This is a genomic window from Nostoc sp. FACHB-110 (assembly GCF_014697425.1).
GTDB lineage: Bacteria > Cyanobacteriota > Cyanobacteriia > Cyanobacteriales > Nostocaceae > Nostoc_B.
The window spans coordinates 1-57671 of sequence record NZ_JACJRU010000016.1; the positions used below are offsets into that span (position 1 = coordinate 1).

Here is a 57671-nt window from a genome sequence, read left to right on the forward strand (position 1 = left end):
ATCCAAGAAATCTTTGACCAACTCACATTTGAGCAGGTAATTTCTGTGTCTTCTTATAACTTTATCCTGGAAGCTCTATTCTATGCAGCTTCATATTAAATTGGTATGACTCTAATAATTTTCAGTCTTGCCCTTCTTTATTTCCACAATATTAGACCTGAATCCTTCCGAATTATTAACTGATAAACAAACCAAAACTTTGTGTATCCTAAAAGTTTAAAATATCTATTGATTCTACTATTTGTAAATCTAAAATTCTTTGTCTGGTATCTTTCAGTGGTGCTAATTTGCCTTCTTTAAGATAAATATTAGCAGCCTTTTGAAAATCATCAATTGCGCCTTGCATATCTCCAGTTTCAGCTAGAATATTAGCACGATTGTAATAAGCATCAGCATAGTTAGGATTAATTTCTAAAGCTTGGGTGTAATCGGCAAATGCTGGCTCTAATTTCCCCAAATCATAAAAAGCATTGCCCCGGTTATAATACGCATCGACATAATGAGGATTAATTTCGATCGCTTGGTTGTAATCTTCGATAGCACCTTCATGATCGCCAACATCAGCGCGTGCATTCCCACGATTTTTGTAAGCCACAGCATCACGAGGATTTATTTTAATAGCTTGAGTAAATCCTGATTGATATCCTAAAAGATAACGTGCCATCCCTCGGTTTTTAGCTGTGGTAGCATAATGCGGATTAATTTTAATTGCTTGAGTGTAATCTTCAATTGCACCTTGATTATCACCTAGATGAGAACGAGCATCAGCACGATTTTTGTAAGCCACAGCAAAGTTAGAGTTTAATCTAATCGCCTGAGTGTAATCTTCAATCGCTAGTTCATAATTTGCTAATTGATAACGTGCTATGCCCCGATGGAGATATAATTTGGCATCATGAATATTAATTTGAATTGCTTGCGAATAATCGGCGATCGCCTGTTCAAAATCTCCTATTTGATAATAACTTAAACCTCGTTTATAATAAATACATGCATCATTTGACTGCAATTTCAAAACTTGATTATAACTAGCAATTGCGGCTTGATAATCTCCTTTTTGCCAATATTCATGACCTTGATTAGCATAATTTATATCTGACTGATACTTAGACACATTATTATTGACTTCTCCAGGTGTTTTGATAACCTGCACATGATTTACTAATATCGGCTGAGATTTTTCCTGTTGCTCAACACTATAATTTATCGCAGATTGATACTGTTCTAAATAACCACGCAAACCCCCACCATACAAAAGCTGATCTATCCCAAATGCAATTCTGCCAGTTTTGAGTTTAATCATCTGTGTAGGCAGAAACCCTGCTAAATATAGATGGTATTCAGATTGCGCTTCATGCACTTCTTCTTGAATAAAAATGCAAACTATGACTGCATTTTTTTCAACTTCTTCAGAACTGACAGACCATCTGACTCGATCAATACTGCCGTGACGCGATTTTACCTCAATGCCAATTGTCGGGTCAGCAGTTAAAGTAAAATCAATTTTCCCATCACCACCAAAGCGTTTTTCATAATCAACTTCCGTAATACAATCAGCCAGGCGTTCTTTTACCACTTCTTCGCCTAATTTGCCTTTGAGATAGCTGATAAACACATCTCGTACTGGCGAAACACGCTTGTATTTTTCTGCCATTTGCCAGCAGAAGTCACGGAGAATTTTTAACCTCTCACCAGAAATGATTGTTAATTCACTATGTTGACCTTCTGTTTCGCAGTGCAGCAAACAACCAGATGCCAATCTTTTAATAAAATCAGACTGTAGCGATCGCAGCAGCGTAATCCAGTCCATTTCTATCTCTGCGAACCTTTTGGATGAGATTATTTTATTAAAATAACCCAACCGCGTAAACATTGAAATTTATTAGGTTGATCATCAGCAAATGCTTATATAAGAATTGGGTTTAATTTGTGAATAGATTCCTCACAGATATTGATACTTAGTAGATTTGACCAGTTGTGCAAACCAAAATCGCTGGATATTATGGTTGAGCAACTCCCAAAATTGACCTGGAACATAAAGCAAAAATATAGTTAACAGAAAAAGTAGATATTTATACTAATACCTCAAGAATATCCGGTAAAAGTATAGTGTTATTGTATACAGAAATTACTTATCAATCAACTTACATAAAATTCTATGGCAGGATTGCACCCTTCTCCTCTAGCTGGTAAGAAAAATACGCGTACAGTTGGGCGAAATTTCCAGCCTGTATTTTTAATCATGTTTACCCTCTTAATGCTGGGTGGCATCGCTGCGCGTTTAGCATATTTACAAATTGTTGAGGGATCAAGTCATCGCCAACGAGCCGAATCAAACCGAATTCGAGTTATTGCTAAACAACCAGAACGAGGAAATATTTTTGACCGCAACGGTAAACTTTTAGCTAGTACACGTTATCCTCGCTCTGTTTATCTTTGGCCAATGGCACACACCAAACCTTCTTGGCCCATAATAGGGCCACGTCTAGCAGCAATTTTAGATGTTCCCCAAGCAGAAATCGAAAAAAAACTAGACGAAGCTGGTGTCAATTCCTCTTCTCTGATTAGAATTGCCCGTGATTTAAACGAAGCCCAAATTACAGCCATTAAAGAATACGCCAACGAACTCCCCGAAGTCGAAATTCATACAGAAGCGGTGCGTTATTATCCTCATGGGCGAGAACTCGCTCATGTACTAGGATATACACGCGAATTAACCGCCGAACAGTTAAAAGAAAAAAAATCAGCAGGCTATCGTTTAGGTGATGTCATCGGCCAAATGGGCGTTGAAAAAGCCTACGAGAAAGTATTGCGGGGTGAATGGGGAGGTCAGCAAGTAGAAGTAGATGGTGCGGGAAGACCTCTGCGAGTTTTAGGCGAAAAACAAGCCAAAGCAGGCAATGACTTGCATCTCACCTTAGATTTAAATATGCAAAAGGCGGCGGAAAAAGCTTTAAATGGTAAAAATGGGGCTATTGTTGCCCTCAACCCCAAAAACGGTGCTGTTTTAGCTTTAGTATCCCATCCCACCTTTGACCCAAATATCTTTTCTAAACAAAAACTGTCTCAAAAAGATTGGGAATCTGTACAAGGTGCAGATCATCCCCTAGTTAATCGCGCCCTTAGTGCTTTTCCCCCCGCTAGTACCTTCAAAATTGTGACGACAACTGCGGGGTTAGAATCAGGAAAATTTTCTCCTAATACAGTTTTGCAGACATACGGTTCCTTAAATATAGGTGGCACAAGATTTGGCGAATGGAATCATGCTGGTTTCGGGCCTTTAGGCTTTGTGGGCGCAATGCAGTGGAGTAGTGATACATTCTTTTATCAAATTGGTAAGGGTGTTGGTGGCCCAACATTAATTGAATGGACGCGCAAGTATGGATTTGGTCAAAAAACTGGCTTTGAGTTTGCCTCAGAAGAAGCAAAAGGTTTAGTCCCTGATGAAAACTGGAAGCAAAAAGCTTGGAAGATACCTTGGACTGTAGGCGACACAATTAATATGTCTATTGGCCAAGGTGCTTTACAAACAACACCTTTACAAGTGGCTATTATGTTTGCCGTACCAGCTAACGGTGGCTATCGAGTGCAACCGCATTTGCTAAAAGACAATGAAAATGCTCAAACCTGGCGCGAAACTTTAAATCTCAAGCCATCAACAACTAAAATTCTGCGTGACGGACTGCGAAAAGTTGTGGCTGAGGGTACAGGTAAAGTTTTGAACAAACCGACAATTCCGCCTGTGGCTGGCAAGAGTGGTACTGCTGAAGCATGGAATCGAGGTGTGAAACAAAATCATGCTTGGTTTGGTGCTTATGCACCTGCGGATAACCCAGAAGTTTTAATTGTTGCCTTCGCTGAACATTCTGGTGGTGGGGGTGGTAGTGTAGCTGCACCCATGATTTTGCAAATTATGGAAGACTATTTTCAGCAGAAATATCCAGGCAAGTATCAAAAGCCACAAGTGCCACAGTCAGACAATAACCGCAGGAATTAAAAAATTAATTTGGGTGAAAGGGTTTTGAACACTATACCCCAAGACAGCCTACCGATAACCTTTTAGGACTTATGTAGGACTTACGCAAAAAAACTCTCAAACTCTTATTTCTCCGTGAACTCTGTGTCTCTGTGGTTCGATTTTCCGTAGGCTGTGCGTAAGTCCTGATCCTAAACATTCATATAACCGCCATCAACAACTAAATCAGCTGCTGTCATATAAGATGAACCGTCACTGGCTAGAAAAACAACAGCAGCAGCAATTTCTTCTGGTTTACCAAAACGTCCTAAAGGTGCGGTTTGCTTGATATATTCACCAAAACTGTCTAAGGCTTCTGGTGATAGTCCCATTTTGCCTTGGAAATTTGTAGGTATTAAACCCGGACTAATGGCATTTACCCTGATATGGCGACTACCTAACTCGGCTGCTAAAGTTCTGGCAAAGGAGCGCACAGCCGCTTTGGTGGCAAAATATATGCTGCCCATTGCTGCACCTTTTTCATTCACTGAGGAAGCATTCAAGATGACACTAGCACCTTGATTTAACAATGGGGATAATTTCTGTACAGTGAAGAAGACACCTTTAACATTGATATCAAACTGATTGTCATACAAAGTTTCGTCGATCGCTTCTATCGGCGCGAAAAATCCAATACCAGCATTGGCAAACAAAATATCAAGACCGCCAAATTCTGATTTTACTGTTTCTGCTAGATTATTCAAGTCCTGGAGCGATCGCACATCCGCCTGCACGGGAATTACTTTTGCACCCAGTTCTTGAGTCGCAGTTTGCAAACGTTCTTGATTCTGTCCAGTAATAATTAACCGCGCACCTTCGGCGACAAAATGTTTAGCAGTCTCAAAACCAATACCTGTAGTACCTCCTGTAATTACAGCCGTTTTGTTATGCAAGCGTCCCATCACAATGTCTCCTGGCGAACGGTGTTTTTTATCGGTGCTAATTAAAAGGGAACAGGGAATACATCAGGGCTTATACCCTTTTCAAACTTTGCTTCCTGTTCCCTATTACCTGTCAATTTTTTGAGTTTTGCAATTGTTTTTCAGTTACCCAAGCAGCATGAAAACCATAGGGTACGCGTTGTGGAATTAGCACCCGCGCCACAGGTTCATCTGTAATATTTTGAGCATTCACCACTAATAATTCTGAAGTGTTTGCTGTTTCATCGTGAACAAAAGTCATCAGCCAGCCATCATCTTCTGCAGTTGCGCTGGGACTGGGGACAAATACAGATTCACCGCCATAACGCCCTTTTCCAAATTCATGGATTTGAGATTTATTACTGCTAAAGTCGTATTTAATTATACCTTCAAATAAAGGCACGGAAGTATCAGCACTTTTATTAACGTAGCCATAACGAGTTTGTCGCCCCAAAAAGTTCTCATTAACACGAGGAAATTCCCCAGCCATATCATCTAATTTTGACTCAGAAACAGATCCGGTAGTTAGATTAAATCGCCATTGATGTAGTCGGGGAATATTTGCATCGGGATCATTGAGATCACTAACACTCAATAAAGAAGTTGAACTCATACGACAGGCAATCAGCACCACTTCATCACCTTGTTCGTAGGCGTTCAAGGTATGAAACACATAGCAAGATGGACTTTCAAACCAGCGAATCTTGCTGTTATCGCCGTGACGTGGGAGAATGCCAAAACGACTAGGGTGATCGCGCTCAAACATCAGTATTGGTAGTCCCTGCTGCATCCGTTCTGGGCGGCAAGTCAGGGGTAAATCCATAAAAATTGTGTAATTTTCAGTGATGGCAAAATCATGCATCATCACTGCTGTGGGAATTTCAATGGGTACTGTCCATAACAACTCGCCTGCGGCGGAAACTATGCCGTATTGCAAATATGGTGGTGCAAACGAGTAGCCAAAGAAGATCATTTCGCCCGTAATTGGGTCTACTTTTGGATGGGCAGTAAAAGCAGAAGTTAGCTTGCCATTATAAGTGTATTCACCAATAGTCTTTAAATCTGGAGTTTGAATTGCATAAGGCGCACCACCTTCCCAGGTTGCTAACAATTGCCCATCATGCCAAACCAAAGCAGTATTAGCAGTGTTTCTTGATATGTCAAGATGATTTTGTTGTGGTGGTTCTAACAAGCCATTCAAAATCGCCTTGCCGGCTTCATGTTCGGCTTGCCATTTTTGCGTCTGCACATAACGGTTACAATAAGTAGCTTTACCGTTATTAATTCTCACCCCATGTAACATTCCATCCCCATCAAACAAGTGATAATGACCGATAGGCGACCATTGAGGGTTAGGGCCATTTCTCACAAACATCCCTGAGATTTCTGGCGGCAGTTCGCCAATTACTTGCAAGTTTTCTGTAGTAATTTCTTGACGAACGGGCGCAAAATTGCCATCAAGGTATGGGTTAACAGATGTGTTTACCATTGTGTTTTGAATGAAACGAGGTGAATTTGCAGGATTACCTATTTAATGATGACAATATCAAAGATTAATTGTGAGGAAAATCTTATATAGCGTCTCCTAGTCTGCTGAAGTACAAATCTCTGCGTACCTCTGCGCTTAACTCTGCGACCCTCTGCGTTTCAAAATATTACCTGTACCTCACTTAACTGGGAATCGCTATATCGTGTTCTGTTAAAGACTGATCATGAATGCCGCAAGGGGGCAGGGGAGCTTGAGTTCAGAAATAGTATTCCTACTCCCCACTCCCACCCTAAACTATCAATCGCGCCACAAAGCAATGCCACCTAACAAACCCGTGACATTGGGTATCAGTTTCACATTCAAAGGTAATTGTAAATTCACCTTAATAGCTTCACCACCACCGATATAGAGATAATCATAATTAAACAAATGCTGCAAAGAAGCGATCGCTTTTTCTAAGCGTCTGTTCCATTTTTTTGCGCCATACTTTTCTAAAGCTGCCCGTCCTAGTTGTTCTTCATAAGTTTGTTCTTTGCGAAATTGATGGTGTCCCATTTCCATATTCGGCACTAGTTTACCATCGACAAATAAAGCCGAACCAAACCCAGTTCCCAAGGTAATTACCAACTCAACGCCTTTCCCGGCGATCGCGCCTAAGCCTTGCATATCTGCATCATTAATTACCCGTACTGGCTTGTTTAGACTTTGTGACAATGCCGTTGCCAAGTCAAAGCCAATCCAACTAGGGTGTAAGTTTACTGCTGTTTCTGTAACTCCACAGCGCACCACACCAGGAAATCCCACAGAAACACGATGAAACTCACCTTGGGCAGCTGCCAAAACTGCGATCGCATTAATTACTACATCTGGTTTCGCTGGGGATGGTGTATCTACCCGCGCCCTTTCTGTCAGGGGAGTGCCGGTAATATCCAAAACCATCGCTTTAACACCACTACCACCTATATCTACCGATAAAGTGCGAATTGAGCCATTTTCATCAACCATTGAATTTTCCTTATTACTACTCTCTGGTTATTATGCGTCCCTGCTTCTGGTAATATCCTGATGTGTAGATAGTCTTCACAAGACTCAAAATTAAGATGCACAGCTTTATTCCCCCAGAACGCTTTTTTCCTTATCTAACTTGGACTGAGATTCAAGATATGCCTCATAAGGAAAATGTCGTCATCATTCAACCCGTAGGTGCAATTGAACAACACGGCCCTCATTTGCCCTTGATTGTCGATGCAGCCATTGGTGTTGGTGTTCTGGGAAAAGCCCTCAGCAAGCTAGATGCCAGCATTCCTGCTTATGCCTTGCCCACTCTCTATTATGGTAAATCCAACGAACATTGGCATTTTCCAGGTACTATCACCCTTAGTTCTGAAACATTGACAGCCACGATTATGGAAGTGGGTGAAAGTATTTATCGGGCTGGGTTTAGAAAACTTGTCTTGATGAACTCCCACGGCGGACAACCCCAGATTATGCAAATGGTAGCCAGGGATTTACACGTTAAGTATGATGATTTTTTAGTATTTCCTTTATTTACTTGGCGCGCGCCAAACATTACCAAAGAATTGCTGACACCCAAAGAAGCCAAACTGGGAATGCACGCCGGAGATGCAGAAACTAGCATTATGTTGGCAATCTTACCCGAACAAGTGAAACTGGAAAAAGCCGTTGCCGAATATCCCCCCGAACAACCAGAAAGCACATTAATTAGTTGGGAAGGTCAATTACCCGTATCTTGGACTACGTGCGATATCAGTAAAAGTGGCGTGATTGGGGACGCTACAACCGCAACCAAAGAAAAAGGCGATCGCATCCTCGAATCTGTCTCCGACGGATGGGTGCAAGTAATCAAAGATATTTACGCTTTTAGACTACCAAATTCTATATCGCTGAGGACTTGACAAGTACACCACACAGTGAACTGATATGTTTGTAGATTTTCATACTAAGTTGCTACAAATAGCAAGACAACACATCACATCAAAAGTGTGATCAGAATCATCTAAAAGTAAAATCTTTAACCTTAATATTTACAGGGAAATTATGCAGCATAAATGCGTTTGATAAGCATTTCTTACTACACCCATTGCAAGACTTAGATACAGTCCTATAGTTTTTATGGAGTGATACAGGTTTATGACATCTACCATAACTTATACTTACGATGCTGCGGGCAACCTCATAGCTGAAAACGCGGACTCTAATAATGATGGAGTTGTAAATGCAGTTGTTACTTACACCTATAAACAAACATCCTCTAGCCTTGACTACAACGCTGACGGCAAAGCTGACTCTATCGCAATTTATACATATGATGCCAACGGCAATATGACATCACAAAGCCTTGATAACAACGGCGATGGCAAGGCTGACCATATCACAAAATATAAATATGATGCCAACGGCAACATAACATCACAAAGCCTTGACTCAAATGGCGATGGCAAGGCTGATTATATTGAAATCTCTAGCTATGATGCCAACGGCAAGCAGACAGCCTATATTGAGGATAACAACGGCGATGGCAAGGCTGACTATATCACAAAATATACATATGATGAGAGCGGCCGAGAGCTATCCTTTAGCCGTGACTCAAATGGCGATGGCAAGGCTGACTATATCACAAAATATACATATGATAAGGGCGGTAACAAAACATCTTATATTGTTGACTCAGATGGCGATGGCAAAGCTAATGAGATCACAACTTATACGTATGATGTCAACAGCAACATAACATCACAAAGCCGTGATTCAAATAGCGACGGTAAGGCTGACTATATCTCAACCTATACATATAATGAGAACGGCAACAGAACATCTTATATTATTGACTCAGATGCTGATGGCAAGCCTAATTATATCGAAGAAAACTATATATATAATGAGAGCGGCAACTTACTATCTTATAGCTATGACAACAACGCCGACGGCATAGATGGTATTAACACTTATACATATGATGAGAGAGGTAACATTACATCTTTTAGCTTTGATTACGATGCTGATGGCAAGGCTGATTATATACAAACCTCTACATATGATGAGGACGGCAAAGTAACATACTATAGCTATGACCAAAATGGTGATGGCAAGGCGGATTATATCGAAACCTCTACATATGATGAGAGCGGCCATCTACTATCCTCTATTTTTGACAGAAACGGTGATGGCAAGGCGGATTATATCGAAACCTCTACATATAATGAGCGCGGCAACCTACTATCATATAGCATTGACGAAAACGGTGATGGCAAGGCTGATTATATCGAAACCTCTACATATAATGAGGGCGGCAAATTGCTATCCCATAGCATTGACGGAGTCCTCGGACGCTATGGCATTGTAGAATCAGCCGATGGCAAAATTAATGAGATCACAACCTACATATATGATGCCAACGACAACTTAATATCTTATAAATATGACTATAACGCCGATGGAAAAGTTGATTATGTTAAAACCTATACATATGGACGCGCATACGCTAGGTATGATAGTAATAATGATGGGGTAATTGATAAAACAGCCACCTACACCTATGACTTTAGTGGTCAGCTAGTTTCACAACAAATCGACAATAATCTCGACGGCACCACAGATGAAATCACCAGCTACAAATACGATGCCAACGGCAAACTCAGCACACAGCTAGTTGACAAAAATAATGATGGCACAATTGATGAATCAACTGCTTATAGCTACGATGCTAACGGCAGAATAGCAGCAGAAATATTAGATAACAATAATGATGGGCTAGCTGACAAAATTACTAGTTACAACTATGACAAAAACGGAAAACTAATTGCCGCAGATATAGACAATAATAGTAATGGAATCATAGATGCAGTTGTCAGTTATTCTTATAACGAGCAAGGGCAACTAATTAGCAACACTAATGAAGATAAAAAAGTAGCAGGTAAATGCTTATGGGGTGGCAAAGGCAACGATACACTCATAGGCAATGCTGGCAATGACAAGATTGTTGGCAATAAAGGCAATGACCAATTGTTTGGGAAAGCAGGCAATGACAAACTCATTGGTGGTAAAGGGAATGACTTACTAGTTGGTGGTGCGGGTGGCGATATTCTCACAGGTGGTTGTGGCGCAGATCAGTTTGTTTACCAAAGTCTAAGTGATTCGTTGTTGTCGAAGCGTGACGTGATTACTGACTTGAGAATTGGGGTAGATCAGATTGATGGTATAAATGCCGTATCGGCAGCCAACTTGGTGCAATTAGGAACTGTGGCGAGTTTGAATTTATCAGATATCCAAGCGGTGTTAACAGCAGATGCTTTTGTGGCTAAAGGTGCAGCAACTTTTACCCTTGGTAGTGGTAAGCAAACGAAGACTTTTGTCGCACTCAATAATGATGTGAGTGGTTTTTCTGCACTGACTGATGCTGTGATTGAGATTACTGGTTACAAAGGCAATTTGGCTCATCTTGCTGTTGTTTAAGATTGATGTGTGTCATGTATTTGGATGTTTCGCTAAAATGCCACTTTTTAGGGGTATTTACATAGGCTTTGTGGTAGATATGTTGACGATAGTTTAACTCATCTACTCTACCGCGAAGCTTTTGGCATGTTACGGCTTCCGCCTAATACAACACCATAGAATACAAGTCCCCAGAGCCGCCCAAAGCAGTGGCTCCCTTACATATACTGAGATTTTTTCAGAAATTACATCAGATTCCCATATTAGTAAAAGTGATGTGATTGGTGATGTGACAACTGCAACCAAAGAAAAAGGCGATCGCATCGTATCTTTGAATCTGTATCTGACTGATGGGTGCAAGTAATCACAGATATTTACGCTTTTAGACTACCAAATTCTGTTGCGCTGGGTACTTGACAAGCTTTTCATATAGTGTATTTGATAAGTTTGCAGATTTTTACACTAAGTTACTACAAATAGCAAGACAACACATCACACCAAACTTGTGATCAAAATCATCTAAAAGTAAAATCTCTAACTTTATTATTTGCCGCAATACTAGCCACCATAAAGGCATTTGATCAACCTTTGTTTCTACTACAAGAATTAGTATGAGTAAGTTAAAAATTCCTCCCAATATTATAGGCACAAATCAGGCTGACCTAGTTCAGGGGTCTGATATGAAGATCGGCATTGAAGTTTTAACTAATGGAATCATCGATTCTTTTTTGGGAAACGATACGATAATTGGTGAAGGGTTTGGTATTTTTTCAGAAGGAATTGGAATCTCCAATAGTGGCAGTATAAATAGTGGTTTGGGAAATGATACTATCAAAGGCACTGCCTTCACCAGTGCTTTTTCCAGAGATTATCCTCCAGGAGTTGGCATCTTTAACAGTACCACAGGTATCATCCGTGCTGGAGCAGGAGATGATTCAATCACAGGTACAGGTGAAGGTAATAGAGCTATAGGTATTTCAAATCAAGGCAATATAAATGGAGATTCAGGTAACGACGAGATTGCAGGTGTCGGCACAGGATTAGGTGCTGGGGGAGATGCGATTGGCATATTAAATAGCGGGAGTATTAGTGGCGGTACCGGAAATGATTCAGTCATAGGAACTGGCACTGGCAATCTGGACATCTATGGTAGTGGAGGAGATGGAATTGGCATCTCTAACGCAGGTATGATATGTGGCAATGCTGGAAAAGATAATATTATCGGTACTGGAACAGGCGGTCAAGGGGAAACTTACATCTTGCCTGGCTCTGGGGGTAAAGGAATTGGTATTGTTAATACATCAAGTATCAGTTCTGGAATAGGCGATGATTTAATTATTGGTGTTGGCAAAGGAGGAATTGGAGATGGCCAAGGTGGTGATGGTATAGGTATTTCTAACAATTCCTATATCAATGCTGGTAGTGGAAGTGATTTGATTAGGGGTATTGGTCTTGGTGGTTTGGGCAATTCTGCCTCAGATGGACGTGGAGTTGGTATATCCAATACAGGTCGCATCAACGCAAGTTGCGGTAATGATCAGATTTTCGGTTTTGGTACTACTGTGGGAATTGAGGGCAATGGTGTACATCTGATTGGTATTGAGGGTGGATCTGGCAATGATTATTTCAAAGCAAGGAAAATCAACGGTTTAGACGCTAGCGGTAATCCTATTGACAGTACTAATCAGGATGGAGCTATTACCAATATCTTCATCAGTGGGGGTAACGGCAAAGACACCTTTGACTTAGGGTTTGGAACTGCCAAGTTAGATGGTGGTAGAGGCGATGATATCTTAGTCCTGCCAGTTATTGGTAGTGGCACTTACTCTATCGGACTACCTGATGTCAATGGTTGGTTTCAAATTACAAATACTTTGAGTACAAATGTCTTCACTGTTAGTAGCATTGAGCATATAGTTTCTGGTGGAGTTACTCTTCTTTAAAGAAGCAGTAGCTTGTTGCCATTTTTACTTTTAGTGTTAAGTTCACATTTAAGTAGAGACGTTGCAATGCAACGTCTCTACAAAGGTTATCGGTAGGCTAATTATCTGATCTCAACTGTGTTACATTTAAGCCTTGCCTCAGAGATTCAGTTTGGATTGTTATATTAGAGCTAACGGGCGATTTATTTAGATAGTCAATACAGAGATAGTAACTATGGCAACATTTGAACCTCATAACAATCGCTATAGCCAAGAAGATGTACAGCGCATTCTTCAGTTGGCAATTGCCCGTCAAGCTGATGACCAAGACAAGGAATTTTCCTATGAGTTACTGTCAGAAATTGCTGGGGAGTTAGATATTTCGCCTGATTGTTTACAACTAGCAGAACGCGACTGGCGATCGCAACAAAGTGAAATTCAACAGCGCAAGGCTTTTGATGCGTACCGTCTCTCAAAATTTAAAAAAAGGTTGGGCAATTTTGCCATTGTCAATACTGTTTTAATATCAATTAACTTTTTGGCTACCAGTGGTCATATTTTGGTGTTACCTTGGTCGCTGTACATTCTACTCTTTTGGGGATTGAAAGTTGGGTTAGATTTTTGGAACAACTTTCATACTAAAGGTGAAGAGTATGAAATGGCTTTTCAAAAATGGTATCGCAAAAATCAGTTGAAGCAAACCGCTAATACAGTTTTGCAAACTGCCAATACGCTTGTAAATAGATGGTTTAAAGCATTGCAGATTTAGGCATTAAACTGCTAAAAATCTTTGAATTACATCTTGACTCAGTTCGTGAGTAGAACCAGAGGCAACAATAGCACCTTTTTGCATAGCGTAATAGTAATCAGCTTGACGCACAAAGTGTAAATGTTGCTCTACTAATAATACAGAAATGCCTGTGGTTTCCACGATGCGGCGAACGGCAGCTTCAATTTCGAGGATGATGGAAGGTTGAATCCCTTCGGTGGGTTCGTCTAATACGAGTAGTTGCGGTTGTCCCATTAAAGCACGAGCGATCGCTAATTGTTGTTGTTGTCCACCACTTAAATCTCCACCCATCCGCGACAGCATAGTTTTCAATACAGGAAACAAGCTAAAAATCTCTTCGGGAATTTCGGCTTTTTTTGGCTGTTTACGTCTGGCTTCTAACCCCAATAACAGATTTTCTTTGACAGTTAACCGGGGAATAATTTCTCGTCCTTGAGGAACATAACCTATACCCATTTTTGCCCTTTGGTCTGGGGATTTGGCATTAATTAATTCATCTGTAAAGTTAATTGTGCCACTGCGGGGTTTGAGTAATCCCATAATTGTTTTCAGCATGGTTGTTTTACCCACACCGTTCCGCCCAATTAAACAAACCATTTGTCCAGAGGGTACGGTCAAATCTACATTACGGAGAATATGGCTTTCACCGTAGTAAACGTTTAGGTTAGAGATTTTTAGCATAAATTACAGTATATTTGCTGAAATTTAGAGAAATATGAGTTTTAAAATTGATTTACGAGTCAAAAATCAATTTTACAAATCAGTAATTTTTGACAATTTGGCTAACTGGAATTTATAGTTCATACTTCATGATGTACAGATACTAGGCAAAGCAAATATCCAAACGATGAAAACCCAAAAATTGTTGACATTTGAGGAGTATCTTGCTTATGACGATGGTACAGACACACGCTATGAGTTGGTGGATGGGGAACTAGTTGCAATGCCACCAGAAAGTCAAGAAAATAGCAATCTTGCAAGATTTTTATTTGTGGAATTACTCAAATATTTTGCTTTTCATTTAGTTGCTCATAAGGATACAGAAATTGAGGTTGCAGGACGACGGGCTAGATGTCGTTTACCTGACTTAATGGTTCACACAGAAGAGTCTTATGCTGCTCTTGTTGGTGCTACTCGTGCTACCCTCACTCGTGATATGCCTCCCCCTGGGTTAGTAATTGAAATTGTTTCTCCGGGAACAGCAAACCGTGTTCGTGATTATCGCTACAAGCGGACAGAATATGCTGCTAGAGAAATATTAGAGTATTGGATTGTTGACCCAGAAATGCAACAAATTACAATATGTCAGTGGGTAGAGGGACAGTATGAGGATCAGGTATTTACAGGTGCAACTTGTCTAAAATCATTAGTAGTTCCAGATTGGACATTAACAGTAGAGCAGGTGTTTAACAGCGTAAATCGGGCAGAATTACCAGGTAAATAGAATGGAATACTTGTTTCATTCTTGCTGTTGTCCGAGATATACTTCGATAACGCGGGGGTCATTTTGCACTTCCTCAAAGTTGCCTTCACATAATACTGAACCTTCATGTAACACTGTGACTTTTCTTGCTATTTGTCTGACAAATTCCATGTCATGTTCAATCACTAAAATGGAATGACTTTGAGCTAAAGTTAACAGTAATTCGCCAATGTTATAGGTTTCTTCATCTGTTAAACCTGCCACTGGTTCATCAACAAGTAATAAGTCAGGAGATTGTGCCACTAACATTCCAATTTCTAATCGTTGCTTTTCGCCGTGGGCTAACAAAGATGCGGGGATATCTGCTTTAGATGTTAAACCAATAGTTTCTAATAACCCTACAATATTTTTCTTTTCAGTCGTGTGAGAACGCCCAAATAATGTTGAAAAAACATTTTTATTTTGGTTGCTGGTAATTTCTAAATTTTCTCGTGGCGTGAGGTTAAGATATACTCTAGGGGTTTGAAACTTACGTCCAATTCCTAACCGGGCAATTTGATGCTCTTTTAAAGAACGCAGATTTTTACCTTTGAATAAAACTCGTCCGATAGTTGGTTGAACTTTGCCTGTAATTACATCAAGAAACGTGGTTTTACCTGCACCATTGGGGCCAATGACTACGCGTAATTCACCTACATCCATACTAAAATTTAGCTTGTTGATGGCTTTAAAACCATCAAAACTAACAGTGACGTTTTCAGTTTCCAAGATTTTGGCGTTCATGTTGCACTTCTGCGTCTTCTTCTAAGCTGGGATATGTAGCAATTTTTTGCCGACGGCGTAAAAGGGAAATGTTTTGATTTTGCATCCATCCGACAATGCCATCAGGCAAGACGGTGACGACAATTAATAGTAATGCGCCTTGGAAAAATAGCCAAATATCAGCAAATTTTTCACTTAAAAGCACACGGGCGTAATTAACTAATAATGTGCCAACAACTGCCCCAATTAATGTAGCCCTTCCCCCGACGGCTACCCAAATTACCATTTCAATCGAAAAAGCAATATCCATTGCTCTGGGGGATACAGAACCACTTTGTAAGGTGTAAAATGCTCCTGCTATGCCTGCGATCGCACCAGAAATGGCAAACACTAATGTTTTATAATCTGTAGGATCATAGCCAGAGAATCTCACCCGACTTTCATCATCTCGAATGGCAATTAATAATCTGCCGAAACGTCCACTTGTTAGCCAACGGCAAAGTGCGTAGGTAATAGCCAGAAATACAACAGTTAGGATATAAAAAACAAATTGTGTTTTGGCATCACTCACCGTCGCTCCAAACAAAGTTGTAAAATCTATTAGCCCATTTGTACCGTTAAAAAATTGTTGTTGTCCGTTAAAAAAGTTGAAAAATACAATAATTGCCGCTTGGGTCAAAATCGAAAAGTAAACGCCTTTAATGCGGTTGCGAAATACTAGATATCCTAATAATCCTGCCAGCAAACTTGGAATAATTACTACAGCCGCTACAGCGATAGGAAAAGAATAAAAAGGTAGCCAAAACCAAGGAAGTTCTGTTACACCATACAAACTCATAAAATCAGGTAATTCCCCAGTTGGGACTTGCAACTTTAGGTACATAGCAATAGCGTAACCACCTAAACCAAAGAAAATTCCATGTCCCAAACTTAGTAGCCCAGTGTAACCCCAAATTAAATCAATACCCAAAGCCACAATAGCCAGAGATAAAAATCGCCCTAACAAATTCAGACGAAATTCCGAAAGCAGCACTGGCATAATTAAGATGAGGATGAGTGCGATCGCTACTACTACCCCAATCTCAATTAAAATTAACCTTCCCCCCTGCTTCATATACACCCTCCGCGCCTCTGCGGTTTAAACATCAACAGTCCGGCCTTTTTGCGGAAAAATACCCGCAGGTTTCCACTGCAAAAACGTAATAATTAACGCAAACACCATCACTTTAGCCATGCTGGTTGTCGCAAAAAAACTAAATAAATCTGCTAAAGGTTTCACAGGTGTGAATAACAAACTCAAAGTTCCAGAACCAATTAAAAAGTTAGCTGTCCCAATTCCCAAAGCTGCAACGATAGTTCCAACTAAATTACCGACACCACCAACAACAACCACCATAAAGGTGTCGATAATATAATTTTGTCCCGTATTTGGCCCCACTGAACCGAGTAAACTAATCGCACACCCAGCCACGCCAGCTAAACCAGAACCTAAAGCAAACGTGATAGCATCAACTTTTTGAGTTGGGATACCTAAACAAGCACTCATACTCCGGTTTTGTGTCACCGCCCTAATTCTTAATCCCCAATTAGAACGTTGTAAGAATAGATAAATTCCTAATACACAGATGATGGTTAAAGTAATAATAAATAATCTGGCAAAAGGTAATTGCACACCACCCAGAGATATTCCCGCTTGTAACCAACTAGGTGCTGTGACATCCACATTTTGTGCCCCAAACCAAGGTTGAGTTACTGCTAGTTGATAAGTTTGGCTGAATACATTACTGACTGCTAGTGTTACTCCTCCAGAAAGTAACAATATCACAGCTACACCCCATTTACGCACGCGCTCTACATTTGTTTGGGAATTTAAAACTTTCGTACCGCCAAAAAATAAGAGAGAGAATAAGACTATTCCAATTACCAACACCCAATTAACACTGCGAACAAACTGCTGAAAAATTAAACTAACTCCCCAAGTGGCTAATAAAGTTTCTAGAGGTCTTCCATAAAGATAACGAATCACAACTTTTTCCAGAATTAACCCCACGCCAGCAGTAAAAACAAAAGCGATGATTAAAGCCAAAAAAATATAAATTTCAAACCAGAAACCACCCAATTGTTTGCAGCCGTTCTGCACAACAAATGTGGCATAAGCACCAAACATCATTAATTCACCATGTGCCATATTAATTACACCCATCAAGCCAAATATTATGGCGAGTCCCAAGGCAGCAATCAATAATACAGCACCGATGCTAATTCCATTAAATACAGCATCTAAAAAACCTGTTAACACTTTTTTCCCCGAATTATTAGTGATAGGTCAATAGTTAAAAGCTAGTAGGTTGAGTGGAGGAACAGAACCCAACATTCACGCATACTTTGTTGGGTTTCGCTATCGCTACACCCAACCTACGATTCTTAACTATTGACCATTGAATCTTGACTAATTAAGCCTGTTTATACTTACCTCCTTTAGCTGGGTCTGACCAATCACAAGCAAATCCTTTTGTTTCTTTGACAAATTGATTCCAAGGCACTGGTGCAACTGGTTCAGGTGTAGCAAAGACAATATTAAACAAACCATCATCTCTAACTTGACCAATTCGCACTATTTTAGAGATGTGATGATTGGCATTTACTGTGACTTTTCCTTCAGGGGCATCTATGGTTTGTCCATAAGCCGCCGCACGCACTTTAGGTATATCAGGAGTCCCGGCTTTTTCTACTGCTTGTTTCCACAAATAAACAGCGATATATGCGGCTTCCATTGGGTCATTTGTTACCCGACTATCGCCATATTCTTTTTTAAAAGCTGCAACAAATTTCTTATTAGCAGGTGTATCTACTGTTTGGAAATAATTCCAAGCGGCATAGTGTCCTTTGAGATATTCCACCCCAATGGCTTTGACTTCTTCTTCAGCAATACTGACTGACATGGAAGGATATTTATCTGGTGTTAAACCTGCACCTTTTAATTGTTTGAAGAAAGCAACATTGCTATCACCATTGAGTGTGTTGTAAATTACGCCACCATTAGGTAATTTTTGCTTAATTTTTGTGATAATTGGCGTAACTTCTGTGTTACCTAGTGGTAAATAATCTTCACCTACTGTTGTTCCGCCTAATGCTTCTAATTGCGCTTTAATAATTGTGTTAGCAGTGCGGGGGAACACATAATCTGAACCTACTAAAAAGAATTGTTTACCTTTATTTTTTAACAGCCAATCAACAGAAGGTTCAATTTGTTGGTTTGGTGCTGCACCTGTGTAAAAAATGTTTTTAGAACATTCTTGACCTTCATACTGCACGGGATACCACAGCATATGGTCTTTACTTTCAAAGACTGGCTTCACATTTTTGCGACTTGCAGAAGTCCAACAACCAAACACTACCGCTACTTTATCTTGATCGATGAGTTTGGTTGCTTTTTCTCTAAAAGTATCCCAATTAGAAGCACCATCTTCCACAACTGCTTCTATTTGTTTGCCTAAAACACCGCCTGCGGCGTTAATTTCTTTGATTGCTAATTTTTCAGCATCAACAACGCTTTTTTCACTAATGGCCATTGTGCCACTGAGGGAATGTAACAGACCTATTTTGATAGTGTTACCACCACTTGAAGCCACAGGAGAGTTACTCTCAGATGCACTGGGACTAGTTGTTGCACTTGGGGAGTTATTAGCGCAAGCCTTCAGCAAAATGCTGCTGGCCATAGTTGCAGAACTGAAAATTAAAAATCTACGGCGGTTAAATTGTCTACTCATAATTTTTATTAGTTACACCCTCAATCATCTAGCTAATAGCAGGCTTTTAAGTTTAACCTTTAAATGGTGATAGTAGTTTGATATTTAACCATTAAAAAGTTACTTTTTATACAGAAAATTTATTTTATTCAACAAAAAATCAACTTCTTTCGGTTAAAAGTTGTAAAATTTCATAGTTCAAATTATTACCATTGAGTATTTCAGTAGCGATCGCTTACTCTATAAATTTTTATGAATTAACCAGTCTCAGCCTTCTCAAATCTTGTGAGTAGAGTTTTTGCGGTGTAGGAGAAATGCCAAGATAGATTCAGATGTTTCAGGAGTTCTTATGTCCTTAACTATCCAAGACCTGGAGAAAATGCAGGCAGATTATCCTGACTATCGTATGGAATTGGTTGACGGAAATATAATGGTCATGAGTCCATCAGGTTATGAGTCGGAAGAAGTTGGTACTGAATTTGCCCGAATTTTAGGTAATTGGGTGAGGCCACGCAAGTTAGGACGTGTAGTTGGTTCCAGTGCAGGTTTTAAATTACCTAACACAAATTTACGCGCTCCCGATGTATCGTTTATTCGGGCAGAAAGGCTGAAACGTTCTACTGAAGATTATGCCGAATTGGTTCCCGACTTAGTAGTTGAGGTAAAATCGAAGACTGATTCTGTAGATAAACTGCGCGAGAAGATTCAAGAGTTTATCGAACTGGGGACGCAAGTCGGAATTTTAATTAACCCTAAAACTAGAACTATAGAAGTTTACGGTGATGGGCAAAAAATAATATTAGGTGATGGTGACGTGCTAACACTTCCAGATTTATTCCCTGGTTGGCAAGTAGCGGTTGCTGATATTTGGTCTCCAGTGTTTGAATAATTGTCTGTTTATCAGTGCTATTTTATGACTAGCTACTGGGTCACTAAACTCTCTACAATAAAACCCTTGTTAGCTAAAAAATATTTTTGTAATTATGACAAATCAAGCTCCGATTCCAGTCATTATTAACGGTGCTGCTGGCAAAATGGGACGTGAAGTAGTCAAAGCCGTAGCCCAAGCACCAGACTTAACCCTCATGGGTGCAATTGACCGTAACCCAGAACATCAAGGTAAAGATATTGGAGAACTCGCAGGGTTAAGCGAACCTTTGGAAGTACCGGTAACTGACCAATTAGAACCTATGTTGGGGTACGTGGCTGGGGAAAGACAGCTACCACCGGGGGTAATTGTAGACTTTACCCATCCTGATTCAGTTTATGACAACGTGCGCAGTGCGATCGCCTATGGCATTCGTCCCGTTGTTGGTACTACCGGGTTAAGTCCAGCACAAATTCAAGATTTAGCCGCCTTTGCCGAAAAAGCCAGCACAGGTTGTTTAATTATCCCCAACTTCTCAATTGGGATGGTGTTGTTACAACAAGCTGCTGTCACCGCATCACAATATTTTGACCATGTAGAAATTATCGAACTGCACCACAACCAAAAAGCCGATGCACCTAGCGGTACGGCAATTCAAACCGCTCAGTTATTAGCAGATTTGGGTAAAACTTTTAACCCGGCACAGGTAGAAGAAACCGAGAAAATACCAGGAGCCAGAGGCAGTTTAGCCGACGAAGGTATTAGAATTCATAGTGTCCGGTTGCCAGGATTAATCGCCCATCAAGAAGTAATTTTTGGCGCGGCTGGTCAAATTTATACATTACGCCATGATACAAGCGATCGCGCCTGCTATATGCCCGGCGTCCTACTGGCAATTCGCAAGGTCTCACAGTTAAAGTCGTTAGTGTATGGTTTAGAAAAGATACTCTAAACATTAGCACTCAACACCCAGCACCCATGCTTGTTCCACTGACGCGCCAGAAATTTGAACAAATTATCCCCCTCATTGCTACTGGTCAGCAGTACAAGTATTACTGGGGGAAATTCTCTAATTTTTTGCAGCGACTATTAGTTTCTGTAGTTTCTGTAGTTGTAATATTACTCACCAAAGCCCTATTTGGATTAGAGTTTGGCCCCATTCTCTTTTTTCTGGGGGTTATAGGTGCGCTTTTTTGGCTGTGGTTCCCCGTGTTTCAAGCAAGTATAAGGAATGCAAAATGCCGCCGTTATAAATACAGCGGCTTTTTCCGTGGGCGAATTTTAGATTGGTGGATTACAGACCAGTTGATGGGAAAACAAGAAACTGTCAACAGCAAAGGGGAATTAGTAATTGTTGAGAACCGAGAGAAACGAATAAATCTCGAAGTTGGCGATGACACTGGATTTAGCGTCGAGTTAGATGCACCACTACGTCCTTTTCATAAAGCGATCGCTCGTGGTCAAATAGCAGAAATGATAGTCATGTCAAATCGCCCAGATTTAAGCACCATTGAAGATTTCAGCGATGTTTACATTCCCAGCCGCGACCTCTGGGTGAACGATTATCCCTATCTCCGCCGAGATTTTTTTGGTGAAGTCAGCCGCCGCCTCCGCGAAGACCAACAAGACCGACCACGCCGCCGTCGCCGGAAAACAGAATGAAGTCGGAAATTTCATACTTCATACTACCCTTCTCCCCAAGGGAGACGCTACGCGAACGGGAAGCCGCGCAAAGCGCGTCTACATACTTCATACTTCATACTTCATACTTCATTTAACTTCCCCGATTCGCATTCTGGCCGTAAGCTTGCCAAGCTAAATCTACTAAACCATCAACAATGGCAGCTGCTACAACTGCATTTCCCTTGCGGCTGTCAATTGTGATGTGAGGCACTAAAGAATCTTGCAAGCGATTTTTAGCAGTATCTAAGTCTACAAATCCTACAGGTGTAGCAATAATTAACGCTGGTAAAATTTCCTCTGCTTCAATTAAATCAATTAGTGCTGTTAGTGCTGTTTGCGCTTGACCAACCACAAAAATTCCCTCTGGGTAACGCTTGGCTAAAGTTTCAATTCCCCAAGCTGCCAAAGTTTTTTCCTTTTGCGGACGTGTCACAGTTTCCATACTGCAATACACCGGGTTAGCAAAGGTATTTTGAATGTCGTAGGCTATACCTACCTGCACCATCGGCACATCTACCACAATCGTGGTACGTGCTGCTAACGCCGCAGCCCCAGCTTGCAAAGCGTGTTCCGAAAAGCGAATTAAAGACTTATATTCAAAGTCAGCTGTGGCATAAACCACCCGCCGGACAATTTCATACTCTGCGGGTGAAAAGACATGATCGCCAATTTCACTATCGATGATTGCTAAACTTTGAGCATCCGTTACGTGCCATTCCATCACTGTTAAACGCTGATATACCAGCTTTCAGCTTATCAGCTTCAGAGAGTGCTGATACCAAGTTGTAGTCAAAGATAGTAACCTAGGGTGGGAGTTGGGAGTCGGGAGTAGTGAGTAGGAATACTACTTCAGCAAAGCAACAGGCTGAAGCGCAAGGTTGTTCTTGAGGCTGGGTGTCAGAGTTTTAAAAACATACACCCCTACACCCTTACACCCCTCAACCCTTGACTACAACCATCAGCACTTATAACTCTGCCCTAGAAGAAGGACGACTGAATACAGGAGATAGATAAGCGACTAAAGCCCCAATGAAAAATCCAGAAATATTCCGAACTAAAGGCAGCCAATCGCTAGTGCGGGTAACTACAGGCCCAATCCCGAAGGCAATAAATAAAATTCCCCACAGTGGAGAAAAAATTAATGCCCATTGCCAAGCAAAAATTTGTTTGTCGTTACGGGGTTGAGCTGCAAAGCCACAAATAATTCCACCAATCACTGAGGTAATCAGGGTGAGAATCCACTGTTCCCTGGGTAGTCCAGGTACAACAGTACAACCACCTTTAAGTAAGCAGCCTTTAACTGAGTTAAGAGCTTGTAAAATTGCTTGGTCTTCGCCTTGTTCGCGCACAAAGTACAAGTTACCAAAGCGAGTTTGTAATTCTATCCAAAAGGTGCGGGGTAAAAGTTCATAAACTGCGTCGCCGACACTAAAGCTGAGAATATTACCGCCACGAGAATCAGCAACTAGCAAAATGCTTTTATCATCTAAACCCCAATAATTAATCACTGCCCGGCCGGGAGTGCGATCGTATTGGGTTAATACGCGCAATTTCCAGCCAGTGTCAGTTTCAAATTGCTTTAAATCTGAAACCAGCTTTTCTTCTTGAATGTCGGTGAGAGATTTGGCTAAATCTACTACTGGGGTTTGAAAGTTAGGTAGTAAATCAGGGTTGTCATAAGCCAGTGCTGAAGAGGGATGCCCTATCCAAATTGACCCAGCTAAGAAAAATACCGCGAAAGATACCAGAATTCGTCGCCAAAAACTAGACTGCATGGATGTTTTTATACAAATATCAACAGTAGAAGTGAACAAGTTGTTTTAAAAACTAAGAGAGAAAAGTGATACTTCTTTACACTTGTTTACTTTACTCTAATCTTAGGGTCTAAGGAAAGTACTGGCGGTGAGGTTCGAGATGAAGTGTATTGATTGCATCTGTTGGGGCGGGTGTGGTTTTAGGAAAAATTAAGTAATGAGTGTCTTGCTTGGTGGAGCGGCTTTGATGATCAGTCTTTAACTGGAAACGATATCAGGAGCGATCGCTCTTTAAAATTACAATTTTTGAATATCAGTGAAAGTAATCAGGTTAACATTACACATAATTTTGCACATTGAACAAAAAAGAGGACGGTTAAGATACCTATCCTCTTTTTGATTGAGCATTACCCGGTATATTTATCCGACTGGAGGAAATGAAGCCAGGGAAAAGATAAGTACAGCATTTTCCCTGAGGAGTTTTTTACATCAAGTCAGTTATTTGCGAGGAGAATTTTAAATTACACACCTGCGCCAGTTGCAGTTCCACCTAGTTTTTGTTGAATTTTGGCTTTAGCTGCTTTAAATTCTGTCGCTAGTTGCTCGCTTTGGTCAGTGTTCAAGTTGTTGCGGATAGCAGCAAACAAGGTGCTTTCTTCTTGACGAACATGGTCGCCAACGATTTCCATCAGGTTTTTGATTCTATCTTTGAATTGAGATGAAGACGGGTCAATGGCCTTGATTTCATCTAACAGGCGCTTCATTTGGGCTTGTTCATCATAGAGTTCTTGGGTATCGCCTTCACCGTAGAAGGAACGAACTTTGGGGTAAACGACTTCCTCTTCCGCTTCAGCATGAGCGGTGAGGTCTTTGTAGATTTGACCGAAGTATTCTTGAATCTTTTGAGCATTGTTGCTTTGTAGCAATTCTGTAAACAAGATGTTTACTTTGTTATGATCCAAGCGAATCACGTCTTGGATGTTCATATCTTGTTTATCAGAGTTTTGGGTAACAGCACTACCAACTGCACCACTTAATGCTGCTACTGCATCTTGAACTCTAGCCCACAGACCTTGGTCAGCATCTTGTCCGGTTAGTTCGCGTACACCGAGAATTTCTAAAATACCTTTGAGTTGCTCTTGGTGAGCGCGGTTTTCAAAGTTTACGGGGTTGATAGGGCCAATTGCTACTAGCACATCAGCACCTACTTTTTGGGCTGCCTTGTGTACCAACAAACCACTAAGAACTTGTTGATGTTTTAATAATTCGTGCTGAGATACTTTTTCGTAAAAACTCAGTTCCGAACCTTGGATTAATTTGCGAGCTTGGTCTACTAAGTCTTTAACTGTTTGTTTTGGCTCTTGCTGAATGCCATACTGCACAATTACAGTTTCAATGATACCTAAATTTTTGCGATCGTCTTCGAGAAAATCTTGGAAACGCTTCGAGATTTCGCTGTCAGTAGTTTCTTTCAAAAACTGCTGTTCATTCTCAATAAGCAACTGTTGAAGCAATTTGATTCCTGCCAATTTAGCAGCAATAGCATTACGCTTTGTATCATCTAGTGTTGATACCATTTTGAAGTTCTCCTCGAAAAAGTAATCGTATTTATTACTAAGAACAGCTTGTCACAGGGCTTAATGATTTTTCCTCTTACTTTTGAGCGATCAGTTGCTTTTCTATGGGTAGAAAAGCAATTTTTTACATATAATTTTTTCTAATTACACTTTTGGATATATAAGCTAGAAAATTTCCCTCCATCGCTAGATAGATAACTTTTTAAAATTAATTTCCTAGATTGACCAAAGATAGCCAAAAATTTTGGTTTTCCGATTTGTGAGGCTCCCCTGGCGGTGGGGATTGAATTCTCAAAATCAGCCAAAATCAAACATACTAAATCGAAAATTGGCACTGTCAAACAGGAGTTAAAAATCAATGCCAGAAAGTCCTGGACTAGGAGAGCAGGCTCTCAATAAAGCCGCAGAAATAGGAGTAACTAGCCAATTAGATGAAGTAGAAAATTTAGATATTGATATTCAAACTGACCCGCTCAAACTTGTTCAGGGACAAGTAGATTCAGTCAAAATTGCAGGCGAAGGTTTAGTCATACAGCAAGACCTCCGCATGGACAAAATTGAAATGCAGATGGGTAATGTGGCGATTAATCCTTTAAGTGTAGCTTTTGGCAAAATTGAGTTGACTAAACCTACACAAGCCAGTGCGAAAGTAGTTCTGACAGAAAGTGATATCAACCTCGCTTTTAATTCAGATTATGTGCGATCGCAACTTCAACATCAGTCAGTACATATTAATGGCAAAACCACAAACATAGAACCTCAAGATATTGAATTTCGCTTATTAGAGAATCAGAAAATCGGGCTAAATGCAGGTATTAAATTAAAGGAAACAGGTGAAACTCAACAAATTGCTTTTACAGCAATTCCGAAGGTAAATGCTAACGGACAATCTGTTTCTTTAGAGAATGTCGAATATGGCGAAGGTGAAGAAATATCGCCTGAGTTGACAAAAGCTTTAGTTGACCAAACCAGTGAAATTTTAAATCTCAGCAACTTCGATTTAGAAGGTATGAGCCTGCGAGTTAAACAACTAGAAGTAGCACCGGGAAAACTCACGCTGCAAGCAGAAGCGTATGTCGAACAAATTCCCTCTGCATAAACAGTAAATACTAAATCATGGACACTATGGAAACTACAGAAACCACATCATCAGCTTCTACTCCTTTTCCAAATATTCCCCCAATTATTGAAAGTGACGATAGAGAGTATCGTGATACAGGTGTACCTAGTACAGTAGCGATCGCCGGACACCCCTTACATCCTCTCAGCGTCATATTTCCCATAGCTTTTTTAGCCGCAGCCTTGGGTAGCGATTTTGGTTATTGGTTAACTCGTGATTTCTTCTGGGCGCGGGCTTCTATCTGGTTAATTGGACTTGGGCTGGGGGGTGGCTTAATTGCAGCCGCTATTGGGATGAGCGACTTTTTGAGAATTGAGCGAGTCCGTAAGCGTAATGCTGGCTGGGTGCATCTCATTCTCAATGTTTCTATCCTAGTTTTAACCTTGGTAAACTTTCTCCTCCGTATAGGCGACGCTGATGCACGCATCTTACCTTGGGGATTATTAATATCTCTGGTAGTTGGTACACTAACTAGTGCTTCTGGCTGGTTTGGTGCAGAACTTTCCTATCGCCACAAAATTGGTGTAGTTGGGGCTGGCAGCAAAAGATATCCATAATTTTCTTGGATACTAGAGACACCAAGGCTAAAATCTTGTTTAGTCTCCAGCTTTGAGAAAATGCGCCACAACCGGAATTTCAAAATATTAATAGTCATGTCTTTGCTCATCGTCACTGCGATGGGCTTTTTGTTTAAATATTACCCTGGCCCAGGTCGGGCTTGGTTTAACGACTCCGGCGCGGCAATATTTTACGAAATATTTTGGTGTTTGTTTGGCTTTTGGTTTTTCAATAGTCGCCAAGTCTTAGTACAAATTCCTATTTGGGTTTTTGTCATTACTTGTATAGTAGAATTTCTCCAACTTTGGCATCCGCCATTACTAGAAGCGATACGTGCCACATTAATCGGTAAATTACTATTAGGTACTACTTTTTCTTGGTGGGATTTTCTTTATTATGTAATAGGTAGTATTTTAGGTTGGTTGTGGCTACAAAAACTATGGGAAATAGGCAATGCAAAAAAGAGTCAAAGTTAAACCTAATTCCAAACAACAAAAAATTACTGAAGAAGTTGATGGGAGTTTGATTGTCAATCTCAAATCGCCACCAGTAGATGGTAAAGCGAATGAAGAATTAATTAGACTATTGGCTGATAAATATGATGTACCAAAATCTTGTATAACAATTAAATCAGGTTTAACTTCTCGACAAAAATTGGTTGAAATTGAGGATATCTAATATTTATTCTTGGCTCTGTTGAATCTCCATCAAGAATCTCATTTCTATAAACCTTCAACTAAATGAACCTACCTAATGTTTTTGTGTATTTTAAGTTACATAACATATACTAGAGGTGTGGCTTTAAGTAATGGTATTATTGAAAACAATTATACTTGGTAACATCAAAAACCTTTGTAATTAAATACTTTATCAATTATGGTTATAGGTAAAATTGATTGGTTTGGTGGAATCAATAATAAAAATCAGAAAGTTAATAACTACGGATTTATAATTCCTATTGAAAATAATAATTCTGAAGAAGGTATTTATGTGCATCGAGATGATGTACCGCAAGATTTGCAAGAACTAATTGAAGGAAGTAAAGGAAAAGGAGTTTATGTTCAATTTGATATTGATACAGAACGTCAGCGAGCCATTAACGTTGAGTTAAAAACTTGTATTGGTATTGTTGATACTGTTAAAAAAGGACGCGGATATATTAAATGTGAAGGATATTCTGATATAAATTTTATATCTAATGAAGTTATAAATTTAGGAGATATTGTTTATTTTGGAATTCGCCACAATTACAAATATAAGGATTTAAATACTATTAATCTACAAAAAGTAGATAACAAAACCACTGATATTAATATTATAAATCAATGTATTGATAGTAATAACTACAATGTTTTTAAGATTTTTTTAGGTCAATATATTCATAATCTTTCAAATGAAGAGTCGGTTAAATTAATAATAAATAAAATAAATCTCATAAATAAATACCAAAAAAAAGAATTATTGGGTATATATTTGAAAGAAGTACCCAATATGATTGTTTCTTCTTCTGCATTTAGGAATCTTCTTAGCTTATATGATTTAGAATCATATAGCAGCTATATCAATAAATATCTTGATATAGTAGATTCTTCGTTAAAGCAAGAACTATTAAATGAAGTTTTAATAAAATTAGAAGAATCTAATAGTTCAGAACGTAAAATTTATTGGAGCCAAATTAAATATCTCCAAGAAAAATTAAAATATAAAGATTTTCTATGGAATCTTGCTCCGATTGAATATCAAAAACAGTATATAAAAAATCAATATAAAGTTTTTTTTGATCTAGTCTCTCAGTTCAACGATTCTGACTATCCTTATAGTGAAGCTATCACTTCAACTTGGCATAAGTTATATAATTTAGATAAAACAGATAAGAAATTAATACGAGAATGGAATCCTACTTGTGATTCATTTAAGGAAGCTCAAATGATTTCTGCTCGCGGTGCAGAGAAGTTAGTCATCCAATATTTTAAATCCTTAAATTTTGCAACAGAAGATATTTCTATTCATCAAATTACACAAGAAAGCCAATATTGGCGAAAAGCAGATATTCGATTAAATTCAAAATACTTAATTGATGTCAAGAATACTCGCAATTCCGTTAACTCTGAACTATATTCTGAATTTTGTGTTCCTGCTTTTAAAATAGAGCGCGGTTTTGATGTGATAATAGTTGGTGTTTTATCTCCTTATCTTCAAATACAATACATGATAGGAGACCAAACACCTCGTTTTTCTGTTGAGTCTCCTAAAGTTTTGGGCGAATTTAATAAAAGAAAATTAGAAAATTTAGAAAATGTTTTTAGCGATAACTTTTTTAGTATTGATGTGTCTAGAGATTTTGATCCTAAAAGATATTTACCACCTTGGGTATTTGATTATAATCAACGTTTCTATATTCAACAGCATGAAATAGCAAAAAAGTTTCGAGCATTGCAAAAAGAGCATATTCCGGACTGGGAATATATATCATTGGTAGACGATGAAAATCCTCTGCCTTTGTTCATAACTGCTAGACGCAAGTTACCACAGAAATGGCTTGCTGATTTTCCTAAATGGCAAGCTAGTTTTATAAATTTATTAACGGAAATACCTGTAGATTACCTTTCGCTACCATATCTATTTCTTGCATTGCTAAAACATTTTTTATCTATGCTAGCTTACAAAAGTAATGATTTTACTCCTGAAGTTTATAAAAAAATATTGTATCCTTTAAAAATTTATGACCCTTTGCATATAATAGACAGTCTTATTGATACTTTAGACATCCTGTGGAAACATCGAAACAAAGCAAGATTGTCTGAGTTTAAAATTTTTAAGTTTAATGGTAGAGGATTACTACAAGCCAAACGGTCAGAATCAGAAAGATTGTTAACGACTATTTTAGCTTATTGCGGTGGATGGGTAGAGGGGAAAGGAAAATGTGGATTTTCTCCTCTTGTTATTGGTCTACATAAAAATTGTTCAAGATGTGGTCGCCTGATTTGCCCTAAAGATGACTGTTACTATTGCAGTGATAAATGCTTTTCTGAACTTGAGAAAAAACGCAATCAAAAATTATATCTAGAAGATGATGATTTAGAAGATGATGATTTAGATGATTTAGAAGATAATGATTTAGAAGATGATGATTTAGATGATTTAGAAGATGATGATTTAGAAGATGATGATTTAGATGATTTAGAAGATGATGATTTAGAAGATGATGATTTAGAAGATGATGATTTAGAAGATGATGATTTAGATGATTTAGAAGATAATGATTTAGATGATTTAGAAGATGATGATTTAGACTAATATTTGGGAAAAATTTTAACAAGACGCGAATTATAGGGTTATCGCCATCAAAACACCTATACTAATGATGTACGAATCAACTTTGTCAATAAATATATAGCAATCCTATTTGATTCTTAAAGTACTGCTTGAGGCAAGGAGTAGGGAGTAAATTTGTTTGTAATTTATTTAGGATTGCTATATCCCCAACTTTTTTAAGAAGTCAGGGATTTGAAGTTATCAATTTTTACAAATCAAATAAAATTACTATATCTGGTCATCAGATATGTTAGTTAGTGCATTAACGCCTTATAAAGGCATATCATATAAAACGTTCATGCTTTTTACTGATTACTGTTTACTGCTAGATTTATTATTCTGCATCTTGGGGAATCGGCTCTTGGCTAATATTTATATACCCTGGTTGAGCTTTGATGCGTTCTATCCATTTTTGGATAGCCGGAAACTTGGATAAATCAAAACCACCTTCATCGGCTACATGGGTATAAGCGAACAAAGCAATATCAGCAATAGTATAGCGATCGCCTACAAAATATAATCTAGATTGTAGATGCTCTTCCATTACTTTTAGGGCAGCATAACCTGGTTCCCGCTTTTGCGCTAAAGCAGTATGATATTCTTCTGCCTTGCCTAAAATAGACATCCAAAATCTGGATGTAGCAATATAAGGTTCATGGCTATATTGTTCAAAAAATAACCATTGAAAAACCTGCGCTTTTAACAAGCGATCGTAAGGCAAGAATTCTGTGTATTCACTGAGATAGATTAATATAGCATTTGATTCGCTTAAGTATTTACCTGGCTCAACTTCTAAAACAGGTATCTTCCCATTAGGATTTTTACTTAAGAATTCTGCTGTCCTACTTTCTCCCTTTAAGATATTCACCTCGATTCTTTCATAGGGAATACCCATTTGTGATAATAAAAGACGTATCTTATAACCGTTGCCAGAGGGTAAAAAATCGTACAAACGTAGCGTTTCCATGCCAAAAATGTGATGAAGAGTGGTAAAAGAAATGAGGCTCTAAAATACAATATCTTACTAAAATATTCCCTCAAAACAGGATAATTATTCACCTTTGAGCCATCTTCATACAAACTAGATTTATCTGAAAAAATAAAAAACAAAACATTAATTACTTCTAGTATTTATGCAGTTGAAATGTTTAATTTAATTCCCAGGGGTAGATAAAAAATATGTGTGGAAGATACACTTTAAATCAGTCAGCAGCTGCCATAGCTCAAGCTTTCCATCTCCAAGAGATTCCTGATGTAGCTGCACAATATAACATTGCACCTACACAAATAGTGCCAACAGTGCTACAAAACCCCACCAGTCAGCAATATGAATTTCAGCCTTTACACTGGGGCTTGATTCCTAGTTGGGCCAAAGATGCAAAAATGGGAGTAAAGCTAATTAACGCCAGAGCCGAAACAGTTGCAGAAAAACCTGCTTTTCGAGCATCATTCAAACGCCGACGCTGTTTAGTCATAGCTGATGGCTTTTATGAGTGGCAAAAGCAACAAACTAAAAAGCAACCCTTTTATTTTCGGCTTCAAGATGGTCAACCCTTTGGCTTTGCTGGGTTGTGGGATATCTGGCACTCACCGCAAGGAGAAGAAATCGCCTCCTGTACAATTTTGACAACAACAGCTAACGAATTGCTAGAACCAATCCATGAGCGTATGCCAGTAATTCTAGCTCCTGAAGATTACGATTTGTGGCTAGATACTCAAGTGCAAACCCCAGAAAAACTTCAGCCACTATTAGATCCTTACCCTGCTGAAGCAATGACAGCCTACCCCGTGAGTAATTTGGTCAACAAGCCCCAACATAACAGTCCAGAATGTATTGTCCCCCTAAATCAGTTAAATTAACTATTGAGTGCTGCGTTGGAAGTGCTAAGTCAGCACCCAACTAAAAAACGCTGTATTTCCCGCGAGCGTCTTTCGAGCTAGTAGCTGTACAACCCTAGAGGCAGTTATGCCAAGAACACAAAAAAACGATAACTTTATTGACAAATCTTTTACAGTGATGGCGGATATCATTCTGAAGATTCTGCCAACTAACAAAAAAGCTAAAGAAGCATTTGTTTATTACCGAGATGGAATGTCGGCACAAGCAGAAGGGGAATATGCCGAAGCATTGGAATATTATGAAGAAGCCCTAACCCTAGAAGAAGACCCCAACGATCGCAGTTATATTTTCTACAATATGGGGCTAATTTACGCCAGTAATGGTGATCATCAGAAAGCTTTAGAACTTTATCACAAAGCAATTGAAATCAACCCACGCATCCCCCAAGCTTTGAATAATATCGCCGTGATTTATCATTACCAAGGCGAAAAAGCCAAAGAAGCTGGGGATCATGACGGTGGTGAAGCCTTGTTTGACCAAGCCGCAGACTACTGGATTAGAGCAATTCGTATGGCTCCGAATAACTACATTGAAGCTCAAAACTGGCTCAAAACCACAGGGCGGATGCAAATTGACGTATTCTTTTAGTCAATAGTGAGCCAGTACGTAGGGAAGTTAGCAACGTAGGAACTTCAACCAAGGGGTCAAAAGTCAATAGTTAATTGCTAATAATATAACAACGAGCAAAAACAAGAGACTTTTGACCTTTGACTTTTGACTTTTGATTTATAACTAAACCATGATTGACCGCGACCAAGTTCATAAAGTAGCCCTTCTTGCTCGGTTGGAATTGACACCAGAAGAAGAAGAGCAATTTACCACCCAGCTAGGCAACATTTTAGATTATGTGGAACAGCTGAGTGAATTAGATGTTAGTGATGTGCCACCAACTACACGAGCAATTGATGTAAGCAATGTGACACGTGAGGATGAGTTACAACCTTATCCTGAGCGAGATGCTATTCTCAGCAGTGCGCCGGAACAAGAAGGGGAATTTTTCAAAGTCCCCAAAATCCTGAATAGCGAAGAGTAGAAAAGTATGAAGTATGAAGTATGAAGTGTGAAAAATAAGTTTCAGACTTCAGCCTTCATACTTAATAACTTTAAGGATTATATTTGCGGCATTCGGGCGCATTGGGATTTTCCCGACAGTATTCTTCAAAGGAACCTTTAGCGGAAACCATACCTTCAGCTTTTTGATGGGCGGCTTCTGCTTGTAATTCTTCCACTTCATCCCAAGCAGCAGCACAGGCTTTAGAATAAGCTCCATGCTGAGTACAAATAGCACGGGCGGCTTCAACGGCTTTTTGAATTTTTTCCTCTAACCTCGGTGCGGTTGGGGCTTCGACAAAATTACTTTTGGTCAAAATATCAGTAATTGAGATAATGCCTAACAGCTTACCTTGAATGACTGGCGCTCTGCGGATACCTGTGTTGGCGAATAACCGCGCTACATATTCCACACTCAATTCAGGATTGACAACAATACAGGGTTTACTCATAATTTCATAAACCCGCACTTGCTTGGGATCTTTACCGTAAGCTATTACCTTATAGACAATATCTGTTTCGCTAACCATACCATAGGCATCATTCTCATAGCGACGATCCACAACCAAGGCACGCAAGTTTTTTTCCTTCAGCAGCCGAACTGCTTGGGCCACAGTTGCTGAACCGCGAATGGTAATCACATCCTTGGTCATGATATCTTCAGCTTTCATCATTGCTGTAGTCTCCTGGTGAATAGCAGGGCTGAAGGGGCGGAAACAGAAGCGGTAGAAGTTCCCTACGCCCCATTTCCTATTCCCTATTTCCTAATTCGCTACAACAATAAGTTAGAGCAGGTTTCAATTTGTGATGTTATCGAAAGTGACCGAAGCTAAAATATCAGCATAATCATGTTGAAATATCAAGTGCGCAGCACTAAGTATGAAATTTTCTATTTTATACTTCATGTTTCACCGTAATCAGGCTAGGATGATCGCAATACTATCTAAACTGCGGCTAAAACACTTGGTAATAGTCAAGCTAAAGCACTACATAACTTGTGCTTGCTGTAAGTTTGCTCTCAGGGAAACTATCTACTAGTAAATTTTGTGACTTAGCTATGTCAAATCATCGTTATCCACCTGCCTACTTACGTTACCTCAAAGCCAGGTTATTGAATTTTAGCAAGCCTGCTTTTTGGGGAACGGCTATTTTTTTATCAGTGCTAGGGTTGGTAATTCGAGAATACTGGACTAACCCAGATGCGTTTACCTACAAACACAACAGCACAGCCACAGTTAACAATACTAGTGATTCTTTGTCAGAAGAAGAAAAAGCGATCGCAGCAGATATTGATAACTTACCAGTACTTTATAATGATGTGGAAAAAGCCACTGGGCCCATTACCATTCTTCCGCCTAAAGACAACTCCAAAGCAAATCAAGGTAAAAATCTATTACAAACTTTAATTAATCAACAAAAATCTGCAAAAAATTCAGCACTGACTCCTAGTGTACCAAGCAGTAATAACTCATCTTTAACAGATGATAACAATCCCTTCATCACCCAAACCGAAAATCTTCTACGCTTCGGCACACTCAATAATAACACTCAGCTTTCTGCTAACTCATCACAGCCCCAAGGAATCACAACCAACTCGGAAACTGTAGGTGTTGGAGTTAATCAAACTCCCAAAACTCCTTACACTTCAATTAGTGCTTCAACATCAATACTGCAACAACCAGCCAATCAATCACTGTCTACTTTAAACGGCGGTGCTGTGAATTCTAATAATACTTTAGGGCAAAATTCCTATAACGGAATTCCGCAAAATTTATCTAATAATAGTACGACTTCAGTTTTGGGTAATTCTGTTGGGCAAACTTCTTATAACGGAGTTCAACAAAATTTATCTACTAATAACCAGAATTTTGTACCTAATACAAATCCAAATTTAAATAATATTACAGGCTATATTCAGCCAACTGTACCTAATACTTCACTGAGTTCTTACAACGGTGTAAATTCTGTTCAGTCATTACCTAACCAAGTACCGTCAACAACTATTACACAACCTGTTACTTCATCTGTACCAACTAATACTCAAACCTACTCAGCCCCACCTTCCTATCCAGTAATTAGTCCAAATCAACTTACGCCTCCAACTCCAGCCAGTTATACAAACTCAAACTATGGGTATTTCAGAAATCAAATACCACAGTCTAGTTTTTCCGTTCCCGCACAGTCTACCACTGGTGTTCAAGGAAGTGGCTATTCATCTCCTAACACTGGTGGAGTGCAAAATAAACCCTATGGTTATTAGTCTTTTAAGACAGGACTTACGCACAGCCTACGGAAAATCGAACCACAGAGACGCAGAGTTCACGGAGAAATAAGAGTTTGAGAGTTTTTTTGCGTAAGTCCTATAAGAATAGTTTCAGAGTGCAAGTGTGTATGGGTGAATGGGTTTTTAACAAATAGAAAAACGATGTTGAGTAATTAATTTTGTTTACTTACTTAGGGATTTTATCTTATTGCACACAATTTAGGGTGTTGAGATACCCGACTTTTTTTAGGTCGGGTATTTTGTCTCTCACAAATGATTTTAGATTCTATATAATTTAAAATCTGAAATTTAACATCCAAAATTATTATGAGACCTTATCACCATATCCCCATTGTTGAATGCGGTGAATCTTTAGTAGCAATTCCTTTGGAATTATTTGCGGTGGAATCGCCCCATCCTTATGAAAAATTGGGTGCTACTTATGGCGAATATTCTCCTTATTTTCTTCGTCAGACTGTCGTGGAAAATTTAATCCAAGCTCAAAATTACTTGGAGTCTGTGCATCCTAATTGGCTGATTCAAATTTTTGATGGATATCGCCCGGTGAATGTGCAGCAGTTTATGGTGGATTATAGCTTTGCCACAGCTGTAAAAGAGCGAGGACTGACTGAAGCGGAATTATCAGCAATTCAACGTCAAGAAATTTGGGAGGCGGTTTACCAAATTTGGGCAGTTCCGAGTCTGGATGAAAAAACTCCGCCGCCTCACAGTACAGGGGCAGCAGTGGATGTGACGTTAGTTGATGATGCAGGTTTAGTCGTAGATATGGGTTCGCCTATTGATGAGTTGTCAGAGCGATCGCATCCTAATTACTATATCAATCATCCCCATCCACAAGCACAACATTATCATACCAATCGTCAGCTATTAAATGATGTCATGTTAAAAGCTGGCTTTCAACGCAATCCTAAAGAGTGGTGGCATTTTTGTTTTGGAGACCAAATGTGGGCGTGGCTGAATAATCAAGCAAATCCAGCTAATAACTTTACAGCCCGTTATGGTCGAATTCTCTAACAAAGTGCTGAGTCAGCTTTCTTTGATGATTTAAATAGCCTGATTTTTGATACTATGATGATATCATAATGATATAAAATTGGGCTGAGAAAACCTATGGAACAAAAAATTAAGGAATTTCCTGCGTTCAAGGTCAACGGCTTCATCATGTTGGCTGTAGTAGTGGCATTGATACTAATTGGCGGGTGGTATCTAGTGTCTAGTGTGCAAGGGTTAGAAGCTGTACTTGCAAGAGGCTTGAAAGTTACTGATTTTATCGGTGGTGAAGATAGCGTTGCCGAGCTTGTTGCTTGGTTAGCTGCAACGCTCTTGGTTGTTATTATCCCGTCGCTGTCGGGCTTCTTTAGTGTTGAGCCTAATCAAGCGGTGGTGTTGGTACTGTTTGGAAAATACGTGGGCAGCGTGCGCTCTTCTGGCTTCTGGTGGACAAATCCCTTTGTGAGCAAGCAAAAGATTTCGTTACGGGTTCGCAACTTCAACAGTAAAATCATTAAAGTTAATGATGCAGAAGGTAGCCCAATTGAAATTGCGGCGGTTGTTGTTTGGCAGGTTTTTGATTCCGCTAAGTCAAAGTTTGCCGTCGATGATTACTCTGAATTTGTCGCTATTCAAAGTGAAACTGCTATTCGGTCTTTAGCTATTCGCTATCCCTACGACAGTTCAGATGAAACAAATACTCCTTCGCTCCGGGGAATTCCTGATGAAATCGCTCACGCCCTGCAAAAAGAACTCCAAGCTCGTTTGGAAGTAACGGGTGTAGAAGTAATTGAAGCACGGCTGTCGCATCTTGCCTATGCACCAGAAATCGCTCAAGTTATGCTGCGACGACAGCAAGCAAAAGCTCTAATTGATGCGCGACGGCAGATTGTTGAAGGTGCAGTCGGGATGGTGAATGAAGCGTTGAATCGTCTGGCGACTGAACAAATGGTCAATTTGGATGACGAGCGCAAAGCTTCTATGATTAATAACCTGTTGGTTGTCCTCACCTCTGAGCAAACTGCCCAACCCGTTATCAATGCTGGAACGCTTTATAACTAAAAAATGGGACAAAAAAAACGATTTTTGTTACGTCTGGATGAGAAACTTTACGAGACAGTCGAGAAATGGTCAGCAGATGAACTCAGAAGTGTAAATGCACAGATTGAGTATTTGTTAACCGAGGCTGTGAAGAAGGCAGGACGCTGGAAACAAGATAAGGGGCAATCAGAGCAAGAGTAAGAAAAATTTGTATTTTATAAATGAGTCTTACTCATACTCTTATTTTGGCAAAGGTATTAAGCTGATAAATATACTTGTATTCAATGGAAACAACTCCATTCCCAACTCCCTATTATTAAGCATCTTCGGGATTAAGTTGTTTTAGTTCATCTGTAGTTAACGTGCCGATTGGACTCCAAACCAAATAGGGAATCAGCAATACAGTTGCTAGTAGTGAAATTGGAATAACACATACAGCCAAAACAAGGGCTGAAACTAACCCAACTAATCCCAGAGTTTCGCCAACTTTCAAACTGCGGAATCTCAGCATCAGTGGGATGTAGGCAATGGTGATAATTTCTACGAACAGGTATAAACCCATCAGCAACCAAGTAATCAAACTTCCGGGGTTATTTTGCCAGACAATATTAGCCGAAATCGCGCCGCAAATAAAAATTGCCGTCCAAATAAAGGGGATCAGAGGTTCAAAAACTAGCCATTGTGGGCGGCTTAAATGAGCGAACCATTTCACATCACGCGGTGTGATAAAAAAACTACCAAAGGCAATTAACAAAGCGATCGCGCCAATGATTACACCAGATGAAATCATGTTTTTACCCTTTTGGTGATGTCACATCTTATAGCCATTGCAGATTTGAGGACATCAACAGATGAGAAAACATAGATAAAACACAGCTTTTAGCTCTATCACCTGTTACCCTATTACCTGCTTTACCTGCCATTTTGACAATATCAGGTAGGGGTGAAATCAATCGCAGGTTTGATACTTAAACATCTTGAGGATTAAGACTCATCATCTGCCAAGTTGTATAAGTACCAATAGGACTCCAAAGTAAAAAAGGTACAAGTAACAATGCCGCCCAACCAGAAACAGGTAATACAGCCAGCGTTAATATCAGTCCAATAATAAAACCTGCACCACCAATTATTGTGCCTGCCTGAAGGCTCTGCAGGCGAAACATCACAGGCGTATAGGCAATAATCGCAATTTCTAAAATTAAGTATAAACTCATCAATAGCCATGTGGATGTTGTACTTGGGTTACGTTCCCAGACAATATAAGCCGACCAGCCACCACAAATAAAAATCACAGTCCAGATAATCGGAATTGCCGCTTCAAAGGTTAGCCATCTCGGCCTTTGTAAGCGTTTGAACCATTGGCGATCGCTAGGTTGAATTAAATTAGCACCCAAAGCTACTAATATGGCTACACCCCCAATTACCATCCAAGATTTAATCATCCTTTTATTCCTTGTAATTCTGCCTATCCCGGAAATATCACCATTTATAGTCTGATTTTCTCAATTTAGTTCAGAATTACTCATCACCCCTGAGTCTGATAACTTCATTTCAGTCAGAGATATTTATGATTTATATAACGCGATGTGCGACTTAATTCTGATATTTGTCAATCTGATTCTGCAATAGTCAATATAGCCATACCGTTTGATTTTTCTACTTATATTAATTCACGAAATTACTGAACCAAATAACTTTTTCTGTTCACCCATTCGTCTAATTTTTCGGCGTTGCATAAATGCGGGATGAAATCATAAAATTCCAACTTTAAAAATCTTGCTCTTTGCGCCTTTGCGCGGCAGTCGCTACCCTGCGGGAACGCTTTCAGCGAACAAGTCGGCAGAGCCGCCCAACGCGCTGCCTTGCCTCTGCGCGTTAGCGTTAGCGGGGCGTAGCCCGACAAAAATTATCCCTGTAATCAGCAACACCAATTTTTCCATATCAAGGGTATAACTTGCTCATTTTTGCTAGATAAAGCACCTTTAAATATTCATCATACATATCAAAGATATTTCAATCTTTTTTAAAGTTTTACACCTTGAAGTATGCTATTAACACAACAGTTAATTTGATTAGTAAAACACGATTAAAGATATTTAAATTCATTTAAAAACAAGAATCACTAGATTGAATCACATTTTTTACTGTATTGCATCTTCCATAAGTTAGAAATAAAACACTACTAATTTATAAAATTTATCTTCGTAGAAAATTGATAAAACAATAGCTTAACTTCAAAGTAATTACTGATTTAGGTTTTAGCAGTAGTTGATAGCATTTTACTAACAAAGAATTTAATTACCGCCATCTTATGTCAGTAACAGTATTAATTAATACTTATCTATAAGACTCTATTTGATTTATGAAAAAAATCATTACATCCAGATCAATCTTCTTTCCTATTCTCCATTCCCCTAACCCTACTCCCTACCTACACCACTAGATTCAGATATCAAACCGGATTCTTGTATAAGTTGATGATGTTCTGAAGACAACATTAAATCCCAATACAGTTCAGGTAAGCATTTTTTCTTTTGCTGCTCTTCGTTTCCTGTTTCTTTGCCTTAATAGAGAAGCTTTCTTAACTGAACCATATTGCCTGAAAACTTAGTTTTATTTTTACAACGACTAATACATTTACGTATGGAACCTCGCAAAACGGCATTGATTTTAATTGGCTATCAAAATGATTACTTCTCACCCAATGGAATTCTCTATGGAGTAGTGGAGGAATCAGCCAAAGTCACCAATGTCATATCCAACACTGTGCATCTGCTTCAATGCCTTACCTCTTCACCTGCATTAATAATTACAACCCCAATATTTTTTACATCTAACTACGAAGAATTAATTGAACCAATTGGTATTTTGAAAACTATCAAAGAAGTCAATGCTTTTCAGATGGGAACCCCAGGTTCAGAAACAATTGAACAACTACATCCTTTTAAAGACCGAATTTTAGAAGTACCTGGTAAACGAGGATTTAATGCGTTTATCAATACTAACCTTAATGAAATTCTCAAACAGCAAAACATAACAAATGTGGTCATAGCTGGTGCTGTGACATCTATATGTATTGACTCTACAGGTAGGTCAGCTCACGAAAAAGGCTATCATGTGACAATTTTGTCTGATTGCACTTCTGCTCGTACCATATTTGAACAAGAATTTTATTGTGCTAGTATTTTTCCTTTGTATGCAGATGTGATGACTCATAAAGAACTCCTCAACCGTTTAGAGTTAACAGTGCCTACGTGAAATATTCATTCTGAAATTACTTTTAATCATAGATTCCTTTAACGTTATGTCAGTTATTGAGTCGTAGCGTTAAAGTTCTGCGTCTTGTGTTGAATGAAATATGTCTCGAAAATAAGCACATTTATCTTAGCCCGCATTCTATCGGATTAATTTTTCAATCAGGGTCTCTTGAAGAAGGTGTTTTCTAGTATGAGAGCGAGACAAGATTCAGTCAAACCTGTCAAATCCTCCACAACCAGATTTTTATATGAAACCCGATTTTTTGGCTGACAACGAGCTACATACCCAGATTCAATACCGTTTAATCGAAAAAATATCAGAATCAGAAAGACGATATAGAGAACTAGTCGAAAATCTGCGTGAAATTGTTTTTAAATGTGATCGTGCTGGTAATTTTACATTGTTGAATAAAGCTTGGACTCTCACTTTAGGATATGATGCCTTAGAATGCTTAAATCGTCCGATTGACGATTACTTGCACGCGGAAGATAGAGAAATTTGGCTCAATTTTTTAGAACAAATACATCATAAAAGTGACCTAACTTGTAAGGAATTAAGGTTTCATCATCAAAACACCGAAATTATCTGGTTAGAATTGTCGGCTCGCTGTGAGGCTCAAGGCGAAATTTCTGGTTCTTTAACCAATATCACCGATCGCAAACGAGCGCAAGCTGCATTACGAGAGGCCAACGAAGCATTACAAATCCGAATTCAGCAATTAAGATTTGAAAATATTGAACGGAAACAAACAGAAGCCACACTCTTAGAATCAAGAGAACAGTTAAAGCAGCAAAAACAGCAACTAGAAGCAACCTTAAAAGAACTCAGAAAAACCCAAACTAAACTAATTCAAGCTGAAAAAATGTCCAGTTTGGGTCAACTAGTTGCGGGAATTGCCCATGAAATCAATAACCCAATTAACTTTATTTATGGTAACATCATCCACGCCAATGAATATATTAAAGAGTTGTTAGATTTAGTTTGTATTTACCAGCAACATTATACTGAACCAGCAGAGGAAGTTAAAAAAAAGATAAAAAAAATAGATTTGAATTTCCTTCTATCTGACCTACCTAAAATTATGAATTCTATGCAAATAGGGGCAGATAGAATTTGTGAAATTGTCATGTCTCTTCGCAACTTTTCGCGCTTAGATGAAGCAGAAATTAAAGCTGTTGATATTCATGAAGGTATTGATAGCACTTTAATGATTTTACAAAGTAGACTCAAAGGTTCCAAAACTTGCCCGCCGATTGAATTGATTAGACAATATGGCACATTACCTTTAGTGGAGTGCTATGCTGGTCAATTAAATCAGGTATTTATGAATTTGCTGAGTAATGCTATTGATGCAGTTTTGTACCCTTGTAAAAATACTGATGGAGGAAATCAAAATCATGTATTAGAGCCAGAAAATTCCCACATTCCTAGTATCCAGATTGTGACTGATATTTATAACAATAATTATGTCACAATCCGGATTATTGATAATGGGATTGGGATGTCAGAAGAAACGAGAAAACAAATTTTTGACCCATTTTTTACGACAAAGCCAGTGGGTCAAGGTACAGGCTTAGGTCTTTCTATTAGTTATCAAATAGTTGTGGAGAAACACGGGGGAATATTAGAGTGTTCCTCAGAGCTAGGTAAAGGTACGGAGTTTTTAATTCAGTTGCCGATTTCGCTGGCAAATATACTTGGATGATTATATTGGGTTAGACAAAAATTTAGTTCCAGAGTAAGTACCTATTTTTGATGGCTGATTAAAGAGTCAATTTTGAGCAACAAACTTCAAAAGGGCAATTTCTATTACAAGAGGCAATAAAGTAATGACCCAATATCATCTCGGTATTAATTTAGGACATGAACGCTCAGTTGCGATCGCTCAAGATGGTGAAATTGTCGTAGCAATTGAACAAGAACGACTCGACCGCCACAAATATAGTCCCGGCTATATGCTTCATGCGCCTGGTGTCGCTGCCCAAATGCAGCTTCCCGCAGAAGCAATTCGTTACTGCTTAGATACCTGCAACATTACCTTAAGTGATTTGGCAACCATCACTGCCAATATGCCTGGCCATGATTGTGCGCCAGATATTCTCCGCCGCGTCATGCCTGCGGAAATTACCGATAAAGTCACACGAATTCCTAGCCATCATTTGGCTCATGCTTACTCTGCTTATTGGCCTTCGGGATTTGATGAAGCATTGATTTTGGTTGTAGATGCTTCTGGTAGTACCACTCCGGCTCATGACACCGAATCCTACACCCTCTATGAAGGCCGGGGACAGACCATCACCACCCTACATAATGAGATGGTAGCGGCTCACTTAGCGCAGCTTTCTACCCTCGGTTTTGTTTACGAGTACATCACCCGCAAAGCTGGGTTTGTCACCAAAGTAGGCGAGAAGATTCAACACGCTGAAGCGGGTAAACTCATGGGTTTAGCTCCCTATGGAAAAGAGCAACCAAATTGGCATCGTTGGATTCACACAAAACAAGATTCTTACAGCCTGAAAATTTCGGCTTACGATATCTTTTTAGAAGTCGCCGCGTTAGAAAAAAGCTATGACACTGGCGAAGGTAAGCCTTATCTGCGTCCTTATTTAGTTGACCTAGCTTATAAAGTGCAAAAAGAGCTAGAGCAAGCATTACTCCATATTGTGGGCTTGGCTATCAAACGCACCGGACTGCGTAAGCTGTGTATTGCTGGAGGGGTAGGCTTAAATTCGGTTGCTAACTACGAACTGTTAAAACAACTGCAACTAGAAGATATTTTCATTTTTCCCGCAGCCGGTGACAGTGGCATTGCCGCAGGTTGCGCTTTATGGGCATACAATACCCTCGGTGATGGACAAAAGCGAGTCCGCTTAACTCAAGCAACTCTTGGTCGTCAATACGATAACGAGCAAGTTTCTCAAGCTATTCGTCACTTTCAAGACTCTATTCAAGTTGAGGAATTAACCCCCGATGAAATGATTGCGCGCAGTGCTAAAGCACTCGCACAAGGCAGCATTGTCGCTCGGTTTGAAGGCGGCTCGGAGTACGGGCCGCGCGCCTTAGGACATCGCTCTATCATGGCTGATCCTACTTTTAAACGGATGAAGGATATTTTAAATATGCGGGTCAAGTTCCGCGAAGCCTTTCGTCCGTTTGCACCAGTCATTCCTTTAGAGGCAGTATCACAGGTATTTGAACAGCAAGTAGCTGCGCCTTTTATGTTGCTAGTACCACCCCTGAAGCCAGAGTTTCAAGAGCAACTGCCAGCTATTACCCATGTGGATGGTACAGGACGGGTGCAAACTGTTACCGAGAGTGAAAATACATACTTTTATCGACTTTGTTACAAATTAGTCGAAGAAAGACAAGGGCCGCCTGTGTTACTCAATACCAGCTTTAATGTAGCAGGACAGCCGATTATTGAAACACCTTTAGAAGCGATCGCTACTTTTTTGGGTACAGATATAGATTATCTAGCGATCGGTAACTTTTGGATTGGCAAAAAGTATGTACCAATGCGGAGTTACGAAGAACATCTAGCCAATGTCGGCGAAGTTACCCTACCGCAAGGCCTTCCCCCCAATGCACCCGATGTTACCGAGTTAATGGCCAAGCTTGACCGAGCATTATTCTTTGGTGAGACTGTGGGTTGTCCTTGGTCTTGGGAAGAATTGCAGGTGCTTTCGGCTCAAGGGGCGCAATATAAAGAAACTAGTACACTCTTCCCCACAACCCCCTTTTATAATTCGCTGCAAACTAAACTGTCTGGGGATGTGATTTTACTCCTCAACCCCTTGGGTACATCCACTTTGGTAGACCTTAAGCAACAAGTACCACCTTCTAACTATACATTTGAAGAAATTAAGCTATTACTTGCTGTTCTCAATGCGCCAGAGAGTTGGCTAGAACAAATGCGCGTAGATTTGCGCTTGACTAACTGGGAATTTACCAAACGTATTGAATGGGCGCAAGCACAACTTTGCATCTACAGACTAGAATCTGCATATCCCTACATTCAACCATTACCCCAAGATTCAACCTTACCAACCGTCTGCGCTCAAACCTTTGCGCCTTTTGCAGATGAAAACTTTTCGGCTAGACATATCTTGCGTCACTTGTATGGATGTCTCCAACAAGCTGGCTACAACGAAGTTAATATTTGCCAACTCTTAGGCATTACTTCCCAACAACAAATCGAGCCGACATATCTACACTACTACGATCGCTACCTCTTACCCCAATCTCCTTTAGGCGATTTAATTCGGCTGTTTTTATTACGGGGTGCATTACCTCAAGCTAAACTCCTGGCAATCTTTGGCGAGAAAATATTTACAACCCTGTGTAGCTTAGGAATGTTAATTCAACGGGGGGAAAATTGGGCATCTAGAGTCGATATCTTTGCTGTTGCTGGACTCTACATCACTACAGATCATCGCTACATGATTTTGACAGAAGATCACATTGATGAAGATGCGGTGATGTATGTAGGTATGGATAGTATGGGGTTGGTTTGTACTGCGCCTCAATCTCCAGCGAATCGAGTGTTGGATCTTTGTAGTGGTAGCGGTATTCAAAGTTTAATCGCCAGCCGTTATGCCAAAGTTGTAGTTGGTGTGGATATTAATCCTAGAGCAATTCGATTTGCACGGTTTAACGCTCAACTTAATGGTATTTCTAATGTTCAGTTCTCTCTAGGCAATCTCTACGATGCTGTGACTGGCGAATTCGATACAATTTTGGCGAATCCCCCGTTTGTGGCGAGTCCTAGCCAAGAATGCCGTTTTCGTGATGGTGGAGTGGACGGCGAAGCAATTTTAGAGCGGATTATTTCTGAGAGTGCGAACAAGTTGACACCCCAGGGTAAGTTGTTTATTGTTACAGACTTAGTAAATATTCAAGAGTATGAATCTAAGCTAGAACGTTGGTGGCGGGGTGGCGCAGCCCATAAATTAGTATTAAGTACTGCCGATCGCAATGATATTTTGTTCTCAGTACCTCACTGTCACACAGCTTTTAACCAAAGTTGGGAACAGTACAACACAGAATTAGACCAATGGCTGCAAAACTTCCACACCAGAGGTTTAAAAGCAGTTAATTTTGGTTACATCCTCATTTATCAAGAGCCTCATACTCAAGGTTCTTACTACAGCCGCACCATCCACAACCCAACAAAGCCAATTTATCAGCAGGTACAAGAATATTTCCGCCAACGGCAATTATTAGCAACCCAAAAAATTGACGATTATTTTTTGGTAATCTCTGGTGATTTGCAATTCCGACTAGAAACTAACCACCGTACAGGAGAACGTCAAATTGAGTTATTTTCTCCCAATAACCCCTATTTCACGACTTATCCGATTAGCGAACAAATGTATCGATTGCTGCAAGATATCATTCAATGTCAGCCTAAATGGGCGTTTTATGCCACAGCTATTAATCATGGTTGGCTTTGTGAGTTAATTTACAAGGGGATTCTTTATTTAACACTAGAAACTCCCAATTTAAACCGCAATCGGCGATTGAGTGATCCACCACCAGCCGAAGGTTTTAAAATTGAGGAATTAGAAACTAAAACAACTCCTACTTGTATTTCTTCCTATCTGCGTTAGGGAGTAGGGAATTGTTCATGATGCCGTAAAAATATTTTTACGGGAATTTATGGGTATGTTGATTGGCTTGATGTTGATCAATTAATTGATTTGCTACTTTTGATAGATATAAACCTGGCATGATTTAATTTTTGTCATACCTGCGTTACTTTTGCATCAATTATTAGTATACCTAGTTCATCTTAGTTAATTAGCAACTAGTTCACCCGATTGGGTGAATGCGATCGCTCCACTAGGAATTAACCTGAAATAAGACTATGTTTTGCGTCTGTTAACTCTTTTCCACAGAAGCAAAATTGTCGTAATAGTTACAATCTCCTGGAAAATTATGCCAGTTGCTTGTATATCAAAGGATGAAAGAGTGGATGAAGCCGTAAAATTATTATATAAGCCAGATTTTCCACCAGAGGCGATCGCTCTATTGGAAAAAATCGCTGCTAACTTACCAGGGATGATTTTTCAATTTCGACAACAACTGGATGGTTCGCAGCTTGTATTATATGTAAGTTCTGGAAGTATTGCTTTATGTGAATTAGAGCCAGAAATTATACAAGCAGACTGGCAAATTTTGTACCAAATAATCCACCCCCAAGATAAAATCAGCTTCACGAAATCTTTGGGTGTGGCTTTTGCTACGCTTCAGCCTTGGCATTGGGAAGGTCGCATCATTACCAAGAGTGGCAAAATAAAGTGGATTCAAGGGGCTTGTCAATTAGCAGCCCAAGATAATGGCGAGATTCTTTGTGATGGTTTGGTGACAGATATTACCGAGAGAAAACAAACAGAAGAAAAGTTGCGTGCAAGTGAAGCGAGGTATCAAGCAATTTTGGATGCTATTCCTGATTTAATGTTTCGCATGAGCCGTGATGGTGAATATCTTGATTTAAAAGGCGAAAGTGCAAATCTCACTCTGGCTAAAGAAGAAATAGTCGGTAAAAACATGAGAGATTTGTTACCCAGTGATATAGCCTTGATTGGGCAAGAAACTATCACCAGAACTTTAGATGCGGGAAGTTTACAAACTTGCGAATATCAACTACCCACGCCTGGGGGAATGCGAGATTATGAGGCGCGGTTAGTCAAGAGCGGCCCAGATGAAGTATTAGCAATTGTCAGAGATATTACAGAACGTAAACAAGCAGAAAACTCACTCCGCAATTTGGCGCAAAAATTTGCTAAAGCTTTTAGTTGCAGCCCTGACCCAATTACTATCAGTACACTCCATGAAGGACGCTTCATAGAAGTTAACGATAGTTTTATTAGACTTTCCGGCTATGAACCAGCAGAAGTTATTGGACATACTGCACTTGATTTAAACATCTGGTTTAATGAAAGCGAGCGCCCACAGCTATTACATCAGTTACAAACTCAAGGCGCAATTCGTAATTTAGAATTTGCTTTTCGCCGCAAATCTGGTGAGGTATTAACAACGCTGCTGTCTGCGGATGTGATTGATTTAGATGGTGTGCCTTGCATTTTGGCAATTAATCATGATATCACTGCCCGCAAGCAAGCAGAAGCGCAAATGCGACTAGCAGCACAACGAGATCGCTTGTTGACGGAAACTTTGGTACGCATTCGCTCTTCGCTGAATTTAGAAGAAATTCTGCAAACTACTGTGACGGAAGTACGGCAATTTTTGCAAGCTGATCGGGTTTTTATTGGGTTGACTGAATGTGAGTTTAAAGCTAAAACCGTTGCGGAATCAGTCAATCCTCAATATCCATCGATTTTAGGTTGGACAACCGAGGATAAAAGTTATCTGCAAGAATTTAAGACTATCTTATCTACTCATCGCATTCGCGTAGTGGAAGATATCAATCAAATAACAGTATCGCAAAAATTACAAGCCCATTATCAAAAATTCCAAACAAAGGCGACATTGGCTGTACCCATTATGCTGGGGGATGAATTGTTTGGGGCGTTAATTGCTAACCAATGTTCTGGCCCCCGTCATTGGCAACCAATCGAAATAGATTTACTTTTGCAATTATCAGAACAATTAGCGATCGCTATTCAGCAAGTACAACTCTACCAAGAACTCGCCCAACTCAACACTAATTTAGAACAGCAGGTAGAAGAACGCACCGCCCAATTGCAACAAAAAATGCAGGAACTGGGAAAACTCCAACAAGTCAAAGACGTGGTTTTACATACAGTTGCCCATGATGTAAAAACTTCGGTGATGGGGAACTTGATGGTACTCAAGAATTTACTCAAAAATCAAGGTGTAGAGGTAACAAAAGCCGGAGAAAAAGCAAATTCAGCCCCATGCCTAATCCCAGTTTCTAGTTCTATTATCGATCGCATGATTCAAGGCAATGATCGCCAACTGGGCATGATTAACTGCTTGCTAGAAATTCATTCTTTCATGGAGCAAGGAGTGACTCTCCATCGGCAACAGATGAAATTCAGTACACTGTTAGAATCAATTCTTGTGGAATTACAACCACTGCTAGAGCAAAATCAGGCAACCTTAAAAAATTTAGTGAGTGCAGATTTGCCATCACTACTGGGAGATTCTACTCAGTTACAGCGAGTTTTGCTGAATTTATTTATTTATAGTTTGCAAAACAATCCACCAGGACTCAGCTTTTGTGTGAGGGCTACTGTGAAAGCTGGGATGGTTCATATTCAAATTGAACATAACGGTGTCGGTATAAGTCAATTAGAGTGCGATCGCTTTTTCGATCTGTATGTGCGCGATCCGCAAGCACCTTGTTCCACCATTTTAGGATTAAAAATGTACCTCTGTCGGCAAATTATTCAAGCCCACGGCGGTGAAATTAATGTGATTAGCCAACACCAACGCGGGTTAAAATTTTCGTTGACATTGCCTGTAGCACAATAATTACAGCACCTTGCATCTATGATAAGGTAGACTAAACTAGCCTATTTCCTGATCACAAGTCACCATAATAATGAGGGTGTGGTTGCCGTTGGAAAATCGCACAACACCTGCGATAGTATGGTCAAAGTTGGTAAAACACTGATGGCTAGCTTATTGCAACAATTAGCAAGATGGTGTAAACAAGTTTTTTCTACACCAACAATAGATGTAAATACTGCTGAATACCAATCTTGGCGTACACATTTTCTCTGGCAGAGGTTACGCCTATGGTTGTGGCTAGCACTTATTTGCTTATTGAGTTTTACTGTCCGAAATATTTATGACTTATTTTTTCCTTTACAAGAATTGGCACAGCTACCCAAAGTAATTAGGATTCAGGGCGTAGCTATTAATATTATTATGCTGCTGAGTTTACTTGTCTGCTTTGGCTTACACAAAACCCAATTTGGTCATCGCCATCCAGGCAGGTTATTTTTAGGGATATCTTGGTCAATTAGCTTTACATCACAGCTATTTGCCACTATTAATGGTTTTGCCTTACCTGACAACTTGGGTTGGTCACTTTTATTCCTCAGCCAAGCAATATTTATGCCAGTGCGTTGGCTGTTGCACTTGCTATCTCAACTAGGTATTCTCATTTATTTTTTTGCTGTGAACACAGCATTAGGGCTAAAGCCAATTTTGCCAGGGCATCTAGAAATATACAATGTGACGTTTATTTTGTATATATTTTGGTTCTGTACTATCTGCGATGTTGGGGTTTACTTATACGATCGCCTGCAATATTCTGAGTTTAATGCCCGTCAAGCATTAGAAGCCGCTAACAAAAAACTAGCGCTAGCAGAAGCCAAATATCGCAGCATTTTTGAAAACGCAATTGAAGGTATTTTTCAAAGTAGCCCTGATGGACGCTACATTACGGCTAACCCAGCACTAGCGAAAATTTACGGTTATTCATCTCCAGAAGAGGTGACAGCGAATTTTACCGACATTGAAAATCAATTGTATGTTGATTCTAGTCGCCGAGCGGAATTTGTGCGGTTAATTGAAAAGTATGGCATTGTTGCAGAATTTGAATCGCAAATTTATCGCCAAGATAAAAGCGTGGTTTGGATTTCCGAAAAAGCCTACGCTGTGCGGGATGCAGCCGGAAAGCTGCTGTATTATGAAGGGTTAATTGAAGATATTACCCAACGCAAGCAAGCAGAAGAAGCGGTGCGAGTATTTTTCCATGCAGTTTCTCACGACTTACGCAACCCAGTCTTAGGAAGCTTGATGGTGCTGAGGAATTTGCTCAATGCAAATGATACGTCTTCCCAAATTCCCATATCACGAGCAATTTTAGAGCGGATGGAGCAAAGTTGCGATCGCCAGCTAAGTTTGCTTAACTCGTTAATGGAAGCCCATACCAATGAAGTGCAAGGCGTAGTTTTGCAACTACAACCCTTGCAATTATATACCGTTGTTGCCAATGCGATCGCAGATTTAGAGCCAATGCTCACCAAAAATCAAACTACCCTATCTAATTTAGTGACCGCAGATTTACCATCAATCAATGCCGACCCTACCCAACTGTGGCGAGTGTTTTCTAACTTAATTGGCAATGCCATTAAACATAATCCGCCAGGGTTACACATTACAATTAATGCTCAAATTCAGAGCGATAAAATCTATTGTACTGTGAGCGATAATGGTGTGGGCATCAGCAAACAGCAAAGCGATCGCCTGTTTGATTTATATTTTCGGGGGAATAATCGTAATTCTGTTGGTTTGGGATTGGGGTTATATTTATGTAAGCAAATTATTCATGCTCATGGTGGGGAAATCGGCTTAGAAAATGGTTTAGAAGCTGGAGCAACTTTCTGGTTTACATTACCCCTTAATCATCCTGCCTAAGAGGATGTTTTAAAAGTTTTGGGCGAATATAATTCGCTACTACACAAACAAAGTCCGCACTTCGACAAGCTCAGTGACCACCTGCGCGGACTAATGAACAATCAATGGTTTTGAACCCACGCAGGTGGGTTTTGTCTGTGTAGCCAAGCCATTGCGTTGGGCGGGTTCCCCGACTCCCTCAGTGGCGCGCGATGTCTAATCGCCAAGAAAAGTAATAAATTAGACTTTTGAAACAACCTCTAAGTTTTGTTTTCCTAAAAAATTTGATTTATCTAGTTTTTAATCGCTACTTGACAACTTTTAATAATTATATTTTAAGTTTTGCTTCCAAAGCTTGACACTGGTTTTGGCTAACAGTGGATAATATTGCTATAGCCAATACTGATAAATCTGTTCAAAATCCTACTTCATATTAAATATAAGTTCATTAACACATATCTTGCACCTAGCGAATTCCATTCGCCAAGGCTAGGTGCAAGATGTGAATTAATATTGGTCGATTTACCTAAATTAAATTTGCCCTTAATCTGCAATAAAAATTATAGATTAAATAATTTCACAAACTAACTTTATGGAAAAATTAGATGATTTAGTCACTAAATATTTCAACACTGATTTAGGCATAATTTTTAATCAAGTTGGTATTGATACCAAGAAAATTCCAGAAATTAATCATCAAATTTTAAAAGAAACTACTCTGGCTCAATGGTTATTAGAATCTGGCAGAGGTAACAGCGAACTTGCTATTCAAGCGAATAATTTTGCTGGATTAAAATGGCGCGACCCTGATATGAGAGGTTTTGCCGAACCATTGAAAATCAAAGTACAATCTGAGGTAAAAGATGTAGAATTTTGCCAGTTTAAAGATATTGATGCTTTTTTGATTGGTTATTGGAAGTTTTTAACACGTTCACCTTATAAAGGGTTAGAAGAACACACGAATACTCCCGAAAATTTTGTTGGTTTTATTAAGACAAAAGGTTACTCAGCAGACCCTAATTATGTCGCTAAAGTTATCAACTTACTGCCAGAAGCGCAGAAATTACTAGCTAGTGCAACAGGTGTTGTCATTCCTAGTGTACCTGAGCAATTACAACTGATTCGTGCGCCCAAAGAAGTTGTAATTGGGCAAGTTTTTAGCGTAGAAGGAAAGGCAAGGTTAGCAGATAAAGGTAAAGTGCTATCAGTGACAGTTGATGATAAATTAACTGTTGAAAGTGTGACAATTGGTCAAGATGGTAAATGGCAATTTGAATATGCTTTTACCAAAACAGGCGATCGCAAAATTTTGCTCACTGTTGCTAATCAAAGTCTAGAACTCCGCTTGCAAGTATTTCCTATTACGCAACAAAATGATTCATTATCCAACGACCCAGGCGCAAAGATAATTAAACTGTCGGGGAGTGTGGGCGTTGGCGGAGTTAACAAAGCTGATGATATTAAAGCTATTAAAGCACGCTTGTATGAGCTAGGTTACACCTGGGTAGGCGATCCTCACACCCCACTGCGAGACAGAGGATTAGATGAGGCAATTCGCCTATTTCAATCTATTATTGCAGGACGCAGCACAGTTAAAGGCGACGGTAGAGTTGATGTCAACGGTATAACTCATCAATGGTTACAAGCCGCTAACGCGCCGAAATGGGTAATTATGCCTGACAGTGACTTACAAAACGGTTTTGTGAATGCCGAATTAGCACAAACCAACGATCAGCACGATTTTGGCACACACTGGCTAGCTAATGCTATTAAAGATATTGCTCAAGATTATCACCAAAACTATCGGCGTACTCGTCCCAATACTGCACCATTCGCTATCAATGATGTGAGTCTACCGCATGGAGGCGATACTCCCGACCATCAAGGACATGAAACAGGTATGATGTGTGATGTTTTCTTGCCCAAAAAAGATGGTAGCTTTGGCGGTATTTTTTGGACAAGTCCACAATATGACCAAGAAGCAGCACGCGCTATTTTACAATCTATTCGCCGACAAAAACTAGTCAGAGTAGTGTTCTTCAACGATCGCCAATTAATTGCAGAAGGTCTTTGTCAAGCGGCTAGTGGTCACGATCATCATATTCACTTTGAAATTAATCCACCATTCAAAGCTTAATTATGCTATGCAATTTAAATAACGATTAACTAATCAAAAACTTGCGTAGAAATTAAATACTGTAAAATTACTAGATAATCACAAAAATCGTGATATATTATCTAAGCAGGATTACATAAAAAAACCTGCTCATGCAGGTTAAATGTTAAAGATAAACTAAATAAAATTAGTCTATTTATCATCATGCTAAAGCTCAGGTAGATGAAACTTTTGCCTACCAGTTTTCTTTTGTGGATTAAACTCCGTATTTAATTATTAGCTTGGGAGAAAATCAGGAGCTTTTTACAATTTCTGCCCAGTATAAATAGAACGAACTTCACCATTACGTCGCACGATCGCTTCACCGTTATTGACTTCTACTAAAGTCCAGCCGCTATTACCAATACTTTCTCCGATATTGATGCGGCGAGTCACACCATCAACTTGAAATAAAGCCGCAGACTTATTTCCTAATTCCAAAACACCCTCTAAAGTATGGGTGGGAGTAGGTGTAGTATTAGTTGCCACATATACTTGTGGAGTGCTGGTTGGGGCTGCATCCAAGCTAGCCATTTGAGTTGGTGCAGGACGCAGCGCACTCACAGGTAATGCCGGAATCGGGCTAGCAGATTGCCGCACAGTGATGGGTGCGGTTCGCACAGCTACAGGTTTGAGGTCAGTACGCACAGCAGCCGCTAACATATTCACACTCACGGGTTTGCCTGGTTGCTTAATAGTATTTAAAGCAGTTTTCACAGCACTCGGTTGAGTTGTCTGTTGAGCATTGGCTACTGGTGGTAACGGAAGGGGCGTACCTGGTAGACGCGGTAGCCCGTAGCGCATAGGCGATGGGGCTTGATAAACAGGAATATAGATGCGTTCAACAACGTTGTTAGCAGAACGGCCAGGAACTGGGGCTGTATTGTTAGCTGTGAGGGGAGAGGGAAGATTACCTACAGGTAAGCCGCTAGCATAGGCCACAGATGAACTATTAGGATTAATTCTATTGTTAATACCAAGGCGCAAAGATGTTTGATTATTGTTAGCGGCTTGCTGGTCGATGATTGCCAAAGAACCCAACATATAATCAGCTAAATCTGCCTCAACATTTACAGGTGTAGGTTGCGCCTGAGACATAGGATTTTGCTGAGTCAATTTTGCTGTCAGCAAACTTAGCCCACCAGATTGTAACCAGTAAATTGTGCCAGCGATCGCCACACCAATCACTGTCCCTAAAATCACCAGTTTTCTCAACGTCAATCTGATTTTTCTAGGTCTTCTGAGTCCAGCCGCCGCCGATGGAGTATCTACTACAACTGTACTCGCATATTGATTTCTGACTTGTGGCACGCCTTGTACAGTGCGGTTGAATGTATTAGGCAAGACAATTTGCGGTATATTCAGTGTCTGTAAATGCTCGTAGTCGGAATAGTACCAATTGCTTGCAGATGCTTCTCGAGAATGCTGTGCCGCGCGGTTGTTATATCTGACAGTATGGGAAGACAGCGTGCCACTGCCATCCAAAATATCGTCAATATCGGCAAACAGATCATCCATCAAACCATCAGCATAGATTTCTATTGACCAAGGCTCGTTGCTAATAAATTCTTCTGATGGTTCCGGAATGATGAGTTGGGTGCTGAATTCTTGTAACATAGGCATGATTTGAGGTTTGGGTTGCCAGGATGGGGCAAGCCGCCCCTACTGGAAATCAGGATTTTGCAAAAATATCAAACTACCCGCCTAAACTTGACGAGTTGATTTTTATGTGGTATCAATTTCAACTGAAGTCCGGAGAAGGGTAGTGATGTCAGTCATGAATTTATGTCATCGATCATACCCATCTCCTACTTTCTACTATACTCACCTTTGTTAAAACTTTAACTTACGTTAATGCTGGTAACTCTGGCTGGCTCTTGGTTTTACGCAATTCCAAATATATTAACAGTGCGTTAATATCAGCAGGATTTACGCCACCAATACGAGCGGCTTGACCGATAGTTAGTGGTTTTACCTTACTTAATTTTTCCCGTGCTTCCTTAGAAAGAGTATCAATTTTGGCGTAGTCTAAATCCGCAGGTAATGGACGGTGTGCTTGACGGGCGACTTGTTCAATTTGGTTTTGTTGTCTGGCGAGATAGCCAGAATATTTAATGTCGATTTCTGCACCTTCTCTCTCAGCTTGGGTGAGAGTGGGGTTGCTTAAGCCGTATTTGTTGAGGTCAACATAATGAAATCCTGGCCGCCGCAGTAAGTCAGCTAGGGTGATAGAACCTTTAATGGCTTGTTGGGTGTTAGTGGCGATCGCTTTGCCAATTTCATCGTTTTCTTTAACGCGAGTAGCGTAGAGGCGTTCTTTTTCTGCTGTGATTTGGGCTTGTTTGCGGGTGAATAATTCCCAACGGCGATCGTCAATTAAACCAATTTCTCGCCCTAAAGGTGTGAGACGTTGGTCAGCATTATCAGAACGCAACAGTAAGCGATACTCAGACCGACTAGTAAGCATCCGGTAAGGTTCGCGCAAGTCTTTCGTACACAAATCATCCATCAGTGTACCGATATAACTTTGCTCACGGGGAAACACAATCATTTCCTGATCGTTGACAAATCTCGCTGCGTTAATTCCAGCGACAATTCCCTGCGCTGCTGCCTCCTCGTAACCTGTTGTCCCGTTAATCTGTCCCGCACAAAATAGCCCTGCAATTTTTTTAGTCATCATTGTGGGATAACACTGTGTAGCAGGTAAATAATCATACTCCACAGCATAAGCCGGACGCAGCATTACGCAGTTTTCCAAACCAGGGAGACTCCGCAGCATTTGTAATTGCAGATTTTCGGGCAACCCAGTTGAGAAACCTTGAATATATAGTTCAGGAATATCGCGCCCTTCTGGTTCAATAAAGATTTGGTGGCTTTCCTTATCGACAAAGCGCACAATCTTATCTTCAATACTAGGGCAGTAACGAGGGCCTTTCGCTTCTACCCAACCACCATAAACAGGCGAGAGGTGTAAATTTTCTCTAATTAAACGATGGGTTTCGGCGGTGGTACGGGTCATGTGACAAGGCATTTGTTCCCGTTCTACCCACACTTCTGGGTCAAAGCTAAACCAACGCACCTCCGCATCTCCCGGCTGGAGTTCCATCTTACTGTAGTCAACCGATCGCTTGTCTACCCGTGCAGGTGTCCCAGTTTTTAATCTTCCAGTTTCAAAACCCAGACGATTGAGAGTTTCGGTCAAGCCTTCAGCCGCAAATTCTCCGGCGCGCCCCGCCGCCATTGACTTATTCCCGACCCAAATCTTCCCGCCTAAAAAAGTGCCAGTGGTCAAAATTACAGCTTTGCAGGCAAACGCCACACCAAAATAAGTCTCTACACCCAAAACTTCATCATTAGCACCCAAAATCAGATCCGTGACCATACTTTCGCGGATGCTCAAGTTTTCTTGATTTTCGACAATTCCTTTCATCAGCGCAGCATATTCGCGCTTGTCTGTTTGGGCGCGTAATGCCCACACCGCAGGCCCCCGTGAAGAATTGAGGATACGTTTTTGTAAGTATGTGCGGTCTGCCATTTTGCCAATTTCCCCACCTAAAGCATCTACCTCATGGGTCAATTGGGATTTAGCCGGGCCACCCACTGCTGGGTTACAAGGTTGCCAAGCAATTTTATCTAAATTCAGGGTCAATAGCAAAGTCCGACAACCAAGACGGGCAGCGGCCAAAGCGGCTTCGCAACCGGAGTGACCTGCACCGACGACAATGATATCAAAAGCGTCTTGGAATTCAACACGATTGTGCATGGTCATACTTAATATAACGTCAAACAATTTGGGATTTTAGATTTGCAATTTTTAGATTAACTGCGCCCACAATGGGACGCAATTGGGGATTTTGAGATTTATTCCATCCATACAGGACGCGGTTTATAGCGAAAAACCCATCCAAAATCTAAAATTCGCATGGTCAATGATATTTTAGCCGATCCAGTGCTTTCAAGGATGCGCCTTGTTAATAAAAAAGCTATCAAAAGAACTAGGCATCTGGTAGTAGTATATTTCTTTGTCGGAAACTTATAATTATTAACTAAGTCTGATTAATTAGACTTGGTTAGTTGTTGTTTGGATGTCTCAATTACAACTATTTTTACAGTCAAAATACAGCCAAAATTATTGCATATATTAAATCTAATTAAGTAATAAATGAAACGTTTAAGTAAAAAAATCAAACTTATCAGATTTAGCTTGATTGCTATTTTTATCTGTTTGGCATTAGTAGCTAGCAATAGTATCCATCGCCAA

At 39.8% G+C, this 57671-nt stretch carries 46 protein-coding genes and 1 pseudogene (1 of these 47 running past the window's edge); 29 read left to right on the forward strand and 18 right to left on the reverse strand.

Annotated features, from left to right (window positions below):
* Window positions 1–208: 208 nt before the first annotated feature.
* Window positions 209–1810, reverse strand: coding sequence for a tetratricopeptide repeat protein (locus H6G69_RS16265; RefSeq protein WP_190689050.1), 1602 nt, complete (start codon window positions 1808–1810; stop codon window positions 209–211).
* A gap of 348 nt (window positions 1811–2158) precedes the next feature.
* Between H6G69_RS16265 and mrdA the strand changes: the two genes are divergently transcribed.
* Window positions 2159–3997, forward strand: coding sequence for a penicillin-binding protein 2 (gene mrdA / locus H6G69_RS16270; RefSeq protein WP_190689053.1), 1839 nt, complete (start codon window positions 2159–2161; stop codon window positions 3995–3997).
* A 170-nt stretch (window positions 3998–4167) separates the two neighbouring features.
* Here mrdA and H6G69_RS16275 read toward each other — a convergent pair whose 3' ends face one another.
* The 3 genes from H6G69_RS16275 to H6G69_RS16285 all read right to left on the reverse strand — a co-directional run bounded on the left by H6G69_RS16275 (window position 4168) and on the right by H6G69_RS16285 (window position 7429).
* The gene (locus H6G69_RS16275) at window positions 4168–4917 is read right to left on the reverse strand and encodes an SDR family oxidoreductase (protein WP_190689056.1); all 750 of its coding nucleotides are present in this window, start codon (window positions 4915–4917) and stop codon (window positions 4168–4170) included.
* A gap of 112 nt (window positions 4918–5029) precedes the next feature.
* Window positions 5030–6424, reverse strand: coding sequence for a carotenoid oxygenase family protein (locus H6G69_RS16280; protein ID WP_190689059.1), 1395 nt, complete (start codon window positions 6422–6424; stop codon window positions 5030–5032).
* Between the two features lie 297 nt (window positions 6425–6721).
* Window positions 6722–7429, reverse strand: coding sequence for an ROK family protein (locus H6G69_RS16285; protein ID WP_190689062.1), 708 nt, complete (start codon window positions 7427–7429; stop codon window positions 6722–6724).
* 95 nt (window positions 7430–7524) lie between these two features.
* On the opposite strand from H6G69_RS16285, the gene H6G69_RS16290 reads away from it, so the two are divergent.
* The 5 genes and pseudogenes from H6G69_RS16290 to H6G69_RS16310 all read left to right on the forward strand — a co-directional run bounded on the left by H6G69_RS16290 (window position 7525) and on the right by H6G69_RS16310 (window position 13567).
* The gene (locus H6G69_RS16290) at window positions 7525–8340 is read left to right on the forward strand and encodes a creatininase family protein (protein ID WP_190689065.1); all 816 of its coding nucleotides are present in this window, start codon (window positions 7525–7527) and stop codon (window positions 8338–8340) included.
* A 235-nt stretch (window positions 8341–8575) separates the two neighbouring features.
* A complete protein-coding gene (locus H6G69_RS16295) occupies window positions 8576–10897 on the forward strand; it encodes a bluetail domain-containing putative surface protein (protein WP_190689068.1) in 2322 nt (773 codons plus the stop codon).
* 223 nt (window positions 10898–11120) lie between these two features.
* Window positions 11121–11227: pseudogene (locus H6G69_RS34820) on the forward strand (creatininase family protein); the annotation flags it as partial.
* A gap of 329 nt (window positions 11228–11556) precedes the next feature.
* Entirely contained in the window at window positions 11557–12819 is a 1263-nt protein-coding gene (locus H6G69_RS16305; protein WP_190689070.1) for a hypothetical protein, read from the forward strand.
* 214 nt (window positions 12820–13033) lie between these two features.
* Entirely contained in the window at window positions 13034–13567 is a 534-nt protein-coding gene (locus H6G69_RS16310; RefSeq protein WP_190689072.1) for a 2TM domain-containing protein, read from the forward strand.
* A gap of 3 nt (window positions 13568–13570) precedes the next feature.
* Here the strand turns inward: H6G69_RS16310 and urtE are convergent, their stop codons facing one another.
* Window positions 13571–14269, reverse strand: coding sequence for an urea ABC transporter ATP-binding subunit UrtE (gene urtE / locus H6G69_RS16315; protein ID WP_190689074.1), 699 nt, complete (start codon window positions 14267–14269; stop codon window positions 13571–13573).
* Between the two features lie 166 nt (window positions 14270–14435).
* Here urtE and H6G69_RS16320 point away from each other — a divergent pair, with 166 nt between their 5' ends.
* Window positions 14436–15032 (forward strand): Uma2 family endonuclease, encoded by a 597-nt coding sequence (locus H6G69_RS16320; RefSeq protein WP_190689076.1) that lies wholly within the window; start codon window positions 14436–14438, stop codon window positions 15030–15032.
* Between the two features lie 15 nt (window positions 15033–15047).
* On the opposite strand, the gene urtD is transcribed toward H6G69_RS16320, so the two are convergent.
* From urtD to urtA, 4 genes are all read right to left on the reverse strand, one after another.
* Window positions 15048–15794: an urea ABC transporter ATP-binding protein UrtD gene (gene urtD / locus H6G69_RS16325; protein WP_190689078.1), complete on the reverse strand. Its 747-nt coding sequence runs from the start codon at window positions 15792–15794 to the stop codon at window positions 15048–15050.
* Window positions 15769–16887: an urea ABC transporter permease subunit UrtC gene (urtC, locus tag H6G69_RS16330; RefSeq protein ID WP_190689082.1), complete on the reverse strand. Its 1119-nt coding sequence runs from the start codon at window positions 16885–16887 to the stop codon at window positions 15769–15771. Before urtC ends, urtD begins: the two co-directional genes overlap by 26 nt.
* 24 nt (window positions 16888–16911) lie before the next feature.
* Window positions 16912–18072 (reverse strand): ABC transporter permease subunit, encoded by a 1161-nt coding sequence (locus tag H6G69_RS16335; RefSeq protein ID WP_190689085.1) that lies wholly within the window; start codon window positions 18070–18072, stop codon window positions 16912–16914.
* 154 nt (window positions 18073–18226) lie between these two features.
* Entirely contained in the window at window positions 18227–19543 is a 1317-nt protein-coding gene (gene urtA / locus H6G69_RS16340) for an urea ABC transporter substrate-binding protein (RefSeq protein ID WP_190689088.1), read from the reverse strand.
* 328 nt (window positions 19544–19871) lie between these two features.
* On the opposite strand from urtA, the gene H6G69_RS16345 reads away from it, so the two are divergent.
* From H6G69_RS16345 to H6G69_RS16355, 3 genes are all read left to right on the forward strand, one after another.
* A complete protein-coding gene (locus H6G69_RS16345; protein WP_190689090.1) occupies window positions 19872–20411 on the forward strand; it encodes a Uma2 family endonuclease in 540 nt (179 codons plus the stop codon).
* A 94-nt stretch (window positions 20412–20505) separates the two neighbouring features.
* Window positions 20506–21342 (forward strand): 4-hydroxy-tetrahydrodipicolinate reductase, encoded by an 837-nt coding sequence (gene dapB, locus H6G69_RS16350; RefSeq protein ID WP_190689093.1) that lies wholly within the window; start codon window positions 20506–20508, stop codon window positions 21340–21342.
* A gap of 26 nt (window positions 21343–21368) precedes the next feature.
* A complete protein-coding gene (locus tag H6G69_RS16355; RefSeq protein ID WP_190689096.1) occupies window positions 21369–22052 on the forward strand; it encodes a phosphate ABC transporter permease in 684 nt (227 codons plus the stop codon).
* A 112-nt stretch (window positions 22053–22164) separates the two neighbouring features.
* On the opposite strand, the gene H6G69_RS16360 is transcribed toward H6G69_RS16355, so the two are convergent.
* The 3 genes from H6G69_RS16360 to H6G69_RS16370 form a co-directional block, all read right to left on the reverse strand.
* Window positions 22165–22794, reverse strand: a complete 630-nt coding sequence (locus H6G69_RS16360) for a precorrin-8X methylmutase (RefSeq protein ID WP_190689099.1) — start codon at window positions 22792–22794, stop codon at window positions 22165–22167.
* A 244-nt stretch (window positions 22795–23038) separates the two neighbouring features.
* The gene (locus tag H6G69_RS16365) at window positions 23039–23848 is read right to left on the reverse strand and encodes a TPM domain-containing protein (protein ID WP_190689101.1); all 810 of its coding nucleotides are present in this window, start codon (window positions 23846–23848) and stop codon (window positions 23039–23041) included.
* A 500-nt stretch (window positions 23849–24348) separates the two neighbouring features.
* Window positions 24349–25404, reverse strand: a complete 1056-nt coding sequence (locus H6G69_RS16370) for a hemerythrin domain-containing protein (RefSeq protein WP_190689112.1) — start codon at window positions 25402–25404, stop codon at window positions 24349–24351.
* 358 nt (window positions 25405–25762) lie between these two features.
* On the opposite strand from H6G69_RS16370, the gene H6G69_RS16375 reads away from it, so the two are divergent.
* The 5 genes from H6G69_RS16375 to H6G69_RS16395 all read left to right on the forward strand — a co-directional run bounded on the left by H6G69_RS16375 (window position 25763) and on the right by H6G69_RS16395 (window position 30379).
* Window positions 25763–26503: a DUF2993 domain-containing protein gene (locus H6G69_RS16375; protein ID WP_190689115.1), complete on the forward strand. Its 741-nt coding sequence runs from the start codon at window positions 25763–25765 to the stop codon at window positions 26501–26503.
* A gap of 26 nt (window positions 26504–26529) precedes the next feature.
* Window positions 26530–27081 carry a DUF2231 domain-containing protein gene (locus H6G69_RS16380; RefSeq protein ID WP_190689118.1) on the forward strand — a complete coding sequence of 184 codons (552 nt, stop codon included), beginning with the start codon at window positions 26530–26532 and terminating at the stop codon, window positions 27079–27081.
* A 60-nt stretch (window positions 27082–27141) separates the two neighbouring features.
* Window positions 27142–27558 (forward strand): DUF2809 domain-containing protein, encoded by a 417-nt coding sequence (locus H6G69_RS16385; RefSeq protein ID WP_190689121.1) that lies wholly within the window; start codon window positions 27142–27144, stop codon window positions 27556–27558.
* Window positions 27536–27760, forward strand: coding sequence for a DUF167 domain-containing protein (locus H6G69_RS16390; protein WP_190689124.1), 225 nt, complete (start codon window positions 27536–27538; stop codon window positions 27758–27760). Before H6G69_RS16385 ends, H6G69_RS16390 begins: the two co-directional genes overlap by 23 nt.
* A 198-nt stretch (window positions 27761–27958) precedes the next feature.
* Window positions 27959–30379: a hypothetical protein gene (locus H6G69_RS16395; protein WP_190689127.1), complete on the forward strand. Its 2421-nt coding sequence runs from the start codon at window positions 27959–27961 to the stop codon at window positions 30377–30379.
* Between the two features lie 352 nt (window positions 30380–30731).
* Here the strand turns inward: H6G69_RS16395 and H6G69_RS16400 are convergent, their stop codons facing one another.
* Complete coding sequence (locus H6G69_RS16400; protein ID WP_190689131.1) at window positions 30732–31364, reverse strand: glutathione S-transferase family protein; 633 nt, start codon at window positions 31362–31364, stop codon at window positions 30732–30734.
* A 212-nt stretch (window positions 31365–31576) separates the two neighbouring features.
* Here H6G69_RS16400 and H6G69_RS16405 point away from each other — a divergent pair, with 212 nt between their 5' ends.
* From H6G69_RS16405 to gatC, 3 genes are all read left to right on the forward strand, one after another.
* Window positions 31577–32257 (forward strand): SOS response-associated peptidase, encoded by a 681-nt coding sequence (locus tag H6G69_RS16405; RefSeq protein ID WP_190689134.1) that lies wholly within the window; start codon window positions 31577–31579, stop codon window positions 32255–32257.
* 106 nt (window positions 32258–32363) lie between these two features.
* The gene (locus H6G69_RS16410) at window positions 32364–32885 is read left to right on the forward strand and encodes a photosystem I assembly protein Ycf3 (protein ID WP_190689137.1); all 522 of its coding nucleotides are present in this window, start codon (window positions 32364–32366) and stop codon (window positions 32883–32885) included.
* A gap of 151 nt (window positions 32886–33036) precedes the next feature.
* Window positions 33037–33330, forward strand: coding sequence for an Asp-tRNA(Asn)/Glu-tRNA(Gln) amidotransferase subunit GatC (gatC, locus tag H6G69_RS16415; protein WP_190689140.1), 294 nt, complete (start codon window positions 33037–33039; stop codon window positions 33328–33330).
* A 70-nt stretch (window positions 33331–33400) separates the two neighbouring features.
* On the opposite strand, the gene H6G69_RS16420 is transcribed toward gatC, so the two are convergent.
* The gene (locus tag H6G69_RS16420; RefSeq protein ID WP_190689152.1) at window positions 33401–34021 is read right to left on the reverse strand and encodes a CP12 domain-containing protein; all 621 of its coding nucleotides are present in this window, start codon (window positions 34019–34021) and stop codon (window positions 33401–33403) included.
* A gap of 383 nt (window positions 34022–34404) precedes the next feature.
* Between H6G69_RS16420 and H6G69_RS16425 the strand changes: the two genes are divergently transcribed.
* From H6G69_RS16425 to H6G69_RS16440, 4 genes are all read left to right on the forward strand, one after another.
* Entirely contained in the window at window positions 34405–35607 is a 1203-nt protein-coding gene (locus H6G69_RS16425; RefSeq protein WP_190689154.1) for a hypothetical protein, read from the forward strand.
* 330 nt (window positions 35608–35937) lie between these two features.
* Complete coding sequence (locus tag H6G69_RS16430; protein ID WP_190689157.1) at window positions 35938–36645, forward strand: M15 family metallopeptidase; 708 nt, start codon at window positions 35938–35940, stop codon at window positions 36643–36645.
* 96 nt (window positions 36646–36741) lie between these two features.
* Window positions 36742–37683: an SPFH domain-containing protein gene (locus tag H6G69_RS16435; protein ID WP_190689159.1), complete on the forward strand. Its 942-nt coding sequence runs from the start codon at window positions 36742–36744 to the stop codon at window positions 37681–37683.
* Between the two features lie 3 nt (window positions 37684–37686).
* A complete protein-coding gene (locus tag H6G69_RS16440) occupies window positions 37687–37863 on the forward strand; it encodes a hypothetical protein (RefSeq protein WP_190689162.1) in 177 nt (58 codons plus the stop codon).
* Window positions 37864–37978: 115 nt separating this feature from the next.
* Here the strand turns inward: H6G69_RS16440 and H6G69_RS16445 are convergent, their stop codons facing one another.
* Together H6G69_RS16445 and H6G69_RS16450 are read right to left on the reverse strand one after the other, a co-directional pair.
* Window positions 37979–38452 (reverse strand): TspO/MBR family protein, encoded by a 474-nt coding sequence (locus H6G69_RS16445; RefSeq protein WP_190689165.1) that lies wholly within the window; start codon window positions 38450–38452, stop codon window positions 37979–37981.
* A 178-nt stretch (window positions 38453–38630) separates the two neighbouring features.
* A complete protein-coding gene (locus H6G69_RS16450) occupies window positions 38631–39104 on the reverse strand; it encodes a TspO/MBR family protein (RefSeq protein WP_190689167.1) in 474 nt (157 codons plus the stop codon).
* 1201 nt (window positions 39105–40305) lie between these two features.
* On the opposite strand from H6G69_RS16450, the gene H6G69_RS16455 reads away from it, so the two are divergent.
* The 6 genes from H6G69_RS16455 (at window position 40306) to H6G69_RS16480 (ending at window position 53392) form a co-directional block, all read left to right on the forward strand.
* Window positions 40306–40920, forward strand: a complete 615-nt coding sequence (locus H6G69_RS16455; RefSeq protein WP_190689170.1) for a cysteine hydrolase family protein — start codon at window positions 40306–40308, stop codon at window positions 40918–40920.
* A gap of 247 nt (window positions 40921–41167) precedes the next feature.
* Window positions 41168–42625, forward strand: a complete 1458-nt coding sequence (locus tag H6G69_RS16460; protein WP_190689173.1) for an ATP-binding protein — start codon at window positions 41168–41170, stop codon at window positions 42623–42625.
* A 124-nt stretch (window positions 42626–42749) separates the two neighbouring features.
* Complete coding sequence (locus tag H6G69_RS16465) at window positions 42750–46529, forward strand: carbamoyltransferase C-terminal domain-containing protein (protein ID WP_190689176.1); 3780 nt, start codon at window positions 42750–42752, stop codon at window positions 46527–46529.
* 328 nt (window positions 46530–46857) lie between these two features.
* The gene (locus H6G69_RS16470) at window positions 46858–49380 is read left to right on the forward strand and encodes a PAS domain S-box protein (RefSeq protein WP_190689179.1); all 2523 of its coding nucleotides are present in this window, start codon (window positions 46858–46860) and stop codon (window positions 49378–49380) included.
* Between the two features lie 141 nt (window positions 49381–49521).
* Complete coding sequence (locus H6G69_RS16475) at window positions 49522–51276, forward strand: PAS domain-containing sensor histidine kinase (RefSeq protein ID WP_242072082.1); 1755 nt, start codon at window positions 49522–49524, stop codon at window positions 51274–51276.
* Between the two features lie 571 nt (window positions 51277–51847).
* Window positions 51848–53392, forward strand: a complete 1545-nt coding sequence (locus tag H6G69_RS16480; protein ID WP_190689182.1) for a glucosaminidase domain-containing protein — start codon at window positions 51848–51850, stop codon at window positions 53390–53392.
* Window positions 53393–53674: 282 nt separating this feature from the next.
* On the opposite strand, the gene H6G69_RS16485 is transcribed toward H6G69_RS16480, so the two are convergent.
* Together H6G69_RS16485 and mnmG are read right to left on the reverse strand one after the other, a co-directional pair.
* On the reverse strand, window positions 53675–55033 hold the full coding sequence (locus tag H6G69_RS16485; protein ID WP_397326936.1) for a hypothetical protein: 1359 nt from the start codon (window positions 55031–55033) through the stop codon (window positions 53675–53677).
* Between the two features lie 223 nt (window positions 55034–55256).
* Window positions 55257–57179 (reverse strand): tRNA uridine-5-carboxymethylaminomethyl(34) synthesis enzyme MnmG, encoded by a 1923-nt coding sequence (mnmG, locus tag H6G69_RS16490; protein ID WP_190689187.1) that lies wholly within the window; start codon window positions 57177–57179, stop codon window positions 55257–55259.
* Between the two features lie 393 nt (window positions 57180–57572).
* Here mnmG and H6G69_RS16495 point away from each other — a divergent pair, with 393 nt between their 5' ends.
* Window positions 57573–57671, forward strand: partial view of a D-alanyl-D-alanine carboxypeptidase family protein gene (locus H6G69_RS16495; protein WP_190689190.1) — the start only. The gene runs 735 nt beyond the window's last position; the window shows 99 of its 834 coding nt (coding positions 1–99); it begins with the start codon at window positions 57573–57575; the stop codon falls past the right edge of the window.

What these genes read in the sequence shown, in the direction of transcription:
- H6G69_RS16265 (WP_190689050.1), bottom strand. Translation starts at nt 1,810, where the DNA reads ATGGACTGGATTACGCTGCTGCGATCGCTACAGTCTGATTTTATTAAA.
- mrdA (WP_190689053.1), top strand. Translation starts at nt 2,159, where the DNA reads ATGGCAGGATTGCACCCTTCTCCTCTAGCTGGTAAGAAAAATACGCGT.
- H6G69_RS16275 (WP_190689056.1), bottom strand. Translation starts at nt 4,917, where the DNA reads ATGGGACGCTTGCATAACAAAACGGCTGTAATTACAGGAGGTACTACA.
- H6G69_RS16280 (WP_190689059.1), bottom strand. Translation starts at nt 6,424, where the DNA reads ATGGTAAACACATCTGTTAACCCATACCTTGATGGCAATTTTGCGCCC.
- H6G69_RS16285 (WP_190689062.1), bottom strand. Translation starts at nt 7,429, where the DNA reads ATGGTTGATGAAAATGGCTCAATTCGCACTTTATCGGTAGATATAGGT.
- H6G69_RS16290 (WP_190689065.1), top strand. Translation starts at nt 7,525, where the DNA reads ATGCACAGCTTTATTCCCCCAGAACGCTTTTTTCCTTATCTAACTTGG.
- H6G69_RS16295 (WP_190689068.1), top strand. Translation starts at nt 8,576, where the DNA reads ATGACATCTACCATAACTTATACTTACGATGCTGCGGGCAACCTCATA.
- H6G69_RS16305 (WP_190689070.1), top strand. Translation starts at nt 11,557, where the DNA reads ATGAAGATCGGCATTGAAGTTTTAACTAATGGAATCATCGATTCTTTT.
- H6G69_RS16310 (WP_190689072.1), top strand. Translation starts at nt 13,034, where the DNA reads ATGGCAACATTTGAACCTCATAACAATCGCTATAGCCAAGAAGATGTA.
- urtE (WP_190689074.1), bottom strand. Translation starts at nt 14,269, where the DNA reads ATGCTAAAAATCTCTAACCTAAACGTTTACTACGGTGAAAGCCATATT.
- H6G69_RS16320 (WP_190689076.1), top strand. Translation starts at nt 14,436, where the DNA reads ATGAAAACCCAAAAATTGTTGACATTTGAGGAGTATCTTGCTTATGAC.
- urtD (WP_190689078.1), bottom strand. Translation starts at nt 15,794, where the DNA reads ATGAACGCCAAAATCTTGGAAACTGAAAACGTCACTGTTAGTTTTGAT.
- urtC (WP_190689082.1), bottom strand. Translation starts at nt 16,887, where the DNA reads ATGAAGCAGGGGGGAAGGTTAATTTTAATTGAGATTGGGGTAGTAGTA.
- urtA (WP_190689088.1), bottom strand. Translation starts at nt 19,543, where the DNA reads ATGAGTAGACAATTTAACCGCCGTAGATTTTTAATTTTCAGTTCTGCA.
- H6G69_RS16345 (WP_190689090.1), top strand. Translation starts at nt 19,872, where the DNA reads ATGTCCTTAACTATCCAAGACCTGGAGAAAATGCAGGCAGATTATCCT.
- dapB (WP_190689093.1), top strand. Translation starts at nt 20,506, where the DNA reads ATGACAAATCAAGCTCCGATTCCAGTCATTATTAACGGTGCTGCTGGC.
- H6G69_RS16355 (WP_190689096.1), top strand. Translation starts at nt 21,369, where the DNA reads ATGCTTGTTCCACTGACGCGCCAGAAATTTGAACAAATTATCCCCCTC.
- H6G69_RS16360 (WP_190689099.1), bottom strand. Translation starts at nt 22,794, where the DNA reads ATGGAATGGCACGTAACGGATGCTCAAAGTTTAGCAATCATCGATAGT.
- H6G69_RS16365 (WP_190689101.1), bottom strand. Translation starts at nt 23,848, where the DNA reads ATGCAGTCTAGTTTTTGGCGACGAATTCTGGTATCTTTCGCGGTATTT.
- H6G69_RS16370 (WP_190689112.1), bottom strand. Translation starts at nt 25,404, where the DNA reads ATGGTATCAACACTAGATGATACAAAGCGTAATGCTATTGCTGCTAAA.
- H6G69_RS16375 (WP_190689115.1), top strand. Translation starts at nt 25,763, where the DNA reads ATGCCAGAAAGTCCTGGACTAGGAGAGCAGGCTCTCAATAAAGCCGCA.
- H6G69_RS16380 (WP_190689118.1), top strand. Translation starts at nt 26,530, where the DNA reads ATGGAAACTACAGAAACCACATCATCAGCTTCTACTCCTTTTCCAAAT.
- H6G69_RS16385 (WP_190689121.1), top strand. Translation starts at nt 27,142, where the DNA reads ATGCGCCACAACCGGAATTTCAAAATATTAATAGTCATGTCTTTGCTC.
- H6G69_RS16390 (WP_190689124.1), top strand. Translation starts at nt 27,536, where the DNA reads ATGCAAAAAAGAGTCAAAGTTAAACCTAATTCCAAACAACAAAAAATT.
- H6G69_RS16395 (WP_190689127.1), top strand. Translation starts at nt 27,959, where the DNA reads ATGGTTATAGGTAAAATTGATTGGTTTGGTGGAATCAATAATAAAAAT.
- H6G69_RS16400 (WP_190689131.1), bottom strand. Translation starts at nt 31,364, where the DNA reads ATGGAAACGCTACGTTTGTACGATTTTTTACCCTCTGGCAACGGTTAT.
- H6G69_RS16405 (WP_190689134.1), top strand. Translation starts at nt 31,577, where the DNA reads ATGTGTGGAAGATACACTTTAAATCAGTCAGCAGCTGCCATAGCTCAA.
- H6G69_RS16410 (WP_190689137.1), top strand. Translation starts at nt 32,364, where the DNA reads ATGCCAAGAACACAAAAAAACGATAACTTTATTGACAAATCTTTTACA.
- gatC (WP_190689140.1), top strand. Translation starts at nt 33,037, where the DNA reads ATGATTGACCGCGACCAAGTTCATAAAGTAGCCCTTCTTGCTCGGTTG.
- H6G69_RS16420 (WP_190689152.1), bottom strand. Translation starts at nt 34,021, where the DNA reads ATGATGAAAGCTGAAGATATCATGACCAAGGATGTGATTACCATTCGC.
- H6G69_RS16425 (WP_190689154.1), top strand. Translation starts at nt 34,405, where the DNA reads ATGTCAAATCATCGTTATCCACCTGCCTACTTACGTTACCTCAAAGCC.
- H6G69_RS16430 (WP_190689157.1), top strand. Translation starts at nt 35,938, where the DNA reads ATGAGACCTTATCACCATATCCCCATTGTTGAATGCGGTGAATCTTTA.
- H6G69_RS16435 (WP_190689159.1), top strand. Translation starts at nt 36,742, where the DNA reads ATGGAACAAAAAATTAAGGAATTTCCTGCGTTCAAGGTCAACGGCTTC.
- H6G69_RS16440 (WP_190689162.1), top strand. Translation starts at nt 37,687, where the DNA reads ATGGGACAAAAAAAACGATTTTTGTTACGTCTGGATGAGAAACTTTAC.
- H6G69_RS16445 (WP_190689165.1), bottom strand. Translation starts at nt 38,452, where the DNA reads ATGATTTCATCTGGTGTAATCATTGGCGCGATCGCTTTGTTAATTGCC.
- H6G69_RS16450 (WP_190689167.1), bottom strand. Translation starts at nt 39,104, where the DNA reads ATGATTAAATCTTGGATGGTAATTGGGGGTGTAGCCATATTAGTAGCT.
- H6G69_RS16455 (WP_190689170.1), top strand. Translation starts at nt 40,306, where the DNA reads ATGGAACCTCGCAAAACGGCATTGATTTTAATTGGCTATCAAAATGAT.
- H6G69_RS16460 (WP_190689173.1), top strand. Translation starts at nt 41,168, where the DNA reads ATGAAACCCGATTTTTTGGCTGACAACGAGCTACATACCCAGATTCAA.
- H6G69_RS16465 (WP_190689176.1), top strand. Translation starts at nt 42,750, where the DNA reads ATGACCCAATATCATCTCGGTATTAATTTAGGACATGAACGCTCAGTT.
- H6G69_RS16470 (WP_190689179.1), top strand. Translation starts at nt 46,858, where the DNA reads ATGCCAGTTGCTTGTATATCAAAGGATGAAAGAGTGGATGAAGCCGTA.
- H6G69_RS16475 (WP_242072082.1), top strand. Translation starts at nt 49,522, where the DNA reads ATGGCTAGCTTATTGCAACAATTAGCAAGATGGTGTAAACAAGTTTTT.
- H6G69_RS16480 (WP_190689182.1), top strand. Translation starts at nt 51,848, where the DNA reads ATGGAAAAATTAGATGATTTAGTCACTAAATATTTCAACACTGATTTA.
- H6G69_RS16485 (WP_397326936.1), bottom strand. Translation starts at nt 55,033, where the DNA reads ATGCCTATGTTACAAGAATTCAGCACCCAACTCATCATTCCGGAACCA.
- mnmG (WP_190689187.1), bottom strand. Translation starts at nt 57,179, where the DNA reads ATGACCATGCACAATCGTGTTGAATTCCAAGACGCTTTTGATATCATT.